Below are 49,338 nucleotides of genomic sequence, written 5' to 3'. Positions count from 1 at the left end.
GAGCCCGATCGAGGCCGCCGTTGCGCCGGCCACGCCGTTGCTGAGGGTCAGGCCGCCCGCCGCGACGCTGGTGCCGCCGTTATAGATCTGCGTCCCTGCCAGCGTCACCGCCAGCGGGGTGACCGTCACCGTGCCGCTGCCGCCGGTGAGCGTGTAGTTGCTGTTGCTCAGCGACAGACCCGCCAGCGAGGACATCGCCTCCGGCCCGGCATTGGCCGAGGCCAGCGTACCGGTCGGCGTGCCGCTGACCGTCACGACGTCGCCACCGATCTTGTTGCTCGCCGTCAGCGTCGCCGTGATCGTCGTCAGGCCGTTATAGGTCTGTGACCCTGCCAGCGTCACCGCCAGCGGGGTGACCGTCACCGTGCCGCTGCCGCCGGTCACGGTGTAGTTGCTGTCGCTGACCGACAGACCCGCCAGGTTCAGCGCCTGCGCGCCCGCGCTGACATTCGCCGAGGCGACCGAGCCCGCCCCGGCGAGCCCGATCGAGGCCGCCGTTGCGCCAGCCACGCCGTTGCTGAGGGTCAGGCCGCCCGCAGCGATACTGGTGCCGCCGTTATAGATCTGCGTCCCCGTCAGCGTCACCGCCAGCGGGTTGACCGTCAAATAAGCCGGAGTCTTGCCGTAGCTGATGATATAACCGGAGGCGGTCGCTCCGCTGGCCGAAAGCAGATAATTGCCGGCATTGGTCGCTGTCGTCGTACCCGACGTACTACCGGTGCCCGTGACCGTTATCGACAGGCCGCTCAGGGCAATGACATTCCCTCCCGTGAGTGTCGTGCCCGCGAATGTCTCGGTATATGCCGTCGATGTCTGATTGAGCGAAGAGGCCGTGCCGTAGGTCGCGGTTTGCGACGACAGGTTCACGGTGAGGACCTTCGGCCCCAGGAACGGATAGAAACCGGAAACCGCGCTCCAGATCGAACTGCTGAAACCGGTTGGGAGCGTGCCGTTCTGCAGGACCGAGGTGGTTAGACCAGTTCCGGCGCCGGCGCCCACCGAGCTGATGCCGGAGGTTGTCATGTCCCAATATCCGTTGGTGACCGTCACCTGCCCGTCCGTGGTGTCGTTCTGGCCGATCAAGCCGCCGAGATCACTGCTGGCGCCGCCGTGGACCGCCCCCGCGGCAAAGGTGTTTATGACCGTGCCCAGATTGATCCCGATAAGGCCACCGGTGGAACTTCCGCTGCCGCTTCCCGTATCAGCGCCGCCAGTACCGCCGCCACCGGTGACTGTGCCTGTGGCGTAGGCGTTGGTAATCGTACCAACGCCGTCACCGGTGCTATACCCATCATTGTAGCCCACCAGCCCGCCAACCCAGGCGCCCGTCACCGTGCCGGTGACGTTTCCACTGGCGTGGGAATTGGAGATCTTTCCCCAATTATATCCGACCAAACCGCCCACGATGGCGCCGCCGGCGGTGCCCGTGACCGACGTCGATGCAGAAACATTGAAGACCGTGCCCGTGTTCGTTCCGGCCAACGCGCCGACGCTGGTACCGGGCGAACTAGACGTCACCGAGCCACCGCTCAGAATCAAATTCTCGACGGTGCCGACCGAATTGTTGGAACCATTACCGATCTGTCCGAACAGGCCGACAACGCCCGAGCTTGGGGCATTGATCGTCAGGTTGCTGATCGTGTTGCCCAAGCCATTGAAGGTGCCGAGAAAACCGCTGGCAGCCGTCGAGGGGGCGACCACGCCATCGGTGTAGGTATGGCCGCCGAGGTCGAGCGATCCGGCCAGAGCATATCGGCCCGACAGGTTATTGTTGACGTTCACGAGGTCCGTGACCGAGTGGATCAGCGTATAGGCCGCGCCGTTGATCGTCAGCGCCGCAGAGCTGCCCAGCAGCTCGGCGTAGCCGCCACCGAGGAAATTCACGGCGCCGGCGCTGTTCGAGCCGCCAAGCTGGTTATTGGCCGTCAGAACCAGCGTGCCGTTACCTGTCGCGGAAATCGACGAAACGATGTTGATGCTGTTGTAGGCCGACAGGGTCAGGGTATTGGCGGTGCTCCAGCTGATCGCGGCGTAGATGTTGATATCGCCCAGTCCGGCGGATGTCGTGCCAGGTCCCGACGTCGTGGTCGCAGTCGTCTGCAACGTGACGTTAGCCGTTGCCAGATTGCTGTTGATCGTCGCGGCGGCGGCGGCGTCGACGGTGAGGTCGATGGGGTCAAGCAGCCATGATCCGGTCTTGCCCGCCGGCGCCGTCGCGTTGACGCTCACCCCCGTGAAATCCAGGACATGGCCGGATGTCTCGACCAATCCACCGTCGCCACCACTCTGCCCACCCCTGGCGGTGATGAGGCCGCGAACGCGCGTCGTTCCTGTGGACCAAAGCACCACCTCACCGCCGTTTCCAGCGCCGGTCGCATCGGCGTGGATCGTGGTCGCGGCATCCATCGTGAGGGATCGGGCCTGCTGCAGCGTGCCGCGGCCCTGCGCGTCGCCGCCGATCTTGACGGTGCCGCCGCCCGTCTTGCCGGAAGCGTCGACGGTGGCTCCTTTCAGCTTGATCTGTTGCCCGGTCACGGTGACCGTGCCGCCGCCGTGACGACGCGAGCTCGCATCGATGCGCCCGGAGATCTTGACGCGGCCGCCGTCGCCGCCGCCGATAACGATCGATCCGTTATGGCCACCGATCGAGCGGGCCTGCACCAGCCCGGAGATATTGACCGCGTTGCGGGCCGCCTCGCGCGCCGTCGCGGCGCTGATGATGACGCGGCCACCGTCGGCCATGATGCTGCCGGCGTTCTTGATCAGCGCGCCTTTGGTCCCCGCGTTCGTCGGCATCGCGACCTGCAGGAAGCCATCACCCGAGAAGTCGAGCGTCGCCTGCTCGCCGGAGCCGAGGCCGACCTTTCCGAGCGGCACGCTGATGCTCCCGGAATTCGAGACCGTGCCGCCGATCAGCGCCGCATAGCCGCCCTTGGCCACCGCGATGCTTCCGGCGTTGCTGACCCCCGCCGACGCGCCGTTGCCGGTGAAGCTGCGCTTGCCGTTCATGAAGTCGCTGTCGGAAATACCGAGCGTGGAGGCAACGAAGCCGGCGGCGCTGACAACGCCACTTCTGGTAATGGCGATGCCGTTAGGATTGACCAGATAGACCTGTCCGTTGGCGGTGAGTGAGCCCGCGATCGCCGAGGGCGTGTTGCCGGTGACGCGATTGAGCATCGCCGACGACGCATTCGGCTGCACGATATTGACCGTGCTGCCCTGGCCGATCGAAAAGCCCTGCCAGTTGACCACGGCGCTCTGGCTGGATTGGGTGATGCTGAGCTGTGTCGCGGAGGGCTGCGCGATCGTCGCGCTGCCGGCTGCAACGGCCCCTCCGGTCGGCAGGCTTTGCGCGAATGCGGGCGCAATCAGAGCCGGGCAGGTCAATGCGGTGGTCGCGAGCAGCAGCGCCGCCATGGCGCCATAGCGGTACCGGGGGAAGCCTGACCTGCGGGCCTGCATCGAGGGGCGTTCGTCGATACGGTTCATCGCGAATGGCCTTTGTGAAAATCGGTCCACAGACCGCTCAATGTGATCACCAAACTGGAATCGGTCTTGCGCGCGCTAGAATCGGAGCGCCGAAACGATCGTGAAGCGATTGCTCGTCGGGATATGGTCGCTGCGGTGAGTGCGGCCGTATTCCAGCGTCAGGGATCCGTTCGACAAGGCGCCCGGCACAGCGCCGCCAAGGCGCAAGCCCCCGCCGTAGGACGTGGCGCGGATCGAGCTCGCCTCCAGCGCGGTCGGCTCCTGCAGCATGACCTTGCCATGGGCGGCGAACACATAGGGCGAAGCGACCATGCCGATCGCGGATATCGGCAGCGGCACGCTCCACGGCGAGGACAGTTCGCCACGCACCACGTAACCCTGATCTCCGGCGATCGATCCCGCGTCGAGCGCGGACAGCCCCGTGGTGTTCGCGATGCCGATCTGTTCGCTGTGCGCCAGCGGCGCGCCAAACGAAGTCTGCGCCCGGGCTGAAACGCTGGCCACGAGATGCTCGGCCAGCGGCTGGATATAGCCCAGCGTGATATCGAGCTTCTGGAACGTAGCGTCGGCGCCCTGTCGCGACAGGGGCAGGATTGGCGAGGCCTCCGCCGCACGGCGCGCTCCGAACGCATCGATGCCGAACGAGGCCGTGGCGCGACCGGAAATCGTCGCGCCCCACGGGGTCAGCATGTCGCCGTCATTCACGAAGCGCAGAACCCGCAACCGGTCTTCGGATAGCGGCGCCCGAACAGCGGCGACCGACAGGCTTTGCCTCTCGTTTTGTGCGTCGAACCACAATTCGCTATTGAAATTGGCGGCCCGACCGCGCAGCCAGGCATAGCGCAGGCGCAGGGACAGTCGTTCGAACGTGTCGGTGCTCTGTATACCCGCGACCGCCCGCGGCGTGGTCCGCGCATCCGTGTATTCGGCATTGAAGCTCAGGCCGTCGAGCCAGAGCGGCAGCACGAACCCTCCCGCCAGCGCGCGATTGCGCGGGTAGCGATCGAAAAAGCCGTTGTCGCCACCGTTCGGATAACCGCCGGCGCGCAGGTAGACCAACTCCCCGAAGCCGGCGATGCTATTGAAATCGAGCCCCAAACCCGAACTCGTGCGCCCGAGCGCATGCGACAAGGTATTGTCGGCGGTGAATATTGCGCTCACAGCCTGATACTTGCCGTCGACCACCAGCACCGTGGCGCCAGTGGCCTTGCCCGGCGCCAGCGTGGATCGCAGGATGACGCCGGGAGTATCGCCCGCCAGCAGCACGCGGCGCTCGATCTCCTGCAACGTCAGTCCGCGCTGTTGCGTCAGCGGTCCAAGCAACGTCTCGATGCGCTGGCGCACGCGCTCCGGCACACCTTTGGTCTCGATCCGTTCGATGAAGCCATCGACGACAACCAGCGACAATCGCGCGCCGTCGACAAGCCGCTGCGGCGGCAGAACGATCCGCACCAGCACGTATCCAAACCTGGCATAGGCCGCCTCCAGATCGCGTGCCGCGGCGAACAGGTCGGCGCCAGAAATCCTGCGCCCGGTCAGCCTCGCCTCAAGTTCGGCAGTCGCTGCCGCAAGCTGCGGCAGACCACCCTTGACGCTGACCCCAGACAAACGGACGAACAGTTTGTCTGCTCCTCCGGGCGTCTCCAATCCCGGAGCGCCGGAGACCGCGAATCCACCCTGGTGGGCAAGAGCGGGGCGAAAACTGTTTGGCGTGATTTGGGATGCCGTCTGCGCGGAGGCCGCTGCGGGCAGCAGAGCCAGCACGACCATCCCCAGGCCTGGTCTCGCAATTCGAAGCATAGCGACTTACCCGAGATCCGCCGAAATAGACGCCGCACCGAACATTGCCATCGACCGCCCTCCGCAGAGAACAATCGTTCGACCAGAATGGGCTGGGTACCGGCCTTTGGCCTGCGCGCTTCTTCTTGCGGGAATTGTCGGAGATTCGTCGGCCAGGCTCATCAGGCAGATCCAATTCACAACGCCGTCAATGTAGAAATTCGCTAATGAGTCCAACGAACCGACGTCACTGAGAAAGAAATCGAACGTCAAACACCGTCATAAAAAGGTCCCAGCGTGTGAGCCGGTATTGCCACGGAAATCGCACGTAATCTTACGTTACGCAATCGCTCTTTTGACAGAGCCGGCTCGGCATCATCGACAGCATTTTCGGGAGGGCCCCGACCAAGGTCCGAAGCTTGAACAGAGCACGCCGAAGCGATGCATGCGAAGGCAGATAGCACTGTCGCGAGCCTGCTCGAAAACGCTGTTCGCTGGAGGCTTTCGAACGCCGGCTCTCAGCCCGGTCCCAACCCGCCCGCTCGGGCCGGCATCCGAAACCCTTCACAGAAGCAGACATCCTATGACCGTCTGGACGCGGAGATTCGGATTTTTACTGTCAGGCAGGAGCTGCGATATCAGAAGCTGTTGATCTCAGCCCACGCCAGTTGTCCCGCATCGCCTGCCTCGCCTCGCCCCCCGGGGCCGCCGTCCCGCGCCATCCGGGCTGAAGCCTGGTCGCAAGGGTCGTCGTCCTCGCCACGCGTCAACCTGACGATGCCCCCCGACAGCCTCGCCCCAAGCCAGGCTTTCGCCTTGTCGATGATCTCGTCGGCCAGCTGCAGGCGCGGCGCCTGCGGCGGGCGGATGGCGACGTAGATGATCTCGATGGCAGAGATGGCTCGGTAGCCGGCCCCTCCCCCTGGAGTCGCCGAGAGTGTGCCGCACCGCCGCAATGACCCTGCGCCCCGCGCCCTACCCGCCCATCGGCGAGCACGCGTAATGATTTGCAGCTCGCGCCAGGATTTGCCTGAAAGCCGACTTGCCCGATGCCCGCGAAGCGCCCAGACGTTCCCGACGGAGCCGCCGGCACGTCCGTTGTCGACCACCTCAGACGTTGCGGTGAACCGTCAAGGTTTGCTCGGATCAAAGTGCTTCACCATTTTATGGCCGTAGGAGCCATAGTCCTTCTGCAGTGCGTCGGTCTGAGCCGCGAACGCCGTCACGCGCTGGGGGAATCGGGTCTCGAACATGAAGGCCATCGTACCTTCGAGCTTGTGCGGCTTCAGCTCGACATTGCTGGCCCGCTCGAAGGCGTCGACATCGGGCCCGTGCGGCAGCATCGTGTTGTGCAGGGACATGCCGCCGGGCACGAAGCCGCCTCCGGTCTTGGCGTCGTACTGGCCATAGACCAGACCCATGAACTCGCTCATGACGTTCATGTGGTACCAGGGCGGACGGAATGTATTCTCCGCGACGAGCCAGCGATCCGAGAAGATGACGAAGTCGATATTGGCCGTGCCGGGCGTTTCCGACGGTGAGGTCAGCACCGTGAAGATCGACGGGTCGGCATGGTCGTACAGAACCGGGCCGACAGGCGAATAGCGGCGCAGATCATATTTGTAGGGCGCGTAGTTGCCGTGCCATGCCACGACATCCAGCGGCGAATGAGCGATGTCGGCGGCCCACAGGCTGCCGCCCCATTTCACATACATGCGGGAGGGCGCGTCCCGGTCCTCGTAGGCCGCCACGGGCGTCAGGAAGTCACGTGGATTGGCCAGGCAGTTCGCACCGATCGGCCCTCGCTCCGGCAGCGTGAAGGCGCCGCCATAGTTCTCGCAGAGATAGCCACGTGCCGGTCCGTCGCGCAGCTCGACCCGGATTTTCACGCCGCGCGGAATGACCGCGATCTCGCCAGGCTCGATGTCGATGATGCCGAACTCGGTCCACAGCCGTAAGCTCCCCTGCTGCGGCACGAACAGCATCTCGCCGTCGGCGTTGTAGAAGTATTCGTCCACCATCGAGCGGGTGATGAGGTAGACATGGGCGCCCATGCCGGCCTGAGTGCCGGCGTCGCCGGCGGTGGTGATGCTGTGGATGCCATCGACGAAGGACATCGGGCCTGACGGGATCGGGATTGGACTCCAGCGCATCGGCGCGATCGGCAAATCCACCTCGGACGCCGGTGCCGTCCGCCACAAGCCGGCATCAACCTTGGCGAACTGCCCCCAATGGCTGACGGTCGGCCGGATGCGATAGAGCCAAGACCGCTCATTCGTGGTGCGAGGCGCGGTGAAGGGGGAGCCGCTGAGCTGCTCGGCATACAGGCCATACGCGCATTTCTGGGGCGAGTTGCGACCGAGCGGCAGGGCTCCAGGCAGCGCCTCGGTCTCAAAACCGTTGCCGAAGCCGGACATGTAGCCCTGCTGGATGGCGCTTTCGATCGACCTGCCGATTTGGGGCTCCGGAAGTGGATTCTGGATGTTCACGGGCGGTTCCTCCCTTGAGGCGGCGGCAAGAAGGCGGTTCCGGCTACAGGCTCACTGGCCGTTGCGTCTCCGACAGAGACCGGAGCGAGGGTCTGGACACAGCGCCACAGCCCTGCCAAGGCCGCGTCACGACTTTTGATGGTTGCTTTCGTAACCGTCCATTTTGTAACTAACAAGGCATGAGCAAGCTCGCCCTCGAACACTTCCTGCCCTATCGGCTCAACCGCTTGAGCACGGCGGTGTCTCTGCGGTTTCGGAGGGTCTATGGCCCGCATCACAACCTCACCATCCCCGAATGGCGGGTGCTGGCGACGCTTGGCCAGTTCGAGACGATGAGTGCGAAGGCGATCGGCGCCCACTCCGCGATGCACAAGACCAAGGTGAGCCGTGCGGTCCGCGCGCTGGAAGAGCGCCGCTGGCTGAAGCGCCGCGAAAGTGTCGACGATCGACGCGAGGAATTTCTGAGCCTGACGGCCCAGGGCCTGGAAGCCTATGCCGACATCGTCCCACGCGCGCTTGCGTTCGAAGCGCAGATACTGGCCACGCTCGGGCCGCAGGCGCAGGCCCTGCTGGGCGCGCTCGACCGGCTGGAAGAAACATTCGAGCCGGGCCGATCCTGACCGCCGGCACGCCCGGCAGCCCCTGCCGCGTCCCAAGTTCGGGGGACAGCCCGTCCACAAGGCCGCAGCTATCTTGCGCAGGAATGCACGATCCATGTCGCCCTGGCGGCAGGGGATTTGGTGAACGACTGGCCGCGAGCCGTTCGCCGCTCACGGCGAGAGCGGAGCCTCGCCGTGAGCGGCGCGCAGAAAGAGCGATTGAGAAATGCCCAGCAGCATCGTCCCCGAAAAGCGCACGGCGGCAGCCTCAGACGCAAGGGCCGCGGGTCTCGACGACACGCATGCCGTCGAGCTGCAAAGCTGGGTCGCCTCGGCGCGCGACCATGCGGAATTTCCAATCCAGAACCTGCCCTTCGGTGTCTTCTCACCGGCCGACGGCAGCCCCCGTGGCGGCGTTGCCATCGGCGACGAGATCCTCGACCTGTCGGCGCTCGCGCAATCGGCCCTGGCCGGGCCAGAATTCGCTGAGGTACTAGACGCGGCGAGCAAATCCTCCCTCAACCACCTTCTCGCGCTCGGCGCCGTCCCGAGGCGGAGGTTACGGGCCCGTCTCTCGGCGCTGCTGCGGGATGGTTCACCCCACCGCGACGCCCTCGCATCGATGCTGCATCGTGCCAGCGACTGCCGCATGAGCCTGCCGGCACAGATCGGGGGCTACACGGATTTCTATGCCGGCATCCAGCATGCCATCAATATCGGTTCGCTGTTGAGACCGGACAACCCGCTGCTGCCGAACTACAAATATGTGCCGATCGGCTATCACGGGCGGGCGTCCTCGGTTCTGCCGTCAGGAGCGCCGGTGACGCGGCCCAACGGCCAGCGCAAGCGGCCGGAGGAGGAGGCGCCGAGCTTCGGCCCCTGCCGCAACCTCGACTACGAGCTGGAAATTGGCGCCTGGATCGGCCCGGGCAACGCGCTTGGCACACCGATCGCCATAGACAATGCCGAGGACCATGTCGCCGGCCTCTGCCTGCTCAACGACTGGTCGGCTCGCGATATCCAGGCCTGGGAGTACCAGCCGCTTGGCCCCTTCCTCTCCAAGGATTTCGCGACGACAATCTCCCCATGGATCGTCACTGCCGAAGCGCTGGCGCCGTTTCGGCGGACGCAGATGGCCAGGCCCGAGGGCGACCCAGCCCCACTGTCCTACCTGCAGCCGCGCACCACCGGGCGGCAGGACGCCTTCGACATCACCATCGAGGTCTCCCTGCAAAGCGAAGCGATGCGCAGGCAGGGCATCGCGCCGCACCGGGTGTCGAGCGGCTCCACGCGCGACCTTTACTGGACCGTCGCGCAGCTGGTCACCCATCACAGCTCGAACGGCTGCAATCTCCAGCCGGGCGATCTGCTCGGCTCCGGCACGATCTCGGGCCGAGATCCTGGCAGCTTCGGCAGTCTGATGGAGATATCGCGGGGTGGTCGCCAGCCATTCGACCTGCCGGGCGGCGAAACCAGGACCTATCTCGTCGATGGCGACGACATCGTCATGCGCGCGCGCGCCAGCCGGGAAGGCTATGCTACGATCGGCTTCGGCGAATGTCGCGGGCGCGTCCTGCCGGCGCGCGCGTGAGCGAGCTGGCGCAGATCGCCTTCGCCCAAAGCGGGGACGCCCCCCTGCCCGGGCGGCTCTCGGAAGCGATGTCGCCTCGACCGAAACTCCGGCCAGCGGATCCGCATGCAAAAGCGTCTTCTCACCGCGGCAGCTGAACACGCTCCTGCCCGCTTCGACAGCGAAGCGAAAGGGGTTGGTGCGCGCAGGCGCTCCGGCGATGTGTATGAGACCCTGCGCAACGCCATTCTGTCAGGCGAGATCAGGCCCAACGAGCCGCTCATCGAGGCGGACCTCGCTTCGGCGCTGAATGTCAGCAGGACTCCGATCCGCGAGGCGATACAAAGACTGGCGGTGGAACAGCTGATCGTGGCCCGCAAGCGTGGCTGGGCGGTGCGCGAGATCACGGCGGCCGAGGCCAGCGAGAATTCGGAGGTCCGTGCCGCTCTGGAGGGCTACGCCGCACGACTCGCCGTCGAGCGCGCCAGCGACGAGGAAATCGCCGCGGCGGTGGCGGTACATCGGCGCCGTCTCACGATCAACCCGACCAACGACACGGCGCGCGTCGAGACGAACCGCGAACTGCATGGGATCATCGTGGCCGCCGCCCGCAACGAAAAGCTGCGCGATGCGATCCTGCGCTCCGGTCGGTTCTACTTCAACGGCTCGGTGGCGCGGATGACCTCGGAAGAGGAGTTCCATTTGAGCAATCGCGACCACGAACAGATCGTCCAGGCACTGCAGGCGCGAGACAGCGATGCAGCTGAACTCGCCATGCGCAACCACATCATGCGCACCTTCCATATCTTCCAAAAGCTGTCCTACCCATCCCATGCAGCGGCTTCATTGGCCCCCCTGCATACGGCCCCCGTCCGCGACTGAGGGGCGCCGTGCTTGCTCGCATGCCCGGCGCGGCATGCCGGCTCGATGCCCCAGGGCACTTTGATGTCCCAAGTCACTGTGACAGGCCACCGCGATTTCGGCGCTATGATCGCATCACCGCTCGATAGCAACAGCGCCGTCCGTGCGCTCGACCGCGCGGACAAAACCAATCGGGAAAGGGAGAGAACAGATGAAAGCCAACTCATTGGGCGCCGGCCTGTCCTTGATCGCAGGCCTGCTGCTGGGCGCGGCGGCGGTGGCACAGGAGCCGGGCCTCACCGACAAGACGATCAAGGTCGGCATCTTCGGGCCGCTCTCGGGCCCTAACATGGCCTATGGCTTCGACGTCGTGAACGCCGCCAAGATGTATTACGACAAGATCAACAAGGACGGCGGCATCCATGGCCGCAAGATCGAATATGTCGTCGAAGACGACCGCTGCAACGCCAATGATCTCGTCGCTGCCGTCAAGAAGCTGGTCGAACAGGAGCAGGTCTTCCTGCTCAATGGCGGCTCGTGCTCGGCGGCCGTCGTCGCGGCCAAGGACTATGTCGTTCGCAACAAGGTGCCCTACATCATGCTGAACGCGTCGGGAGACGGCGCGCTCTATCCGCCGACCGACTATATCTTCGGCGCCTTCTCGATCTCGCAATATGCCGTCGGCGGCGCGATGGTCGATTTCGCCGCCAAGAGCCTGAACGCCAAGACGATCGGCTACATCAACCATGACGACGCCTATGGCGCCTGGAACCTGGAGGGTTCGAAGGCTGACGCGGAAGCCGACGGCGTCAAGCTTGCCGTCGAATCCGTTAGCCCGACCATCAACGATGTCACCGCGCCGTTCCTGAAGCTGCGCGCCGCGAACCCGGACGCGATCCTGTTGGTCACTTACGCACGCCCGGCTGCGCTGCTGGTGAAGAAGGCAGCCGAACTCGGGTTCAACAAGCCGATCATCCTGTCCGTGACGGGCACCGCCAGCCTCGCGCAGCTCGTCGAGAATGTCGGCAAGGACGCGCTGAAGAACTTCTACATCCAGGAGGTCATGATCGACTCGCCCGGCGGCGCCAAGCTGAAGTCGGTCTACGACATGTACAAGGCGGCCTATCCGGATCTCGCTGCCAAGCCCGACCATCCTCAGACCTACATGCCCTACGGCATTCCCTCGGCGATGTCGGTGGTGAAGGCGCTGCAGGACGCCGGCCCGAACCCGACGCGCGAGAAAGTCCTCGTTGCGCTCAAGACGCAGGATTTCGACTCCGGCGTCATGGCGGGGCGGATGAAGTTCGGCCCCCAGGAGCGCGCGGCCAACAAGTCGACGATCTTCATCAAATATGACGGCACGACGATGGCGCCCCTGCCCGGCGTCTTCACCAGCCGGTGGACCTACCAGGCCAAGTAAAGGGCCGCTCCGTTCATCGCTTTACGAACGACAGGCGGCGGCCTTGACGCCGCCGCCTTCCTCGATCTTCCGGGCCGAACATGGACCTGCAACTCGCCTTGATCTTCCTGCAGCAGGGCATCGCCTCCGGGCTTGTCTCGGGCAGCATCTACGCCCTGCTGGCGCTTGCCATCGTCATCATCTTCAAGACATCGGAAGTGCCGAACTTCGCCCAGGGCGAGGTCTTCATGGCAGCCGGCTATGTCGCGCTGTACCTTTTCGTATTCCAGAAGCTGCCGATCTGGATCGTACTGCCGGCAACACTCGTGGCAGCCTTCCTGGCGATGGCGCTGTTCCGGCGCATCGTGCTGGACCAGGTCGCGAAATCGGCCAAGGATCTGGTCTATCTCGTCATCGCGACGCTCGGCCTGTCCTATGTGCTCAAGGGACTTGTCCGACGCACGGGCTTCGGTGACACCCCACGGTCCTTCCCGGCGCTGGTTCCGACCGATTCCGTGATGATCGGCCAGGCCTCGGTCACGATCCTCGACCTGACCATCCTTGGCGCCGCGCTGGCCGTGATGGCCGCCTTCTTCTGGATGTTCAACTACACCAAGATGGGCCGCGCCATGCGCGCCGTCGGCATGAACCCGAAGGCCGCCCAACTGGTCGGCGTCGATCTCAAGCGCTGCCATATGACGATCTGGGGCATGTCTGGCGTCATCTCCGCCATCGCCGCCTTGCTGATCGCTCCCAAGATCCTGATGACGGCCGATATGGGCTCGATCGTCATGCTGGCCTTTGCGGCTGCGATCGTGGGCGGGTTCTCCAGCCTGCCGGGTGCCATCGTCGGTGGATTCATCATCGGCATCGTCGAGAACATGGTCGGCCTGTTCATCTCGTCGCGCGCCATCGTGCTCGCGCCGTTCCTCGCCATCCTGATCGTGCTGGTGATCCGGCCACAGGGTCTGTTCGGCGGCAAGCTGACGATCAAGAAGGTATGATCGTGACAACCTCCCCCGCAACAATCAGCCCGGCCCCGCGGCGCGCAGCCTCGGCGACCGCGATCGCCGGCCTCGTCATCGCCGCGCTCGTCGCCATCGCCCTGCCCGCATTCACCACCGGCTACGTAATCTATATCGCGAACCTCCTGCTCGTCTTCGTCGTGCTGTGCCTGGGCCTGCACATCGTGATCGGTGAGACAGGCCAGTTCTCCATGGCCCATGCCGCCTTCTACGGCATCGGCATCTATGCCAGCGCGCTCGCCAACCGTGCGGTCGATCTGCCCTACCCCTTCGCAATGCTGTTTGGCGCGCTCGTCGCCGGCGCCGTGGGTCTGTTCATCGGCGCGCTGGCGCTGCGGATGCGCGACATCTATCTCGCACTCGCCACCTTCGCCTTCGGCGAGGCGATGCAATGGGTCTTCGCCAACTGGGACAGCGTCACGAACGGGCCCAACGGACTGCGCATCAGTCCGGCACGCTTTGGATCGCTCGAGATCCTCAGCGACAAGCAAGCCTATCCCTTCGTGGTGCTCTTCTGCGTGCTGATGATCGGCCTGACGATCCTGATCTCACGGTCCCGGTTGGGCCGCGCCTTTCGCGCCGTCCGCGAATCCGAAGTCGCGGCCATGGCGATGGGCATCGATGTCCGGCGCACACGGGTGATCGCCTTTGGCCTGTCGGCCGCGATTGCGGGCTTCGCCGGCGGCATGTTCGGCCTGTTCCAGACCTTCATCCACCCTGACAGCCTCGGTTTCCAGACCACGATCCTCGTGCTGACCATGGTGGTCGTGGGCGGGCTCGGCTCGATCGTCGGGGCTGTCGGCGGGGCCATCGTCTTCGGCCTCATCTCGGAGGTCCTGCGCCAGGCGCCGCAATATCAGGAGATCATCTATGGCGGCATCCTGATCCTGTTCATGATGTATGCCCCGCGCGGCCTCTTCGCCTTCATCGGCGACCGGATCAAGGAGGTGCGCCGTGGCCAGTGAGCCCTTCCTGGACGTCCAGGGTCTGACAATCCGCTTCGGCGGCCTGACCGCAGTCGGCGGCTTCGACATGGCGGTCGCAAAGGGCAGCATCCATGCCCTGATCGGCCCTAACGGCGCCGGCAAGTCGACGACCTTCAACTGCATCTCGCGCTTCTATACGCCCAGCGAAGGCCGCATCCTCTTCGATGGCCAGGACATCACCCGCCTCCCCGCCCGGGCCATGGCCGGGCTCGGCGTCGCCCGCAGCTTCCAGAACCTCGAGCTCTTCTCCGAGTTGAGCGTCTTCGAGAACGTGCTGATCGGCGCCCATGTTCATGCCGGGCGTTCCTGGCGCGACGCCATCAGCGCCCGCCCAGCCGAGATCGGCGAGCATGTCGAGCATCTCCTGGAGCGCACCGGCCTGGCCGACTACGCCCAGACCAAGGCGCGCAACCTCGATTTCGGCCATCAGAAGATGGTCGAGATCGCCAGAGCCCTCGCCATGCGGCCGAAACTTCTGTTGCTGGATGAGCCTGCGGCGGGTCTGCGCAACCGCGAGATCGCCGCACTCGACCGCCTGCTCTGCGAACTGCGCGAGCGCGACGGCCTGACCATCGTTCTGGTCGAGCATGTCATGCAGCTCGTCATGTCGATCTCAGACCGGATCACCGTGCTGAGCTTCGGCACCAAGATCGCCGAAGGCACGGCGGCCGAGGTGCGCGCGCATCCCGCCGTCATCGAAGCTTATCTCGGCCGCGAGACCACTCATGCATGATCTTCTTGAAATCGAAGGGATTTCCGCCTCCTACGGCCGCATCCAGGCCCTCTCCGAGGTCTCGCTGCGCGTGCCCGAAGGCGCCATCGTCGCTCTGCTCGGAAGCAATGGCGCCGGCAAGAGCACGACGCTGAACACGGTCTCGCGCCTTGTGCCGATCACCCGGGGCTCGATCCGCTTCGCCGGTGAGCCGATCCAGGCCTGGCCATCGCACAAGGTCGTTTCGAGCGGCATCCTCCAGGTACCAGAGGGGCGCGAGGTCTTCCGCGAGATGAGCGTGCGCGAAAACCTCGACATGGGTGCCTATCGCCGCAGCGATGCGGCCGGCATCAAGCGGGACCTCGAACGCGTCTTCGACTACTTCCCCAAACTGCGCGAACGCCTGCGTCAGAAGGCGGGAACGCTTTCGGGCGGCGAACAGCAGATGCTGCTGATCGGCCGGGCCTTGATGGCGGGACCGCGGCTCCTGCTGCTGGACGAACCATCGCTCGGCCTGTCGCCTGTTCTGGTGCAGCAGATCTTCGCGATCATCCAGCGCCTCAACAAGGATGGTCTGACCATCCTGCTTGTCGAGCAGAACGCGGCCATCGCGCTCGGCTCATCGAGCTACGCCTATATCCTCGAAAACGGCGAGATGGCGCTGGAAGGCCCGTCCGAGACGCTGCGTCGCGACGACAGCGTGCGCCGCACCTATCTCGGCGGCTGACCCCGCCGCGCCCGACAATGCAGATGCAGCAAGGAACCGGCATGAGCGCGCCGCTGGAACAACCCCTCGCCCTGATCACCGGCGGCGCCCGCGGCATCGGCCGGGCCATCGTCGAGCGGCTCTGCGAGGATGGCTTCGCGACCATCATCCTCGACCGCGAGCAAGAGGCTGGCACGGCCTTGGCCGGAGAACTTTCCGACCAGGGTCACAACGCCCGTTTCGAGCCGATCGACCTTGCCGACCATGACGGTATCCGCGAACTCGTCGCGAGGCTGCCGACGCCGACCGTTCTCGTCAACAATGCCGGCGTCTTCGACAACAAGCCGTTCTTCGAGCTGGAAGGCGGCGACTTCACGCGGATGATGAACATCAATGTGACGGCGCTCTTCCTGCTGTCGCAAGCCGTCGCGCGCCGGATGAGGCCGGGTGGGCGCATCATCAACATCGCCTCGCGCGTCTTCCTGGGTGCGCGCAACCACGCGCATTACGTCGCCTCAAAGGCAGCCGTGGTTGGATTAACCCGGGCCATGGCGATGGAACTCCTGCCCAGCGGCATCATGGTCAATGCCGTCGCACCGGGCGCCGTCGCGACCGAGATGGTTGCCACGCAGTCGGATGAGGCGCGCGCCGCGCTTTTGGCGCTGCAGCCCACAGGAAAGCTCGCCGCTCCCGCCGACATCGCCAATGCGGTCGCGTTCCTGGCCTCGCCGCGGACGGACTTCATCTACGGCCAGGTGCTGATGGTCGATGGCGGCAAGTCGCTCGGCGGCGGCCTGGGACTGTGAGCGGCGGGATGGCCATGACGGAACGCTTCGATGAAATCCACGACGTGGTCGTGGTCGGCTCCGGCGCCGGCGGCATGTCGGCAGCCATCACCGCCGCCAAGGCCGGCCTCGACGTCGTCGTGATCGAGAAGACCGAGTATATCGGCGGCAGCACCGCGGTTTCCGGTGGCGCGATGTGGGTGCCGGAGAACCCGCACGCCACCAAGGCCGGACATGCCGATACGCGCGAGGCCGCGATGGCCTATGTCGAGGCCGTCCTCGGCAACCGGCTGAGGCCGGATCTGATGCGCGCCTTCCTCGATAATGGCCCCGAGATGGTGCGCTTTTTCGAGCGCGAGACAGCGCTTCGCTTCGAGGCGCGCGCCTATTCGCCGGATTATCAGCCCGAACAGCCCGGTGCTTCCAAGGGCGGACGCACGATCGACCCCGCCGCCTATGACGGCAACGATCTCGGCGCCGACTTCGCCTTGCTGCGTCCGCCGCTGAAGGAGTTCACCGTGCTGAACGGCATGATGGTGAACCGCAAGGACATCGACGCCCTCGTCGGCCGCTTCCGCAGCCTCGCCAATTTCCGTCACAGCGTCGGCCTGCTCTGGCGCTACGGCCTGGATCGCCTGCGCCATCCGCGCGGGACGCGTCTGCTCATGGGCAATGCGCTCGCAGGACGCCTGCTGAAATCAGCACGCCTTGCCGGCGTCGACTTGCGGACGAAAACAGAGGCCGGCGCCCTGATCACACATGAAGGCACCGTGCTGGGCCTCGTGACGAAGACGCAGGACGGTGAACGACGCATCGGCGCCCGGCGCGGCGTCGTGCTTGCGAGCGGCGGCTTTCCCGCCAACGAAGCGATGCGCAAGCAGCACCTTCCGCATGCCGAGGTCCACCACTCGATGGCGCCGGCGGGCGACACGGGCGACGGCATCCGCCTCGGCCTCGAGGCCGGCGGCGCGATGCGCGACGATAACATCGGTGCAGCCTTCTGGACCCCGGTCTCCGTCCTGAAGAAGCCGGATGGGAGCGAGGTCAAGTTCCCGCATCTCATCCTGGATCGCGCCAAGCCCGGCCTGATCGCCGTGAATGAAAAGGGCCGGCGTTTCGTCAATGAGGCGACGTCCTATCACGGCTTCGTCCAGGCCATGCACGCCGCCGGGGCAGTGCCTGCCTACCTCGTCTGCGACAGCGTCTTCATCGCCAGATACGGTCTGGGGCTGGTCCATCCTGGGCTACGCTCTCTGGCGGCCTTCGTGGACGCGGGCTACCTGTTCGCTGGGGACAGCATCGCCGCCCTCGCCGCGCGCATCGGCGTTTCGCCGGCGGCGCTCGCGGCCGAAGTCGAGGTGATGAATGCCGCTGCCAGATCGGGCGAGGATCCCGCCTTCGGCAAGGGCTCCAGCGAATACAACCGCTATCTCGGCGATCCCAGCCACAAGCCCAATCCCTGCCTGGGCCCGATCGCGACCGGCCCCTTCTACGCCGTGAAGGTCTGGCCGGGCGACATCGGGACGGCGACCGGCCTGAACTGCGACCCACAGGCGCGTGTCCTCGGCAGGGACGAGCAGGCAATTCCTGGCCTGTTCGCCAGTGGCAACGACATGAACTCCATCATGGCAGGCGCCTATCCCGGCGCCGGCATCACGCTCGGCCCGGCGCTCACCTTCGGCTTCATTGCCGGGCGTGCGCTCGCAGCCGAACCCGACCGTCTGCAGATATGAGAAAGGCCACCTCATGAAGCTCTATCAATCCACAACCTCTCCCTTCGTGCGCAAGGTGCGGATTGCGGCAGCCGAACTCGGCCTGATCGGCCAGATCGAGATGCTCGACGTCTCGCAGGAGTTCAAGACAGGCGGGCCGACCGCGCGCGAGGCCAACATCGTCAAGTCGAACCCGCTCGGCCAGGTGCCGACCTTGCTGACGGATGACGGCATTGCGATCGCCGACAGCCGCGTGATCTGCGAATATCTGAACCACCGCGCCGGCGGCGAGATCTTTCCGTCCGACCCAGCCAAGCGCTGGACCGCCCTAATGGATCAGACAGTCGGCGACGGCCTGCTCGATGCCGCCCTACTGGCGCGTTACGAAGGCTTCCTGCGCCCGGAGGAGAAGCGCTGGGACAAGTGGAGCGAGGGCCAGATGACCAAGGTCCGGGCCGTCCTTGCCGTGATCGAGGCCAAGGCGGCCGAATTTGGCGATAGGCTCGACATCGGCACCATCACCTTCGCCAGCGGGCTGGCTTATCTCGACCTGCGCTTCGGTGACCTCGGCTGGCGCGACGGGCACCCGGAAACGGCCGCCTGGTTCGCGCGGATCGAGCAGCGTCCCGCCTTCGCCCAGCAGAAGCTGGGCTGAGGCGGTGCGGTCTGATCGCGGCGTGGCGACGTCATGAACGTCTCCGCAACAGGAACGCTATGATGAGCATCTCTCTTGGGCTTGCCGGCCGCATCGTGATGATTACGGGCGGCGCTTCCGGAATCGGGCGTCAGTGCGCGCTTGCGCTCGCCCGCGAGGGAGCTGCCGTCGCGATTGCCGACAGCAACGCCGAGGGAGCGGCTGCCGTCGCCCGTGAGGTCGAGGCCATGGGTCAGCAAGCAGCCTCCATAGGCTTCGACGTACGCGATGCATCGGCGACCGACGTCGCCGTCGGCGAAATCGAGAAGCGGCTCGGACCTCTCGACGGGCTGATCACGGCCGCCGGAATTTCGCGCCCCTCGCCGGCCACCGAGCTCGCCTCCGAAAGCTGGGAGGCCGTGATTGGCGTCAACCTCAGCGGAACCTTCTACTCCTGCCAAGCCGTAGGACGGCGCATGGTCGCGCGTGGGCGCGGAGCGATCGTGACAATCGGCTCGATATCTTCGCTCGGCGGCCAATCCGGCCGGGCTCACTACTGTGCGTCGAAGGCGGGCGTTGTCGGCCTCACCCGGGACCTCGCCATCGAATGGGGCTCCTATGGCGTGAGGGTCAACTCCATCGGGCCGAGCGCAACCGATACGCCAATGATCCGGGCCGGCATTCCCGAGAATTTTGTTTCAGGCGTCATGGAGGATCGAACGCCGCTTGGGCGCCTCGCCCAACCCGAGGAGATCGCCAATGTCTGCCTGTTCCTGCTGTCGGACCTCTCGAGCTACGTGAACGGCTCGCTGCTCATGGCCGATGGCGGGGTGACCGCAGGCTTCCTCACCCACCGGCATGGCCGCGACCTGTCCTCAAAGACGCTGCTCGCCAGTGGCATCTACACGGAATAGGCGCGGCAATCTTTTGAACTGGGCACGAAACGCAAAAGGACGGACGATCGACATGACCAAGCTTGCCCTCGTCACAGGCGCCGGACGCGGCATCGGCGCTGCGATAGCCCGAAAGCTCGCAGCAGATGGCTGGCGCGTGGCGGTCGCCGACCTGACGCGCGAGCCCGCGGCGGAACTCGCCGGCGCCCTGCCGGGGAACGGTCACAGCAGCTGGGCGGTCGATGTCTCCAGCGAGGCATCCGTCGACGATCTGTTCAGCACAGTCGAGGCCGAACACGGGCCCGTCACCGCGCTGGTCTGCAATGCCGGCATCCTTCTGATGGCGGCCGACGGCGAACGCCCGACCATCTTCGACATGACGCTTGACGACTGGGAGCGGACGCATGCGGTCAATACGCGCGGCGTGTTTCTCTGCATCCGCGCCTATGCACGGCGGCGGCGCGAAACCCCGGTTGCGGACGGCCGCGTGACAACCACCAGCTCGGTAGCGGCGGAACTTGGCGGCTATCGCGGCTCGGCCAGCTATATCTCGTCGAAGTCCGCCATCCTCGGCTTTACCAAGGCGATGGCCCGTGAGCTCGCGCCTCTGAAGATCACGGTCAACTGCGTTGCGCCCGGGGTCATCGACGCGCCCATGCTGGCGGCGGCGACGCCGGGCTCGGCTCCGGCCGACACGCTGGACCTGCTGGCGAAGGCCGTTCCGCTCGGAAGGCTCGGCCAGCCGGACGACATCGCCGGCGCGGTGTCGTTCCTGCTCTCCGAACAGGCGTCCTACATCACAGGCGCGACGATCGACGTGAATGGCGGCTACCGCATGGCCTGAGTAACCGGCTCGCTCAAGGAATCCGCCCCGATGACCCTGCACGGCTATTTCCGCTCATCCGCCGCCTGGCGCGTTCGCATCGCGCTGGGCCTCAAGGGACTGTCGCTGAAGACGATCGCGCACAACTTGCGAACCGGCGAGCAGAACGATCCGGCCTATGCCGCAATCAATCCACAAAAGCTCGTTCCGACGCTGGAATTCGATGATGGCACGGTGCTGACGCAGTCGCTCGCCATCATCGGCTGGCTTGACCGAGAGGTGCCGAAGCCTCCGCTGCTTCCCCCGGCTTCACGGCGGCGGGCGCAGGTCGAAGCCTTTGCCCTGACGATCGCCTGCGACACCCATCCCCTGCAGAACCTGAAGGTGCTGAACCGGCTGCGTGCCGCCGGCTGGGCGGAAGACCAGGTCAAGGGCTGGATCGCCGCGGCCCTGTCGGACGGGCTCTCGGCCTGCGAGGCGCTGCTGCGGGATGAAGGCGGCCCGTTCTGTTTCGGGGAGGCTCCCGGTCTCGCCGATCTGTGCCTCGTGCCGCAGATCGGCAGCGCGCGCCGCTTCGGCGTCGACCTGTCGCCCTATCCGAAGCTCGTGGCGATCGACGCCACCTGCGCCGCACACCCTGCGTTCATCGCGGCAAGGCCGGACCAGCAACCCGACGCCGTCTGATCGCGGCTCACATCAACATGCGCATCAGCTCGTTCTGCGATGAGATGCCGAGCCTCGCATAGGCGCGCTTGCGGTAGGTCAGCACAGTGTTGATGCCCACGCCGAGCTCCAGCGCGATGCCTTCGGAGGTCACCCCGGCGGCCACCATCGAACAGACGTCGAGCTCACGGCTCGACAGGCTCGGAGCAGCCTTCTCGAGGCGCGCTCGGAAATAGGGGGCGGCGTTGCGGCTCTCGCCGGGTCCGATCGACGAGTAATGGCGCCAAAGCGCGGCCAAGAGCAGCGGCGCACAATCCGTCAGCTTCGCGACGGCAGCGTCGCTGAAGCTCTCACGGCGGCCGCGATAGACGCTGACGCGCAGGGTGCCGGCAGGCCGCTTCTGAATCAGCGAGAAACGTTCGGAGAGGCCGACCGCCACGTAGCAATCATTGCGATAGGCGGGGTTGGTGATGTCGCTGAAGCGCAGCTTCAGAGCCCAGCAACGATGGCTGTCATGCTCGTCGATCACGATCGCGTTCGCCGGGTCAGCATTCCAGTGACGCGCGACATAGCGCTTGGCGACGCATAACGCGGTCTCGCTCGGCCCTTTGTCCTCGGCCAGAAGCGTGTGGACCTGGCCGTCCGGCGTCGAGACGAACGCGGTCAGATTTTCCGTCCCGGTGAAGCGGCGGGTCAGGGCGAAAAGGCTCGGGGCGAATTCACGGCGGCCGACGCTCTCGATCACATCCGGCATCGCCGACAGCATGTCGCGCGCCGGTGCGGCCGGCCCGATCGCGGTGAGCTGCATTCCGATCTCCCGTTTGGCTCTCTTTTTTGCAGCAACCATCGTTGCTACCCGGAGCGCATCGGCACTTGGGTAACAGCATTCAGATTTGCATGCAAACTTGCGAAATGCGCTTTGCCGCTCCGTGCGATCCGGGCTCAGGGCTCATTGATCAGGTCAGCGAAGGACGCTGAGGAACTGGAGAGCCGTGCGCATCGGTCCGTCCTTCATCGAAATCGGCAAGGCCGTCCTCTATCCAGTCCGCGAGCTCGATCGTTGGGACAAGTCCAATCTCGTGATTTGCAGACCCTCCCGATCCTTGCCGTTGGTGGAATGCCCTTCGGCAGGTTGAGCTGGATCACCAGGGTTGGCCGTTCCCGCGGGCATTCCAGCTCACGCCGGATCACGCCTCGGTCCAATTTCCCTCTGAAATGAGGAATTTGCGAGTGTACTCCGAGCCGTTCGACCGCTTTCCGACAGGAGGCAAAACGCCAAATGTACCGCCTGACCTTAGCAGCCGACATTTTGCGAGTGAGGAGGTCCTTAACCCTTCCTTGAAGGCGCGACGGCCTCCTCGGCCCCTAGCTCAGCAGTGCCGCGCCGCCCGGGCTCAAGCCTGGTCGTAAGGGTCGCTGCCCCCGGCCTGCGTCAGCGTGATGATGCCCCCGGCAACCTCGCCCCAAGCCAGGCTTTCGCCTTGTCGATGATCTCGTCGGCCAAGAGGAAGCCCGGCGCCTGCGGCGGACGGATGGCGACGTAGGAAATCTCGATTTCCGGCGTGAACAGGCGGGTCACCAGCTCCCCCCGCGCGTCGACGGTCACCGGATCGGAGATCGCGACGCCGTCGCCGCGCGCGGCGAAGCTGCAGCAATTGGCCATCGAGGTCTCCATCAGGGTGGCGGGAGACAGGCCTGCCTGGGCCAGAATGGTGTCGAAGCTCTGGCGCACCGGCGTCTTGCGGCCCGGCAGCAGCAGGCGATAGGCGACGAGGTCGCGCGGCGTGATGCCGGGCAGCGCGGCCAGCGGGTGATCGCGGCGCATCGCGACGACGGCATGGGTGGTGGCGAGCGGCTGCGCCGGCAGGCCGGCATGGCGCGGGGAGCCGAAGACGAAGCCGAGATCATAATGGTGGTTGGTGATCATGTCGCAGATATGGTCGGTGCTCTCGACGTCGAAGACCACCGAGACGTCCGGCTGCGCGCCCATCAGCCCCGACAGGATCTCCGGCAGGCAGGAGGCGGCCAGCGCCGGCATCGCGGCGATGCGCAGACGCATCCCGCGGGAGCCGCGGATATCGTCGGCGATGGCGCCGATATGATCGAGACCGAGATAGAAGCGCTCGACCTCGCGATAGAGGCGGATGGCTTCGGCGCGCGCGACGAGCCGGCGGCCATCCCGGTCGAACAGCCGGAGATCGACGGCGATCTCAAAATCCCGGATCAACCGGCTGACCGCCGGCTGGGTCACATTCATCATCTGCGCCGCCAGCGTGATGCTGCCGGTCAGCATGATGCCGCGAAAGGCTTCGACCTGGCGGGGATGGAGGCGCAACTGTCGATTCATAGCGCGCCTCGGTCCATGCAACGCGTCGATCCATATAACATTAGCTTATGCTGATAGGCCGTAATGCGATTTTCAAGCAAGAGCGCGATCCTGTAGGGAGCAGGGACAACGCGGCAGCAGACGAACGACTGCCGCGAATCCACGGGAAAACGACAAGGACGCGCCCGCCATGAGGATGACTGTGCTCGCTGCCGTTCTGGCAGCCTCCGCCTTTGGCGCTCCCGCCACAGCGTGGAGCGAAAGCCTGACGATCGGCCTGGCCGCCTCGACGACCTCGATGGACCCGCAATTCTATGTCGTCGGTCCCAACAGCGCGATGGCGCGCAATATCTTCGACGGGCTGGTCAACCAGGATCAAAAGCAGCGGATCCAGCCGGCGCTGGCGGAGTCCTGGAGGGTCGTGGACGACACGACCTGGGAGTTCAGCTTACGCGCGAACGTCAAATTCCATGATGGCAGCGCCTTCAGCGCCGCCGATGTCGTCGCCAGCATCAACCGCGTGCCGCTCGCCTCGCAGAACAGCCCGAGCTCCTTTGCCGCTTATGTCCGCGACATCGCCGAGGTCACGGCGGTCGATCCGCTGACGGTCCGCATCAAGACCAGGGGGCCGACACCGCTTCTGCTCAATAATCTGAGCCGCATCGCGATCCTGCCGGCCGCGATGGAGAAGGTGCCGACGCAGGAGCTCAACACCGGCAAAGGCGTCATCGGCACCGGCCCGTTCAAATTCGCCTCCTGGACGCCCGATGACAGGGTCGTGCTGGAGCGCTGGGACAGCTATTGGGGCGAGAAACCGGCCTGGGACAAGGTCACCTTCCGCGTCTTCAAGAACAGCTCGGCCCGCGTCGCCGCCATTCTCTCCGGCGATGTCGACATGATCGAGAGCATTCCCACCGCCGATATGCGCAATATCGAGAAGGCGAATGCGCTTGGTGTCGTCAACATCGCCGGCAATCGCATCATGTATCTCCACATGGACCAGGCGCGCGATGAATCACCCTTCGCCAAGGGGCCCGATGGCAAGAACCCGTTGAAGAACCCGGATGTGCGCCGCGCCCTGTCGCTGTCGATCAACCGGCAGGCGCTGGTCGAGCGCATCATGGACGGCCAGGGCGCGCCCGCCGGCCAGCTCGTGCCGGACGGCTATTTCGGCTATGATCCGGCGATCAAGCTCGATGCCTATGACCCGGCGAAAGCCAAGGAGCTTCTCGCCAGGGCCGGCTATCCCGGCGGCTTTGCGCTGACCTTCCACGCCTCGAATGATCGCTATCCCAACGATTCCAAGATCGCGCAGGCGATCGGCCAGATGTTCAGCCGCATCGGTATCAAGACCGAGGTGACGACCATGCCGGGCAGCGTCTATTTCACGCGCGCCTCGGCCCTCGAATTCAGCTTCATCATGGGCGGCGCGGCGGTCGAGACCGGTGAGGCCTCGGGCGTGCTCGGGCCGATCCTGGAGAGCTATGGCGAGAAGGCCGGCCAGGGCAATCGCGGCCGCTACTCCAACCCGCAAGTCGACAAGGCGCTGAGCGAGGCCCGCGCGACGCTCGACGACGCCAGGCGCGAACAGCTCCTGCGCCAGGCGACTGAGACCGCGATGACGGATCTCGGCGTCATCCCGGTGTTCTTCCTCGCCAACACCTGGGCGCTGAAGAAATCCCTCAGCTATGAGGGCCGCTCGGACGGCTACACCCTCGCCTCGGACGTGAAGCCGAAATAGCCGGCCCGCATTGGCCTCGTCCCCTGCCCCCCTGCTCTCATCCGCCCCCTGCCCGCTCGCGAGACCGCGAGCGGGAGCGATCAGCCCTGATGGACCTCATGACGACGCTTCCGATCATCATCGATACGGATCCCGGGATCGACGACAGCATCGCCCTGCTGACCGCCTTCGTTTCGCCCGAGCTCGACATCCTCGGGATCACGCCGGTCTGCGGAAACCAGCCGCTGGCGAGCACGTTGCGCAATGCGCTGCAGATCTGCGAGCTCGGCGGCCGCAGCGATGTGCCGGTCCATGCCGGCTGCTTCCGGCCGCTGCTGCGCGAGCCGATCCATGGCCAGTTCCATGGCACGACCGGCCTCGGCAATACCGTCCTGCCCGATCCGGTGAAGACGGCGGAGGCGACGTCGGCGGTCGCGTTCATCATCGCAAGCTGCGAGGCGGCGGCTGCGAGCGGCCGCAAGATCACCATCTGCAGCCTGGGGCCATTGACCAATCTCGCGGTCGCGCTGCGGATGAAGCCTGCCATCACAGAGGGCATCGAGAAGCTGGTGATGATGGGCGGCGCCTATCGCGAAGCCGGCAACCGCAGCATGACCTCCGAATTCAACGTGCTGGCCGATCCGCATGCCGCCCATATCGTGTTTTCCAGCGGCATTCCGATCGTCGCTCTGGCGCTCGACGCCACGCATCAGGTCATCCTGACGCCTGACCATGTCAGCCAGTTCGCCGCCGTCAGCGGCCGCATCTCGGAGCCGCTCTCGCAATTGATGGCGTTCTGGGACCGCAATGACGTCAAGCGCTACGGCTCGCGCGGCGGCCCGCTGCATGACCCGCTGGTGATCGCCTATCTCTTGGCGCCCGAGCTCTTCCAGACGCAGCCGGCGCGGGTCTTCGTCGAGCATGAGAGCGAGCTCTGCATGGGCCAGACGATCGCCGACTGGCATGGCAAATCCGGCCTCGCGCCCAATGCCGAGATCGTCGTGAAGGTCGATGCGCCAGCCGTGATCGCGCTCTTCCTGGAACGGCTGTCGCGCTACGATGCGAAGGTCACGGCGTGAATCGCCAGCGCATCATCGTCGACACCGATCCCGGCGTCGACGACGCGGCCGCGATCCTGATGGCGCTGGCCTCGCCCGAGCTCGAGGTGCTCGGCATCTCGGTGGTCGGCGGCAACGTGCCGCTGCAGGCGACGCTCGCCAATGCCTGCAAGATCCTGGCCCTGGCGGGGCGCCCCGAGGTGCCGGTTTTTGCGGGCGCGCCGGGGCCGCTGGTGCGCCAGCAGGTCTTTGGCAAATACGCCGCGATCGGCGCCTTCAGCGACACGCTCCTGCCTCCGACCGATCTGCGCCCGGCTGATGAGCATGCGGTCGATTTCATCATCCGCAGCGCGCGCGCCGCGATCGCCGAGCCCATCACCATCTGCGCGATCGGCCCCTTGACCAATATCGCGCTCGCTCTGGTGCAGCACCCCGATGTGGCGAAGGGCATCGCGCGGATCGTCGCCATGGGCGGCGCCTTCACCGCGCTCGGCCATCGCACGCCCTGGGCGGAGTTCAACGTCTATGCCGATCCGCATGCGGCCGAGATCGTCCATGGCTCGGGTATCGAGGTCGTGGCGATGCCGCTCGACGTGACCTTCCAGGCGCTGTTCACGGCCGAGCACATTGCGGGCTTCCGCAACACCGGCGGCGCGGTCGGGCGGGCATTGGCCGATCTGCTCACCACCTATGACCGCAGCGACATCGCGCGCTTTGGCCGCCCCGGCGGCCCGATCCATGACGCCATGACCATCGCCTGGCTGCTGCAGCCGGAGCTGTTCAAGGGCCGCCCGGCCGCCATCGGCGTCCAGGTCACGGGTAAGACCGCCGGCTACAGCTATGCCGATTATCACGGCAAGACGGAGCGCGCCGCGCGGGCGACGATCATCGAGAGCGTCGATGAGGCGGGCTTCATCGCGCTGCTGTCGCAGCGCCTGAGCCGCTACGGGCAGGCCGCGCCCCGGGCAGGAGGCTGAGATGGCGCGATATCTCATGAGCCGGTCGCTCCAGACCGTGCTGACGCTGTTCGTGATGTCGGTCCTGGTCTTCGTCGGCCTCTACATGGTCGGCAATCCCGTCGACGTGCTGCTCAGCGCCACCGCGACGCCGGCCGAGCGGCTCGAGGTCATCCGCGCCTTCGGCTTGGACCGGCCGGTCTGGGAGCAATATGGGCTGTTCCTGCTGCGGGCGCTCTCGGGCGACCTCGGCAACTCCTTCGTCTTCAACCAGCCGGCCCTGACGCTGATCCTGAAGCGCATGCCGGCGACGCTGGAGCTCGCCTTCGTCGCGCTCGTCATGGCGCTGGTGATCGGCCTGCCGCTCGGGATCTATGCCGGCCTCAAGCCGAAGGGGTGGATCGCGAAATCGGTGATGACCTTCTCGATCCTCGGCTTCAGCCTGCCGACCTTCTGGATCGGCCTGGTCATGATCCTGCTGTTCAGCGTCAAGCTCGGCTGGCTGCCGGCGTCCGGGCGCGGCGAGACCACCTCGCTGCTCGGCATGCCGGTGAGCTTCCTGAACTGGGACGGGCTGTCGCATCTGCTGCTGCCAGCCTTCAACCTGGCGCTGTTCAAGATCTCGCTGGTCATCCGCCTGACCCGCGCCGGCGTGATGGAATGCATGCAGCTCGATTTCGTGCGCTTCGCCCGCGCCAAGGGGCTGTCGGAATCGCGCATCGTCTTCGGCCATGTGCTGAAGAACACGCTGATCCCGCTGATCACCGTCATCGGCCTCGAACTCGGCTCGCTGATCGCCTTTGCCGTCGTCACCGAGACGATCTTCGCCTGGCCCGGCATGGGCAAGCTGATCATCGACGCCATCGGCGTGCTCGATCGCCCGGTGATCCTGGCCTATCTGATGATCACCGTCGTGATGTTCAGCCTGATCAATCTCCTGGTCGATATCCTCTATTCCGTCGTCGATCCGCGCGTGCGCCTCGGGGGAAACTCGCAATGAGCCTCGATCCCCAGGTACGGACCTCGGTTCACGGGCCGGCTGCGGGCGGCACCCATGCCGGCCGCTCGCCCCTTCGCGAGATGCTCGGCGCCCTGCTGCGCGACAGGCTCGCGCTCACCGGCGTCATCCTCGTGGCGCTCCTGGTGCTTGCCGCGATCCTGGCGCCATTGATCGCGCCGCAGAACCCTTATGACCTGTCCCAGCTCGACATCATGGACAACCGCCTGCGGCCGGGCTCGCGCAGCATGAGCGGCATGCTCTACCTCATCGGCACGGATGATCAGGGCCGCGACCTGTTCAGCGCGATCCTCTTCGGGCTGCGCACCAGTATCCTGGTCGGCCTGTCCAGCGCGGCGATCGCGCTCGTCATCGGCGCCGCGATCGGCCTGATCAGCGCCTATCTCGGCGGGCGGACCGACGCCGTGCTGATGCGCATCGTCGACATCCAGCTGAGCTTCCCCGCGATCCTGATCGCCCTGATCTTCCTCGCCATCCTCGGCCAGGGCATCGACAAGATCATCCTCGCTCTGGTCGTGACGCAATGGGCCTATTATGCGCGCACCGTGCGCGGCTCGGCCCTGGTCGAGCGCCGGCGCGCCTATGTCGACGCCGCGCGCGCCATGGCGCTGCCCGACCGCAGCATCCTGTTCCGCCATATCCTGCCCAACTGCCTGCCGCCGCTCATCGTCGTCGCGACCATGCGCATCGCCTATGCGATCATGCTGGAGGCGACGCTCTCCTTCCTCGGCATCGGCCTGCCCGTGACGGAGCCCTCGCTTGGCCTGCTGATCGCCAACGGCTTCGAATATCTCCTCTCCGGCGATTACTGGATCAGCGTCTTCCCCGGGCTTGCCCTGCTGCTGCTCATCGTCGGCGTCAACCTGATCGGCGACGGCTTGCGCGACATCCTCAATCCGCGCAGGGAGGGCTGAGGCATGACGGACCCCGTGCTTCGCGTCGACAATCTCACCACCTCCTTCCGCGTCGGCCAGGACTGGCTGAACGTCGTCAACAAGGTCAGCTTCGATATCGGTCCGCGCGAAACCGTGGCCGTCGTCGGCGAATCCGGTTCCGGCAAGAGCGTGACGGCGCTTTCGATCATGCGCCTGCTCTCCCCGGCCAATTCCCGCACCTCCGGCAAGATCCTGTTCGAGGGCCAAAACCTGCTCGCGCTGCCGGCCAAGGCGATGCAAGCCGTGCGCGGCAACCGCATCGGCATGATCTTCCAGGAGCCGATGACCTCGCTCAACCCGGTCCTCAGGATCGGCCGCCAGATCACCGAGGTGCTGAAGCAGCATCGCGGCCTCTCGCAGGGCGCGGCCGAAGCCGAGGCCGTGCGCTTGCTCGACAAGGTGCGCATCCCCTCGGCGAAGTCGCGCTTGTCGGAATATCCGCTGAGCTTCTCCGGCGGCATGCGCCAGCGCGTCGTCATCGCCATCGCGCTTGCCTGCGAGCCGAAGCTGCTGATCGCCGACGAGCCGACGACGGCGCTCGACGTGACGATCCAGGCGCAGATCCTGGAGCTGATCAAGGCGCTGCAGGAGGAAGAGGGCATGTCGGTCCTCTTCATCACCCACGACATGGGCGTGGTCGCCGAAATCTCCGACCGGACGGTGGTGATGTATCGCGGCGAGGCGGTCGAGACCGGCACGACGCAGGCCATCTTCGCGGGCGCCAGCCATCCCTATACGCGCGCCCTGCTCTCGGCGGTGCCGCAGCTCGGCTCGATGACCGGCAAGCAACGGCCGCTGCGCTTTCCCGTGGTCGACCTGCAGACGGGCGCGATCGTGCCTGCCCCGGCGACAGCCGATACGGTGAAATCCGAAGCCCGGCCGGTACTGGAGGTCGGCAACCTAGTCACGCGCTTTGACCTGAAGGCGGGTTTCTTCGGGCGCGTCAGCGGCCGGGTCCATGCGGTCGAGAACGTCTCCTTCGATCTGCGCCAGGGCGAGACCTTGTCGCTGGTCGGTGAATCCGGCTGCGGCAAGTCGACCACGGGTCGCTCGATCATCAGGCTGGCGCAGGCGACAGGCGGCGCAATCCGGATCGACGGCCGCGACGTGCGCGGCGCCGGCCGGACGGAGCTCGCCGAAATCCGCCGCCATGCGCAGATGATCTTCCAGGATCCGTTCGAGAGCCTCAATCCGCGCATCCGCATCGGCTCGGCCATCGCCGAGCCTATCATCGCGCATGGGCTCGGCACCGCCCGGGATGTCGACGCCCGCGTCGCCGCTCTGCTCGAGCGCGTCGGGCTTTCCGCCGGGATGGCCGATCGCTTCCCGCATGAATTCTCCGGCGGCCAGCGCCAGCGCGTCTGCATTGCGCGTGCGCTTGCGCTCGAGCCGAAGCTGATCGTCGCGGATGAAGCCGTGTCGGCGCTCGACGTCTCCGTCAAAGCGCAGGTGATCAACCTGATGCTGGATCTGCAGGAGCGCTATGGGCTGGCCTATCTCTTCATCTCGCACGACATGGCGGTGGTCGAGCGCGTCAGCCATCGCGTCGCGGTGATGTATCTCGGCGAGATCGTCGAGATCGGCCCGCGCGCCTGCGTGTTCGAGAACCCGCAGCACGCCTATACCAAACGGCTGATCGCGGCGGTTCCGATCGCCGACCCGACCCGGCGCCAGCTGCGCCGCATCTCCAACGACGAGATCAGAAGCCCGGTCCGCCCCGCCGACTATGTGCCGCCCCAGCGCAGCTATCGCGAGGTCGCGCCCGGGCATTTCTACCAGCTGCCGCAGTGAAGGCGACTGGCGTTTCCAGACGGGCTCTTGGCCAGGGATAAAGCCAAGGGGGTCCGCGCCGGGCCAGCGTCATGCCGTCTCCGGGCTGCTCCGGAATCCCGCGCACAGGCCATCCCGAGCGATCATCCCGGTCACAGATCACGCTGCGGCGTCAGTCGAAGGTGTTCGCCAGCGTGTCGAGGTCGATGCCTTCCTTGGCCGCGCGCAGGTCATGATAGATCACCGCGGCGAGAACCGCGCCGAAGGCGGTGGTGACGACCTGCCAGGCGAAACTCAGACACTCGCCCACAAAGCCGTAGCCAGCCATCCGCGAGAGCACGGAACTTCCGATCAAGGCGACCGCGAAGATGAGCATCAGCAGCCCGAAAACCTGCCAGCGATAGCCCTTGGTCAGAGCGACGCTGCGGTACAGGCTTGCCATGACGTCTGTTTTCTCGATCACGCAAGCCGGAATGGCGACGGCGAGCATGCACATGACGATGAGGCCCGGTATGACGAAAAGCATCGCGCCAAGACCGGCCGCGAGGCCGCTCAGCAGCGCCACACCGATCACGGGAAGGACCTGCGCCAGCCCGATCTGGAGGGACTGGCCGATCGTGAAGGGTTGACCGCGCATCTCCTGAAAGGCGCCGTAGAGGCTCGTCGCCTGCGCCATGACCTGCAGCACGAAGGTCGCGATCCCGATGACGGCAGCGGCAACCGCAAAGCCTGCTCCCGCGCCGCCGCCGGCCCCCATGATCAAGACCAGCAGCAGCAAGGGCGCCATCGGAATCAGCGCCAGCAGAATGAACTTGCCGAGCTGGCGACTGAAAACCGCGAAAGTCTTGTCGAGGACGGCGCCGACACGAAACGGCCCGCCACTCGCCGGCTGTTCGCTGACGAAAACGTTGCTCATCCACTCCCCCCTTCGATGAACGTAAAGACTGGCATGACGTATCGGGACGCGCAATTGACGCTGGGGCACAATTTTCCCGCGGCGAGCCGAGCCCTGGCGGCGGAAGCATACCCTGCCTTGATCACCCACGCGCCGCCATCCCGGGCGAAGCCCTCGGGTCCGATCTTCGATCGGCCCAAGGACAGCCGCCGCGCAGCTCCGGGATCCGAAGCGCGTCATGGTCGGGCTTGACCCGGCCATCTCTGATTTCAGCCAGCTGGTCATGAGATTCTCGGGGCGCAAGCCCGAGAATGACGCTCTACGATAGGTCCTGGGTCTCCGCTTCGCTACGCCCGGAATGACGGCGTGTTTCCCAGCAGAGACAGCCAGCTCCTGGAGCACTGCCTTAACGCGTTGTCCTCACGCGAACCGGTCTCCACTGCGCCCGAAAACGCTCCAGACTGATAGGATCGATCACAAGCCATCCTGTGGCCGGTGCCGCCCTCGCCCCCGGCAAGCGAGGCCCGATGCGTCAGCGCTCGACCGATAGGGCATCGGCCCGCAGAAGCGGTACCATCCAATCGCGGAAGGCATCGATCGCAGGGTCGAGCCTGCTCGTTCCGAGCGGACGAACCAGATGATAGGCATGCTCATCCCGGATCCTGACATCCCCCAAGGCGACAAGCCTGCCAGCCGCGATCTCCGGCTTCACCAGAATCCCGCGCGCCAGGGCCACGCCTTCGCCTGCGATCGCCGCGTCGATCAGCAAGCCGGCATCGGCATAGCCGGGTCCATCGTCGTGCTGTTTCAGCGGCAGCCCGGCGGCGCGCAGCCAGGGCGCCCATGGCTGCCAGCTGTGGCGCAACAGCACGCAGCGGAGGATGTCCGGCGTGCTCGCAAGGTGCAGCCGCTCCCGGTAACGCGGCGCGCAAACCGCCAGCAGCGTCTCGCGCGCCAGCGGCTCGGCCCGCAGCCCCGGCCAGCCCCCGGGTCCGTAGCGGATCGCCGCATCGACCCCGGATGGGCCGAGTTCGGCATGATCGAGCCTGGAATCGAGTTCGATGGCGATCTCGGGATGCGCATCGCGAAACAGGTTGAGGCGCGGCACGAGCCAGCGCGAGGCAAAGGAGGGCAGCACGCTCAATTTGATCGTCCGGCGGGCGCGGTCACGGAGGGGCGAGGCGAAGGCCTCGTTCAAGATCGCCAGCGCCTCCCGCACGCGCAGCATGAGGCGGCGGGCCTCATCGGTCGGCAGCATCTCATTGCCGACGCGCCGGAACAGGACATGTCCGGTGCGGGCTTCGAGGTCGCGGATGCGGTGGCTGACAGCCCCATGCGTCAGGCCGAGCTCGTCGCCGGCGCGCGAATAGCTTTGCCACCGGAAGGCGGCCTCAAACGCGCGCAATGACTGGATCGAGGGCAGCTGGACCATGAGGGTTGTTAATTTTGATCACAACCGCGGTCAAATCTTGTCGTTGGGCTCAGCCCGGCGGGCGAGCTAGCGTGCCCGCGACAATGCAGCCGGCTGATCGATCAGCCAGTCGAGCGGGAACAGGCCAATGCGCAACTACAAGGTCGTCGACGCTTTCACCACGCGGCCCTTGCTGGGAAATCCCGTCGCCGTCGTTCTCGACAGCGACGGATTGAACTCCGAGGCGATGCAGGCGATTGCGCGTTGGACCAATCTGTCCGAGACGACCTTCGTGCTGCCGCCGACGACGCCTGATGCGGATTATCGGCTGCGCATCTTCACGCCGGGGTCCGAGCTGCCCTTCGCCGGGCATCCGACACTGGGCAGCGCGCATGCGATCCTCGAGGCTGGATTGGCCAGCCCGAGAAACGGCAAGCTCATGAACGGCAAGCTCGTGCAGGAGTGCGGCGTCGGCCTGGTGGAGATTGCCGTCGCCGGCCAGGGCGTCGACCAGGTCCTGACGCTGTCGCTCCCGCCCGCGACGATCACGCCCCTCTCGCGCGAGGATGTCGACGAGATCGAGGCCATCATCGGCGCGGCCGTCAAGCGCGAGGCGCCTCCGGCGATCGTCAATGTCGGCCCCGTCTGGGTTATCGCAGAGCTTTCGAGCGTCGAGGCCTTGTTGGCGCTGAAGCCTGATTTCGCCCGATCGGCGGCTTTCGAGCGCCGCATCGGCGTCACCGGCATTACCCTCTTCGCGCAACGCGGCGCGGGCGGGCCGGAGATCGAAGTGCGGACATTCGCCCCCTCCTGCGGCGTCTACGAGGACCCGGTGTGCGGCAGCGGCAATGGCAGCATCGCGGTGTTCCGCCATGCTCGCGGATTGCTGCCCGCCGCTGGCGCGCGCTATGAGGCCGCACAGGGTCGCTGCGTCGGACGTGACGGCAAGATTTTCCTGTCTGTGGACGCGGACGGCAAGGTCCAGGTCGGCGGGTCCTGCATCACCACGGTGAATGGCACCCTGGCCGCCTGAAAGCGGTAGCCGCGAAGCAAGCTGTTGCAAGAGTTGCAAGACAAGGAGGCGGAGTTCCCGCCCGCGGCATGTCGGGCGCCGACGCGCACAATTACGGCGACAGTTTACTTAATTTTGGCTTGGGCCCGCGCTTTTGCGGCGCAAGCGCGCGGCCGGCTGCCGTTTCAAGCGTAGCGATCCACGACGGCGCGCCCAGTGGACGGCCGGTCGTCTCCGCCAGGCGAAGGGCATTGGCCGCAGCCGCGTCCTCTTCTGTCTCCAGCAGGCTGGCGAAATCGGGAAAGCGCTCCAGGACCGGCCCGAGATCGGTCAGGCCATCGGCATCCCCGCTCAGATGGGCGCGGACGCTCGACCACGGCCATTCTTCAGCCCGGGCGACGAGGCGGGCCCGTACCGGATTGAGGCTGACATAGCGCACAGCATGGGCAAGGTGGCCCTCATCCATGACGACCGAACCGAAGCGCCCCTGCCAGAGGTGCCCGGTCCAGCGGTTGCGGGCATTGATCCGCGCCGTGTAGCGGCGATGCGTCTCGCCGAGCAGAGCGCGCAGGCCATCGGGCGTCTCGGGAACAGCCAGGAGATGGACGTGGTTCGGCATCAGGCACCACGCGATCAGCCGCGTACCGGATTTGGGCGCATAGGCCTTCAGGAGCCCGATATAGGCCTCGTAGTCGTCGTCCCCGAAGAACACGCGCTCGCGCCGGTTCCCGCGCTGCGTGACATGATGGGCAAGGCTGGGAACCACGAGGCGGGCGAGACGGGTCATGCGCGCACGGTAGCAGTGCGGGGCAATTAGTAAACTGTCACCGTAATGGCCGGTGCGCGCCGGCGGTGCGCGCCGGGCTGGTTGCGCACGCGCAAGACTGGCGCTGGTCCAGCGCACGGGCGCATATGACCGGCGAACCGGACGGGGTCACCGATCTTACGCCAATCCGCGACAGGCTGCCATCGCAGGAAGGCTTGTTCGATTTGGCTGATGAGGACGCGGCAGCGTTTGAACGACTGCGCAGGGCTGAAAGCATCGGACGGCCCATCGGCAGCGAGGCGTTTCTGGAGCACATAGCGACGTTGACCGGAAGGGACCTTAAAGCTACGAAAAGAGGGCCGAAAAGCAAAGCCGAATAAAGTGCACTGTCACCGTAACTCGTGCACTGTCACCGTAACTCGCCGAGACCGAGCGCGTCAAAAACACTATTGGCCATGTTCCGCCTCCGCATCGAGAGAATCGTCGAATATTGACAGCCGCAGTGAGATTTTAATATATATTAATAATATTATTTACTTAAAAGAGACCTCTTCAGTATTTTTATAAAGAACCCATAGGATATGAATAGTAAAAGAGACATATAAAATATCGACCTATTGGAATATATACTATAAATATTATCATCCAATAAATTAGTAATGTACAAAAATTTGCAATAAATCGACAATGTTAAAACAATAAAATTCATTATGTAAACATAAAATGGAAACGATTCGTATTCATAATCTGAAAATCCCTTTAGTATTAACATTAACGCAGTCATTACTATCACGAAAGCTGCATAAAACGTGATAGAATTGATTTTGGATAATATCAATAACTTAAGCACAAACGAAAAGATAAAATCGAATACAACTAGATAAAATATATCCTTGTCGAAAAACTGGCGCCACGGCGTTAAATTATCTCGCATGACATACCTAATCCAAAGCCAAACCGCGATCTATCCGGAAATTCGTGCATAGAAAACTGTCACTAATCCATCTTAGTGCTGTAAGAAAACTGCCGCAGCAAGATCAGCGACATCACCAACCATTCCAGATCGCTGATCGAATATTGCTTGAATTCGGGGCTCTGGCTCATCACCAGAAGACCTCGCCGAGCATGGCGGCGATCGTTTTGTCGGCGTTGGCGGGATCACCCGGCTTGCCCTGCCCCGTCGAGTCCGGAATCTCGGTTTTCGGTTCCATGCGTCGCACCCGCCCAAGCCTCGTTTCAAGACCCGGACCGGCAGTTCTTGCCGAAGACTCAAGCCACAATTCAGATGTGCCGCGCCCCACCTGAGGTTGCAATATGTTGCCAGGTGGTATCCCAGCATTTCCACATGACGTTGCGCAACCGCAACAGGTGACCGCCCGAGCGCATCTGCGGCAACCGCCCGACCGGCCCTTTGAGACGCGCCTGTGGCGCTTCTGAGGATGCGGGCTCACAGGTCCAAACTGGCGCCGATGATTCCAATGGCTCCGTCTTCGCTAACGACGCGCCGTCATTCCGGGCGTAGCGAAGCGGAGGCCCGGAATCCATCGTAGAGCTCCGGAGCCCTCCGATGGATTCCGGATCTGCGCCGCTAACGCGGCTTGTCCGGAATGACGGTGCGGGTGATGGCGAGCGATCAGAGGCCTTTGATATCCTCGATTCATTGCAGGTCAGCCTCTGAGGCGCCACGCAGCGGCTCCTCGGGATGAGGGCTCACAGGCCCAAACCGGCGCCGGCATCACCCCCCAGCACCTGGCTCGCAAGCCCCACGCAAACGAGCTCGACCAGCCGCTCGACCTGCCGGTCGAGCTCGCGCTGCGGCACTGCCACGAGCTTCTCCTCGAGCCCGAGCATGACGACGCCGTGGACGGCCGAGAACAGGGTTCGGCTCAGCAGGACGAGATCGGCCTCACCCGCCTGGGGCTGGAGCCGCTGCAGCGGCGCCAGGATGTAGCGGAACATCGTCATCTGCTCGCTGATCGCCCATTCCGGCACGATGGCGCCTTCCGCCATGCGATGCTCGAACAGCGTGCGCCAGAGCTGCAGGTTTCCGCGCGCGAAAGCGCAATAAGCCTGCGCGACCGCGACCAGCTGGGCGCTCGCCTCGTCCGTGGAATCCAGGCGGCGCCCTTGCGTCGCCTGCGCCAAAGCAGCGTCGAGCCGTGCCAGCGTTCGGGAGCCGACGCGCAGCACGAGCTCGTCCATATCCTGGACGAGATTGTAGATCGCCCCCAGCGCGCAGCCGACTTCGCTCGCCAGTTCGCGCGCCTTGAGGCCTGACAGCCCCCTCTCGGCAATGGCGCGCTCTGCCGCCAGCACCAGGGCCTCGCGCTGCCGCTCGCGGCGTTCCGTCGTCTTCACCATGCTTCATCCTAGTTTTGAACAACGTTCAAAATATGTCTTGAACGGCGTTCAAGTTCGTGTCATGCCTATCTTCATGAACAACGTTCATAACGGAGTGCCAGCCATGTTCAAGATGTTTGTGACCCTCTTCCGCGGCAGCGTCACTGAAGCGGGCGAAGCCATCGCCGACCGCAACGCGCTATTGATCCTCGACCAGCAATTGCGCGATGCAACCGCCGCCTTCGACCGGGCCAAGAAGGCGCTCGCCGTGGCGATCGCCCAGGACCAGCAGGAGAGCGCCCGCTTTGCTGCGACCAAGGGCCGGGTCGTCGATCTGGAGAGCCGGGTCGGCGCGGCGCTTGCCGCCGGCGACGAGATCCTGGCCCGAGAGGGCGCCGAGGCGATCGCGGCTCTGGAGGCCGACCGCGATGCCGCCGCTGCCGCGCAGGCCCTCTTCGCCACGGAGATCCTGCGGCTGCGCCGCCATGTCGCCCAGGCCCAGACGCGCATCGCCGAGCTCGACCGCGGCCGGCGCCTGGCGCGCGCTTCGGAAGCCGTGCGCGAGATCAGGCACGGCCGGACGGAAGCAGCCCGGCCCCATGAGGCGACGCTTGGCGAGGCCGAGCAGACGCTGAAGCGGCTGCGCGAGCGCCAGATTCAAGCCGAGGCGGCCGATCTCGCGCTCGAGGAGCTCGACGGCGCGGCCACGGTCTCGGTCACCGAGAAGCTCGCGGCGCGCGGCTATGGCCCGCGCCTGAAGCCGACCGCCGACGACGTGCTGGCCCGCCTGCGCGGCCAGGCCGCCGCGACCGCCTGAGCATCACCCAAACCCCGCCAATTCCCTCTCACGCACGGAGATCTACGATGAACCAGAATTCCCAACCCCATAGCGGCGCCTGGGTCAGCTTCACCTATGCCTCGTTCCTCGCCGCTGCTGTCATGGTCGGCGCCGGCATCCTGTTCCTGCCGCTCGACTGGTGGGCCAAGGGCTATCTCGGCATGGGCGTGGTCATGCTCGTCCAGTCCTGCGTGACCATGACCAAGACGGTGCGCGACATGCACGAGGCCTCGCGCCTGGTGAACCGCATCGAGGATGCGCGCACCGAGCGCCTGCTGATGGATGTCGGCAAGCCCGCGCTCTGAGGGACTGTCTGGCCCTCATCCTTCGAGGCGCCACTCACACGGCGCCTCGGAGGCTGGCCGATCACGATGCCGCTGTTTTCAAAAGCTTGAACATCGCGGAAAAACGCGCCGTCATCCCGGACAAGCCGCGTCAGCGGCGCCGATCCGGGATCCATGCCGGAGCGCTTGCAGGCGAGGTTCCGGCATGGATCCCGGGTCTCCTTGCAGTCGCCCGGGATGACGGCGCGGTTCCCGAAATTCCAGCCGACCGAAATCCTTGCCGACGTTGTCGGCCAGGATTTCAGGATGAGGGCTCGAATGTCCAAACGGGCTCCGAGCCGCCCGATCGCGCAAAACGCCGGCGTGTCGGTAAGCGCGACTTAACCGAGAAACCGCATCGCCACTCGCGTGAAACGATTGTTTTCCTATGGCGATGCAACCCTCCCTCGAACGTAACAAGGGCCAGCCATGACCGATAACCTGATGCTGAAGCGGCGCTTTGCGCCGTTGTTCTGGGCGCAGTTCTTCTCCGCCTTCAACGACAACTTCCTCAAGAACGCGCTGGTCTTCATCATCCTTTACAAGCTCGCCGGCTCGCATGGCGAGGCGCTGGTAACCTTGGCCGGCGGCATCTTCATCGCGCCCTTCTTCCTGCTCTCGGGCCTGGGCGGCCAGATGGCCGACCGCTTCGACAAGGCGCTGATCGCGCGCCGGCTGAAGCTCGCCGAGATCGGCGCCTCCGGGATCGCGGTCGCAGGCTTTGCGCTGCAATCGGTCCCGGTCCTGTTCGTGGCGCTGGCGGCCTTCGGCACCATCGCGGCGCTGTTTGGCCCGATCAAATACGGCATCCTGCCCGATCATCTCAGGCGTGAGGAATTGCCGGCGGCCAATGCGCTGATCGAGGGCGCGACCTTCATCGCGATCCTGCTCGGCACCGTCGCGGGCGGCCTCACCGCGCGGGAGGGCGGCAATGTCGCCTCGCTCAGCGGCCTGATCATGGTCTTTGCGCTCGCGTGCTGGGTTGCGACCCTGTTCATCCCCAAGACCGAGGCCGCCGCTCCCGACCTCAAGATCGATGCCAATATCTTCCGCTCGACCGGCGGCCTGCTCAGGGATCTCTGGGCCGATGCCCGGCTCTGGCGCACCGGCGTCATGGTCAGCCTGTTCTGGCTGATCGGCGCGGTGGTGATGTCGCTCCTGCCCTCGCTGGTGAAGAACGGCATGGGCGGCACCGAACTCGTGGTCAGCGTCTATCTCGGCCTCTTCGCCATCGCGATCGCGGTCGGCTCGGGCATCGGCTCCTTCCTGTCGAGCGGGCGGATCGTGCTCCTGCCGGTGCCGGTCGCCTGCTTCGTCATGGGCCTGTTCGCGCTCGATCTCGGCTGGGCGATCTCGGGCGTCGTGGCGCATCAGCCGGCGCGCGATGTCGCCGCCTTCTTCCAGGACGGCCTGGCCTGGCGCGTCGGCATCGACCTTACCGGCCTCGCCATCGCCGGCGGCGTCTTCATCGTGCCCTCATTTGCGGCGATGCAGGTCTGGGCCCCGGCCGAGAAGCGCGCGCGCATCATCGCCGCCGCCAATGTGCTTTCGGCTGCCTTCATGGTCGCGGGCGCCGTCGTCGTCGCGCTGCTGCAGGCCGCGGGCTTGAGCCTGTCGCAGCTCTTCCTGATCATCGGCGCGGGCACGCTCGGGGCTGCCGTCTGGATCTTCAAGGCGCTGCCGACCAATCCGCTGCGCGATTTCCTCTCGATCCTGCTGCGCGCCTTCTACCGGCTCGAGATCACCGGCCAGGAGAACATCGCCAAGGCCGGCCCCAATGCGATCATCGCGCTGAACCATGTCAGCTTCCTCGATGCGGCGCTGGCGCTCTCGATCCTCGACAAGGACCCGGTCTTCGCCATCGACCACGGCATCGCCCAGCGCTGGTGGGTCAAGCCCTTCCTGAAGCTGACGCGCGCCATGCCGCTCGACCCGACACGCCCGCTGGCGACGCGCTCGCTGATCAATGCGGTCAAGGGCGGCGAGAGCCTGATCATCTTCCCGGAAGGACGCCTCACCGTCACCGGCAGCCTGATGAAGGTCTATGACGGCGCTGCCATGATCGCCGAGAAATCCGGCGCCATGGTCGTGCCTGTCCGCATCGACGGGCTGGAGGCGACCATATTCTCGCGATTGACCCGCGAGCAGGTCCGCCGTCGCTGGTTCCCGAAGGTGCGCGTCACCATCCTGGAGCCGGTCGCGCTCACCGTCGAGCCGGAGCTCAAGGGCAAGGCGCGCCGCCAGGCGGCGGGCGCCGCGCTCTACCAGATCATGTCGGATCTGATCTTCAAGACCACGGATATCGACCGCAGCGTCTTCGAGGCCGTCGTCGAGGCCGCGAAGGTCCATGGCATGGGCCGCGTCGCGGTCGAGGATCCGATCACCGGCTCACTGACCTATAAGCGCCTGCTGATCGGCGCCGAGGTGCTCGGCCGCAAGCTCGCCCCGCTGGCCAAGCCCGGCGAAGCGCTCGGCGTGATGCTGCCCAACGCCAATGGCGCGGCGGTGACGCTGCTCGGCCTGCTCTCGACGGCCCGCGTGCCGGCGATGATCAACTTCACCGCCGGCGCCACCAACATAGCCGCGGCCTGCAAGGCGGCCGAGATTCGCACGATCGTGACCTCGCGCGCCTTCGTCGAGAAGGGCCGGATGGGGCCATTGGTCGAGGCGCTCAGGGACACCGTCGCGATCGTCTATCTGGAGGATGTTCGCGCCACCATCTCGACCGGCGACAAGCTCAAGGCGCTGTGGCGCCATGGCCGGCCGATCCTTGCTTCCAAGGGCCAGGACCGGGCCGCGATCCTGTTCACCTCGGGCTCGGAAGGCACGCCCAAGGGCGTCGTCCTTTCCCATGCCAATATGCTCGCCAACACGGCCCAGGCCGCGGCGCGGATCGATTTCGGCCGGCGCGACAAGGTCTTCAACGTGCTGCCGGTGTTCCACTCCTTCGGCCTGACGGTCGGCCTCGTGCTGCCGCTGGTCTCGGGCGTGCCGGTTTATCTCTATCCCTCGCCGCTGCATTACCGGCTGGTGCCGGAGCTGGTCTACGGCTCCAACGCCACCATCCTGTTCGGCACCGACACCTTCCTCGCCGGCTATGCAAGGGCTGCCCACCCCTATGATCTGCGCTCGCTGCGCTACATCCTGGCCGGCGCCGAGCCGGTCAAGGAGGCGACGCGCCGGATCTATATGGAGAAGTTCGGCGTTCGCATCCTGGAAGGCTACGGCGTCACCGAGACCGCGCCGGTTCTGGCGATCAACACGCCGATGTTCAACCGCTTCGGCAGCGTCGGGCGGATCATGCCGGGCATGGAAGCCAGGCTCGAACAGGTTCCCGGCGTCGATGAGGGCGGGCGCCTGCATGTGCGCGGCCCCAACATCATGCTGGGCTATCTGCGCGCCGAGAATCCAGGCGTGCTGGAGCCCCCGGTCGAGGGCTGGCACGACACCGGCGACATCGTCACCATCGACAAGGACGGCTTCGTCGTGATCAAGGGCCGCGCCAAGCGCTTCGCCAAGATCGCCGGCGAGATGGTCTCGCTCGCCGCGATCGAGGCCATGGCGGCCGAACTCTGGCCCGATGCGCTCTCGGCGGTGGCGAGCCTGCCCGATGCGCGCAAGGGCGAGCGCCTGGTGCTGGTCACCGCCCAGCGCGACGCGACCAAGGCGGCGTTCCAGGCCCATGCCAAGAGCAAGGGCGCCTCCGAATTGATGGTCCCCGCCGAGGTCCTGGTCGTGCCGGCCGTGCCGGTGCTCGGCTCCGGCAAGCTCGACTTCGCCGGCGTCACGCGCCTGGTGCGCGAACGCTCCGCCGCGCTGGCCGCCTGAGGCGATGCTGCGCTTCTGGTTGAAGGCGCTGACGAAGCCGGCGCTCGATCTGACCCTGACCACCCATCCCGGGCTGGTGACGCGGATCATCGAGCGCCCCGGCGCGGTGCTCGACGACGCAGCTCTGGCTGCGCTGGTCGCGCAATTGCGCATCGTCGCGGGCGCGACGCTCGCCCAGGGCGCCCTGAGCTATGGCGTGTTCTCCGGCGAGCGCGAGCGGCTCTCGCAGACGATCATCACGCTGATCACCGAGAAGGAGAGCGGCAAGCCGATCGCCTTCAACGCATTGGCGCAGATGCGCGTCACCCTGAACGGAGACCAGCAGGAGGTCACGCATCTGGGCCTCGTCATGGTCGATCCCGACCTGCGCGGGCGGGGCCTCTCGGGCGTGCTCTACGGGCTGACCGTGCTCGTGCTCTTCATCCGGGGTGGCCTGCGGCCGCGCTGGATCTCCAACGTCACGCAGGTGCCCGGCGTCGTCGGCATGGTCTGCCAGACCTTTTCCGAGATCTACCCCTCGCCCGATCCGGGCGCGCGCCAGAGCTTCGCGCATCTCACCCTCGCCCGGCAGATCATGCGCGACCACCGCCATGTCTTCGGTGTCGGCCCCGAGGCCGGCTTCGACGAGGCCCGCTCGGTCATCACCAACGCCTATACCGGCGGTTCCGACGATCTGAAGAAGAGCTTCGCGGCCGCGGCCCAGCACCGCGAGCCGCGCTACAACGCTTTCTGCGAGAGCGAGCTCGACTATGAGCGCGGCGACGACCTGCTGCAGCTCGGCCGGATCGATCTGCCCGCCGCGCGCCGCTACCTCCTGGGCCAGTTGCCGCGTGCCTCGCTGCCGGGTCTGCTGGGGGCCGGGGCCTTCCTGCTGCTGCAGCGGCTCGTGCTGCCCATCCTCTATTGGCTCGATGACGGCCGCCGCTTCGGCCTGCTGCGTCCACGCCCGTCCCGGCAGAAACCATGACCGAGCCTTTCGCCTACGAGACCTTCACCACCCGCAATCTCGGCTTCGTCTCGCATGAGGAGCAGGCGCGCCTGCGCGAGGCCTGCATCTTCATCTGCGGTGTCGGCGGCATGGGCGGGGCGGCCTTCATGGCGCTGGTGCGGGCCGGCATCGGCCATTTCATCATCGCCGATATCGACCGCTTCGAGACCTCCAACCTGAACCGCCAAGTCTTCGCCCATGCGGGCACGCTGGGCCAGGGCAAGGCCGAAGCCGCGGCCGAAGCCGCGCGCCAGATCAACCCCGAGATCGCAGTCGAGGTCCTGGGCGCGGAATGGATCGAGCAACTGCCCGCTATCGCCGCGCGCTGCGCCGTGCTGGTCAACGGCATGGACGACATCGCCGCGGGCGTTCAGCTCTATCGCGAGGCGAAGCGCGCCGGTGCGACGGTGATCGACGCCTATATGTCGCCCCTGCCCTCGGTCACCGTGGTGCGCCCCGGCGATCCGCGGCCGGAGGAGCGCCTGCGCTTCCCCACGCTCGGCAAGGACTGGCGGGCCATCGACGAGGCCGACCGGCGCGCCGCCATGCTGCGCGAGGTCGAGCATGTCATGCTGCATTCGAGCTCGCGCCACCATGTCGATCTCACCGTTGCCGCCGAGGTCGCCGCCGGGCGGCGCAGCCGCATGTCCTTCGCGCCGATGGTCATCACCACCGGCATGATGATGGCCTATGAGGCGATCGCGCTGGTGCTCGGCAAGCGCAGCGGAACCGATTGCCGCGGCTGGTTCTTCAACCCGCACAAGCCCGCCGTCGAGCGGCCCTGGCCGGCGCCGGTCGCCGCTCTGCTGCGCCCCTTCGTGGCGCGTGCGCTTGCACGCATGATGGGCTCGCCATGACCTCGGTCCTGGTCGCCGATTCCGTCGTCAATCTCTGCGGAGCGCTCGGCCTTGGCGTCGCGATGCTCAGCCTGCGCCGGCGCGACCCGCGCGGCGCGCTGACGCAACGCTTCCAATGGGCGCTCGGGCTGGTCATGGCGCTGTTCGTGCTGCGCGGCCTCGCCTGGTGGTCGGGCAGCTTCGGGCTGGAGCGTCTCGCGCTGGCCTGCGCCGCCACGGTGCCGCTCGGCGTGCTCGCCGTCACCGAAGGGGCGCTGCGCCGCCATGCGCCGCGCTTCGTCAAGCTTGTGGTTTTGATCGGCTCCGCCGTGCTGGCGCTTGCAAGCCTGCTCGGCCTCTCCGAACTGACGCGGCTCTACGATATCGGCCTCGCTGCCCTGCAGATCGCGACCCTGATCACCTGTGGCCTGCTGCTGGCGCGCCGCGACAAGACCTCGCTGACGCAGGCGGAGAACGCCGGGGTCGACCGCCTCTGGCTCTGCATCCTGCTGGTGCTGCCCTTCCTGTTGACGGATTTCCGCAACCTGATCCCCAGCATGCCGGTCCGGCTCGGCGGGCTTGGCGTGCTCGTCATGGTCGGCGTGGTGCTGATCCAGAGCGGCGGCGAACATACGCGACGCCAGGGCTTTGCCCTCTTGGCCTTGCGCTGCGCGACGGCCCTGCTGCTCGCGGCGGTCCTCGCGGCATCCAACGGGGCGGATGCGCCGGAGACGGTCCGGCTCGGCGCGATCCTGCTCTCCGGCTTTCTCGCGGCCGGCCTGATGGTCGATGCGCTGCGCGGGCTGTTCGAGGCGAATTCGCCGGGCGTGCTGGCTTCCATCGCCCAGTCGCGCGGGCGAAATCGCGCTGACTTGATCGCCGATCTTGCCGCCCACCCCGTCTTCGAAAGTGCCAGGCATCTGCGCGAAGCCGATCTCGCCGCATTCGATCCCGCGATCCTGCGACCGGCCTTGCAGGGGGAGCAGGTGCTGCGCGCCGCCCAGCAACCCTGGGGCCGAAACCAGGCCGATCCGGCGACGGAACGGCTCACCGCGCTGATGGCGACCTATTCGGCCAGCCATATGCTGGTCATCGCGACCGAGCCGCTCGATCTCCTGCTGCTGACGATCCCGGCCGTCTCGGCCGATCCCGCGACAGAGACCGCGCTTGTCCTGGTTCGCCGCATGCTGGCGACCTCTCCGCAGAGTGCGACCGCATGATCGAGATCATCAGCAATGACCGCCGCAAGGCCTTCGCGGTCACCGGCCATGTCTACGGCCCCAGCAGCCCCTATGTGCCGCCGATGTGGTCGGATTTCGACCGCATGCTCGACCCCGCCCGCAACCCTTTGACCAGGGACGGCCATGGCCGTTTCGAGCTGTTCGTGGCGCTGCGCGACGGCGTGCCGGCCGGACGCATCGTCGCTGCGATCCACGACGCCTCCAATGCGCGCCACGGCACGAACCGCGCCCAGTTCGGCTATTTCGATTGCGGCGACGATCCCGAAATCGCAGGCGCGCTGCTGGGCGCAGCCGAAGCCTGGGCACGGCAGCGCGGCATGGCGGAGATCGCCGGCAACTTCAACCTCACAGCCATGCAGCAGATCGGCGTGGTCACGGAAGGGTTCGAGCGCGCACCCTATACCGACATGGTCTGGACGCCACCGCATCTCGTCACGCTGCTGGAGGCCAATGGCTATGGCCGCACCTTCCCGATGACGACCTTCGAGATCGCGCTTGCCGAGATCGATCCGGCGCTGCTGCTCGGCCCCAGGCAGCGCGAGATCCTGGCCGACCCCGATTATCGCTGGATGCCGATCGACCGGCGCCATTTCGAGGCGCGGCTCGAGGACTCGCGCTTGATCCTGAATGACGGCTTCGACGGCAACCCGATGTTCGTGCCGCCGACGCAGGCCGAATACCGCTTCCAGGCCGGCGACATGATGTGGGTCATCGACAAGCGCATCTCGACCGTCGTTCACCACAAGGGCGAGCCGATCGGCGCGATCATCGCCATCCCCGATCTCAACCCGCTGGTGAAGGCGGTCGGCGGGCGGCTCGGGCCGAGCTTCCCGTTCCGCTTCCTCCGCCATCGCTGGAGCAACCGGCGCGCCGTGATCGTCTATCAGTCGGTTAGCCGCGCCGCCCATAACCGCGGCATCAACGGGGCGATGCTGTACAAGGTCGCGAGCGCGCTGAAGGCTGCCGGCTACACCAGCCTGGGCGGCACCTGGATCGCCGACAGCAACGGGCCGAGCCTGCGCCAGGCCGAGAAGGCCGGCGCGAGGCCGCTGCACCGCCTGCATTTGTTCTCGAAATCGCTGGCGGGCTGAGGGTGGCCTGAAATGAAGCCAATGATTTCAATGGCTCTGTGTTGACCATCTACGCGCCGTCATTCCGGGCGCAGCGAAGCGGAGACCCGGAATCCATCGTAGAGTTCAGAGCCCTCCGATGGATTCCGGATCGGCGCCGCTTGCGCGGCTTGTCCGGAATGACGGCGCGGGGGATGCCAGGGGATCGGAGGCCCTTGATATCGCTCGGTTCATTTCAGGCCAGGCTCTGAGGGGTGGCAATGCTCGATCGTGAAATGCTGGAAGAGCTGGTGGCTGAGGCCAGGCTCGCGCCGAGCGTCCACAACATCCAGCCGACGCGCTGGCAGCGCGACGCAGACACCTTGCTCGTCCTCGCCGACGAGACGCGGCGGCTGCCTGCGGCCGATCCCAGCGGCCATGATGTGCGGCTGTCGCATGGCGCTGCGATCGAAGGCATGAGCATCGCGCTCAGCCGCCGCGGCCTGCGGATCCCGCGGATCGAGATCGCAGCCGGGCCAGGCGTCGTCGCCCGCCTCAGTGTCGAGACTGGGGGCACGCCGGACCCGCTCGCGGCAGCCGTCGCCACCCGGATGAGCTGGCGCGGCGCCTTCCAGCCGCCCGATCACGCGACGCAAGGACGCCTCGAAAGCCTGGACAGCGAGAGGGACGATCTCATCGTCATCTCCCAGCGCGATGCTGTGACGGCGATCGCCGATCTCGGCGATCGCGCGGCCTATCATGCCCTGTGCGACGGTGCGCAGCGCGAGGAATTGCTGCACTGGATGCGGTTGCGGCCGGGCGATGCCGGCCATGGTCGCGACGGGCTCGACGCCGAGGCGCTGGCGCTGGGGCGCATCGAGGCGCTCGGGGCCGCCTGGGTTCTGGGGCCATTATTCCCGCTGCTGCGCCGCATCGGCCTGGCTGCCCCGCTGACGAGCGATCGCGCCAAGACCGCATCGGGCGCCATCGCGCTGTTTCACCGCCCCGCCCGGGAGGATCCGCTCGAGACGGGCCAGGCCTTCTACCGCGCCTGGCTGACGATGGAGAAGCTTCGCCTCGCCGCCTGCCCGGTCTCGGTCCTGGCCGACTGGCCCGAGGCGAACCGGATGCTGGTCGCGCAACACGCCGTCCCCGCGGGCCGCCGGCTCGTCAACGTCTTCAGGTTGGGCGTTGCGGTGGGGGCGCCTTCGATGCGGCATGTCCGCTTGCCGGTTCACGAGCTCATCATTGAGGCGGGAAGCATGGGCTAAGTGGCTGCGCGTTGAGGGGCTTCAGCGCATAGAGGCTTCTGTCCTGACCACCTGCGCTCCGTCATCCCGGGCGCAGCCCTCGGGTCCGATCTTCGATGGGCCCAGGGATAAACTCCGCGGAGAGCCGGGATCCATGCCGGAGCATCTACAGGCCGCGCGCGGGGAACCCCTCTCCTGCATCGAAGTCGGGTCTACCCGACTTCGACACTCCAAGTGCTGAACCCGGGTATACCCGGGTTCAGTGAGAGGGGCAGGGGTGAGGTGTAGGCCCCTTGCCCAGTTGCGTAAAAACCTTGCCGTCATTGCGAGCGCAGCGAAGCAATCCAGAGGACGTAGAGCGAGCCCTCCTGGATTGCTTCGCTGCGCTCGCAATGACGATGGAGCAGCGGTGAGGTCACGGCCAAAGCGTCAAACGGCCGACACCTCACCCTGCCCTCTCCTTACAGGAGAGGGTTCCCCGCGCTTGTCTGTGGAAGAATGGCGGATGAACGGCCTGCGGTCACACGCCCGCTGTCGCAGCGCTCTCCTGGCCTTTTGCGGCCGCAACGCTCACGTTCAATCCTCGTCTTCTCTAGCCCTCCCGGTTTCGACCAGGATCTCGCGTTTGCCGGCGTGGTTGGCGGGGCCGACGATGCCTTCGTTCTCCATCCGCTCCATGATCGAGGCGGCGCGGTTGTAGCCGATCTGGAGGCGGCGCTGGATATAGGAGGTCGAGGCCTTCTTGTCGCGCAGCACCACCGCCACCGCCTGGTCGTAAGGGTCGTCGCTCTCGGCCTGGCCCATCGCGCTCTTGTCGAAGACGGCGCCATCCTCGCCCTCAGCTGCGCCCTCCTCCTCCTCGGAGGTGACGGCTTCGAGATATTGCGGCCGGCCTTGCGTCTTCAGGTGGGCGACGACCTTCTCGACCTCGGCATCGCTGACGAAGGGCCCGTGGACGCGGGTGATGCGCCCGCCGCCGGCCATGTAGAGCATGTCGCCCTGGCCGAGCAGCTGCTCGGCGCCCTGCTCGCCCAGAATCGTGCGCGAGTCGATCTTGGAGGTGACCTGGAAGGAGATCCGGGTCGGGAAGTTCGCCTTGATCGTGCCGGTGATGACGTCGACCGAGGGGCGCTGCGTCGCCAGTACGACATGGATGCCCGCCGCACGCGCCATCTGGGCCAGACGCTGGATCGTGCCCTCGATCTCCTTGCCGGCGACCATCATCAGATCGGCCATCTCGTCGACGATGACGACGATATAGGGCAGAGGCTCGAGGTCCATGACCTCCTCCTCATAGATCGCCTCGCCGGAATGCTTGTCGAAGCCGGTCTGCACGGTGCGGGTGATGACCTCGCCGGCCGCCTTCGCCTCACCGACGCGGGCGTTGAAGCCGTCGATGTTGCGCACCGAGACCTTCGACATCTTCTTGTAGCGCTCCTCCATCTCGCGCACCGCCCATTTCAGGGCCACGACCGCCTTCTTCGGGTCGGTGACGACCGGCGTGAGCAGATGGGGAATGCCGTCATAGACGGAGAGTTCGAGCATTTTTGGATCGACCATGATCAGGCGGCACTCCTCCGGCTTCAGCCGGTAGAGCAGCGACAGGATCATGGTGTTGATCGCCACCGACTTGCCCGAGCCGGTGGTGCCGGC

General features: G+C 65.8%; 40 protein-coding genes and 1 pseudogene. 31 read left to right on the top strand and 10 right to left on the bottom strand.

Annotated features, from left to right (window positions below; all coding sequences use genetic code 11):
- The 3 genes from BMZ97_RS30125 to hmgA form a co-directional block, all read right to left on the bottom strand.
- Positions 1-3,489 (bottom strand): beta strand repeat-containing protein (locus BMZ97_RS30125; protein WP_092178458.1); only part of this gene is annotated, 3,489 nt, incomplete at its 3' end.
- A 75-nt stretch (positions 3,490-3,564) separates the two neighbouring features.
- Complete coding sequence (locus BMZ97_RS30120; RefSeq protein ID WP_092178456.1) at positions 3,565-5,259, bottom strand: ShlB/FhaC/HecB family hemolysin secretion/activation protein; 1,695 nt, start codon at positions 5,257-5,259, stop codon at positions 3,565-3,567.
- Positions 5,260-6,398: 1,139 nt separating this feature from the next.
- Entirely contained in the window at positions 6,399-7,751 is a 1,353-nt protein-coding gene (gene hmgA / locus BMZ97_RS30110) for a homogentisate 1,2-dioxygenase (protein ID WP_244546679.1), read from the bottom strand.
- A 185-nt stretch (positions 7,752-7,936) separates the two neighbouring features.
- Between hmgA and BMZ97_RS30105 the strand changes: the two genes are divergently transcribed.
- From BMZ97_RS30105 to maiA, 14 genes are all read left to right on the top strand, one after another.
- Positions 7,937-8,377, top strand: a complete 441-nt coding sequence (locus BMZ97_RS30105; protein WP_092178450.1) for a MarR family winged helix-turn-helix transcriptional regulator — start codon at positions 7,937-7,939, stop codon at positions 8,375-8,377.
- A 205-nt stretch (positions 8,378-8,582) separates the two neighbouring features.
- Positions 8,583-9,947: a fumarylacetoacetase gene (gene fahA / locus BMZ97_RS30100; protein WP_092178449.1), complete on the top strand. Its 1,365-nt coding sequence runs from the start codon at positions 8,583-8,585 to the stop codon at positions 9,945-9,947.
- A gap of 105 nt (positions 9,948-10,052) precedes the next feature.
- Positions 10,053-10,808 (top strand): GntR family transcriptional regulator, encoded by a 756-nt coding sequence (locus tag BMZ97_RS30095; protein WP_092178447.1) that lies wholly within the window; start codon positions 10,053-10,055, stop codon positions 10,806-10,808.
- Positions 10,809-10,998: 190 nt separating this feature from the next.
- The gene (locus BMZ97_RS30090; protein WP_092178445.1) at positions 10,999-12,207 is read left to right on the top strand and encodes an ABC transporter substrate-binding protein; all 1,209 of its coding nucleotides are present in this window, start codon (positions 10,999-11,001) and stop codon (positions 12,205-12,207) included.
- Positions 12,208-12,287: 80 nt separating this feature from the next.
- Positions 12,288-13,190, top strand: a complete 903-nt coding sequence (locus BMZ97_RS30085; protein WP_092178443.1) for a branched-chain amino acid ABC transporter permease — start codon at positions 12,288-12,290, stop codon at positions 13,188-13,190.
- Positions 13,191-13,192: 2 nt separating this feature from the next.
- The gene (locus tag BMZ97_RS30080; protein ID WP_210188366.1) at positions 13,193-14,176 is read left to right on the top strand and encodes a branched-chain amino acid ABC transporter permease; all 984 of its coding nucleotides are present in this window, start codon (positions 13,193-13,195) and stop codon (positions 14,174-14,176) included.
- Positions 14,166-14,930, top strand: coding sequence for an ABC transporter ATP-binding protein (locus tag BMZ97_RS30075; protein WP_092178440.1), 765 nt, complete (start codon positions 14,166-14,168; stop codon positions 14,928-14,930). Before BMZ97_RS30080 ends, BMZ97_RS30075 begins: the two co-directional genes overlap by 11 nt.
- The gene (locus tag BMZ97_RS30070) at positions 14,923-15,636 is read left to right on the top strand and encodes an ABC transporter ATP-binding protein (RefSeq protein WP_092178438.1); all 714 of its coding nucleotides are present in this window, start codon (positions 14,923-14,925) and stop codon (positions 15,634-15,636) included. The genes BMZ97_RS30075 and BMZ97_RS30070 overlap by 8 nt, the downstream gene beginning before the upstream one ends.
- A gap of 41 nt (positions 15,637-15,677) precedes the next feature.
- Positions 15,678-16,421, top strand: coding sequence for an SDR family NAD(P)-dependent oxidoreductase (locus tag BMZ97_RS30065; protein WP_092178436.1), 744 nt, complete (start codon positions 15,678-15,680; stop codon positions 16,419-16,421).
- A 14-nt stretch (positions 16,422-16,435) separates the two neighbouring features.
- Positions 16,436-18,133 carry an FAD-dependent oxidoreductase gene (locus tag BMZ97_RS30060; protein ID WP_175525801.1) on the top strand — a complete coding sequence of 566 codons (1,698 nt, stop codon included), beginning with the start codon at positions 16,436-16,438 and terminating at the stop codon, positions 18,131-18,133.
- 13 nt (positions 18,134-18,146) lie between these two features.
- Positions 18,147-18,767, top strand: coding sequence for a glutathione S-transferase family protein (locus BMZ97_RS30055; RefSeq protein ID WP_092178432.1), 621 nt, complete (start codon positions 18,147-18,149; stop codon positions 18,765-18,767).
- Positions 18,768-18,829: 62 nt separating this feature from the next.
- On the top strand, positions 18,830-19,660 hold the full coding sequence (locus BMZ97_RS30050) for an SDR family NAD(P)-dependent oxidoreductase (RefSeq protein WP_175525800.1): 831 nt from the start codon (positions 18,830-18,832) through the stop codon (positions 19,658-19,660).
- 52 nt (positions 19,661-19,712) lie between these two features.
- Entirely contained in the window at positions 19,713-20,483 is a 771-nt protein-coding gene (locus BMZ97_RS30045) for an SDR family NAD(P)-dependent oxidoreductase (RefSeq protein WP_092178428.1), read from the top strand.
- 30 nt (positions 20,484-20,513) lie between these two features.
- Entirely contained in the window at positions 20,514-21,146 is a 633-nt protein-coding gene (gene maiA / locus BMZ97_RS30040; protein ID WP_092178426.1) for a maleylacetoacetate isomerase, read from the top strand.
- 7 nt (positions 21,147-21,153) lie between these two features.
- Here the strand turns inward: maiA and BMZ97_RS30035 are convergent, their stop codons facing one another.
- Positions 21,154-21,933, bottom strand: coding sequence for a helix-turn-helix transcriptional regulator (locus tag BMZ97_RS30035; RefSeq protein ID WP_175525799.1), 780 nt, complete (start codon positions 21,931-21,933; stop codon positions 21,154-21,156).
- A 163-nt stretch (positions 21,934-22,096) separates the two neighbouring features.
- Here BMZ97_RS30035 and BMZ97_RS31680 point away from each other — a divergent pair.
- A pseudogene (locus BMZ97_RS31680) lies at positions 22,097-22,261 on the top strand (DNA-binding protein); the annotation flags it as partial.
- A gap of 296 nt (positions 22,262-22,557) precedes the next feature.
- Here the strand turns inward: BMZ97_RS31680 and BMZ97_RS30025 are convergent.
- On the bottom strand, positions 22,558-23,460 hold the full coding sequence (locus BMZ97_RS30025) for a LysR substrate-binding domain-containing protein (protein ID WP_175525798.1): 903 nt from the start codon (positions 23,458-23,460) through the stop codon (positions 22,558-22,560).
- A gap of 181 nt (positions 23,461-23,641) precedes the next feature.
- On the opposite strand from BMZ97_RS30025, the gene BMZ97_RS30020 reads away from it, so the two are divergent.
- The 6 genes from BMZ97_RS30020 (at position 23,642) to BMZ97_RS29995 (ending at position 30,929) form a co-directional block, all read left to right on the top strand.
- Positions 23,642-25,192: an ABC transporter substrate-binding protein gene (locus BMZ97_RS30020; protein WP_092178420.1), complete on the top strand. Its 1,551-nt coding sequence runs from the start codon at positions 23,642-23,644 to the stop codon at positions 25,190-25,192.
- A gap of 98 nt (positions 25,193-25,290) precedes the next feature.
- A complete protein-coding gene (locus tag BMZ97_RS30015) occupies positions 25,291-26,250 on the top strand; it encodes a nucleoside hydrolase (protein WP_092178463.1) in 960 nt (319 codons plus the stop codon).
- Positions 26,247-27,206 carry a nucleoside hydrolase gene (locus BMZ97_RS30010; protein ID WP_092178418.1) on the top strand — a complete coding sequence of 320 codons (960 nt, stop codon included), beginning with the start codon at positions 26,247-26,249 and terminating at the stop codon, positions 27,204-27,206. Before BMZ97_RS30015 ends, BMZ97_RS30010 begins: the two co-directional genes overlap by 4 nt.
- Before the next feature lies 1 nt (position 27,207).
- On the top strand, positions 27,208-28,185 hold the full coding sequence (locus BMZ97_RS30005) for an ABC transporter permease (RefSeq protein WP_092178416.1): 978 nt from the start codon (positions 27,208-27,210) through the stop codon (positions 28,183-28,185).
- A complete protein-coding gene (locus BMZ97_RS30000; RefSeq protein WP_092178414.1) occupies positions 28,182-29,117 on the top strand; it encodes an ABC transporter permease in 936 nt (311 codons plus the stop codon). Before BMZ97_RS30005 ends, BMZ97_RS30000 begins: the two co-directional genes overlap by 4 nt.
- Before the next feature lie 3 nt (positions 29,118-29,120).
- A complete protein-coding gene (locus BMZ97_RS29995; protein WP_092178412.1) occupies positions 29,121-30,929 on the top strand; it encodes an ABC transporter ATP-binding protein in 1,809 nt (602 codons plus the stop codon).
- A gap of 151 nt (positions 30,930-31,080) precedes the next feature.
- Here the strand turns inward: BMZ97_RS29995 and BMZ97_RS29990 are convergent, their stop codons facing one another.
- Positions 31,081-32,088 carry a DUF7847 domain-containing protein gene (locus BMZ97_RS29990; RefSeq protein ID WP_244546675.1) on the bottom strand — a complete coding sequence of 336 codons (1,008 nt, stop codon included), beginning with the start codon at positions 32,086-32,088 and terminating at the stop codon, positions 31,081-31,083.
- A gap of 247 nt (positions 32,089-32,335) precedes the next feature.
- Positions 32,336-33,235: a LysR substrate-binding domain-containing protein gene (locus BMZ97_RS29985; protein ID WP_092178408.1), complete on the bottom strand. Its 900-nt coding sequence runs from the start codon at positions 33,233-33,235 to the stop codon at positions 32,336-32,338.
- A 127-nt stretch (positions 33,236-33,362) separates the two neighbouring features.
- On the opposite strand from BMZ97_RS29985, the gene BMZ97_RS29980 reads away from it, so the two are divergent.
- Positions 33,363-34,247: a PhzF family phenazine biosynthesis protein gene (locus BMZ97_RS29980; RefSeq protein WP_092178406.1), complete on the top strand. Its 885-nt coding sequence runs from the start codon at positions 33,363-33,365 to the stop codon at positions 34,245-34,247.
- 91 nt (positions 34,248-34,338) lie between these two features.
- Here the strand turns inward: BMZ97_RS29980 and BMZ97_RS29975 are convergent, their stop codons facing one another.
- On the bottom strand, positions 34,339-35,013 hold the full coding sequence (locus tag BMZ97_RS29975) for a transposase (protein ID WP_092178404.1): 675 nt from the start codon (positions 35,011-35,013) through the stop codon (positions 34,339-34,341).
- 125 nt (positions 35,014-35,138) lie between these two features.
- On the opposite strand from BMZ97_RS29975, the gene BMZ97_RS29970 reads away from it, so the two are divergent.
- On the top strand, positions 35,139-35,372 hold the full coding sequence (locus tag BMZ97_RS29970; protein WP_092178402.1) for a hypothetical protein: 234 nt from the start codon (positions 35,139-35,141) through the stop codon (positions 35,370-35,372).
- A 1,330-nt stretch (positions 35,373-36,702) separates the two neighbouring features.
- On the opposite strand, the gene BMZ97_RS29965 is transcribed toward BMZ97_RS29970, so the two are convergent.
- A complete protein-coding gene (locus BMZ97_RS29965; protein ID WP_092178400.1) occupies positions 36,703-37,353 on the bottom strand; it encodes a TetR/AcrR family transcriptional regulator in 651 nt (216 codons plus the stop codon).
- A gap of 103 nt (positions 37,354-37,456) precedes the next feature.
- Here BMZ97_RS29965 and BMZ97_RS29960 point away from each other — a divergent pair, with 103 nt between their 5' ends.
- The 8 genes from BMZ97_RS29960 (at position 37,457) to BMZ97_RS29920 (ending at position 47,706) form a co-directional block, all read left to right on the top strand.
- On the top strand, positions 37,457-38,149 hold the full coding sequence (locus BMZ97_RS29960; protein WP_092178398.1) for a PspA/IM30 family protein: 693 nt from the start codon (positions 37,457-37,459) through the stop codon (positions 38,147-38,149).
- 47 nt (positions 38,150-38,196) lie between these two features.
- Positions 38,197-38,475, top strand: coding sequence for a YiaA/YiaB family inner membrane protein (locus BMZ97_RS29955; RefSeq protein ID WP_092178396.1), 279 nt, complete (start codon positions 38,197-38,199; stop codon positions 38,473-38,475).
- Between the two features lie 447 nt (positions 38,476-38,922).
- On the top strand, positions 38,923-42,321 hold the full coding sequence (locus BMZ97_RS29945; protein WP_092178392.1) for an acyl-[ACP]--phospholipid O-acyltransferase: 3,399 nt from the start codon (positions 38,923-38,925) through the stop codon (positions 42,319-42,321).
- A 4-nt stretch (positions 42,322-42,325) separates the two neighbouring features.
- Positions 42,326-43,288, top strand: a complete 963-nt coding sequence (locus tag BMZ97_RS29940; RefSeq protein WP_092178390.1) for a hypothetical protein — start codon at positions 42,326-42,328, stop codon at positions 43,286-43,288.
- Positions 43,285-44,166 (top strand): ThiF family adenylyltransferase, encoded by an 882-nt coding sequence (locus BMZ97_RS29935; protein ID WP_092178388.1) that lies wholly within the window; start codon positions 43,285-43,287, stop codon positions 44,164-44,166. Before BMZ97_RS29940 ends, BMZ97_RS29935 begins: the two co-directional genes overlap by 4 nt.
- A complete protein-coding gene (locus BMZ97_RS29930) occupies positions 44,163-45,365 on the top strand; it encodes a hypothetical protein (protein ID WP_092178386.1) in 1,203 nt (400 codons plus the stop codon). Before BMZ97_RS29935 ends, BMZ97_RS29930 begins: the two co-directional genes overlap by 4 nt.
- Positions 45,362-46,477, top strand: coding sequence for a GNAT family N-acetyltransferase (locus BMZ97_RS29925; protein WP_092178384.1), 1,116 nt, complete (start codon positions 45,362-45,364; stop codon positions 46,475-46,477). Before BMZ97_RS29930 ends, BMZ97_RS29925 begins: the two co-directional genes overlap by 4 nt.
- Positions 46,478-46,716: 239 nt before the next feature.
- Positions 46,717-47,706, top strand: coding sequence for a nitroreductase family protein (locus tag BMZ97_RS29920; protein ID WP_244546674.1), 990 nt, complete (start codon positions 46,717-46,719; stop codon positions 47,704-47,706).
- 555 nt (positions 47,707-48,261) lie between these two features.
- Here BMZ97_RS29920 and BMZ97_RS29915 read toward each other — a convergent pair.
- Positions 48,262-49,338: DNA translocase FtsK (locus BMZ97_RS29915; protein ID WP_139221391.1), on the bottom strand; the 1,077-nt coding region annotated here is incomplete at its 5' end.

It is taken from the genome of Allobosea sp. OK403 (assembly GCF_900113835.1).
Lineage (GTDB): Bacteria > Pseudomonadota > Alphaproteobacteria > Rhizobiales > Beijerinckiaceae > Allobosea.
This window is presented reverse-complemented; position numbering and strand designations above follow the sequence as displayed.

Bases quoted from the DNA above. Each gene is read 5' to 3' on its own strand.
- BMZ97_RS29990 (WP_244546675.1), bottom strand. From the start codon at position 32,088: ATGACCAGCTGGCTGAAATCAGAGATGGCCGGGTCAAGCCCGACCATG.
- BMZ97_RS30105 (WP_092178450.1), top strand. From the start codon at position 7,937: ATGAGCAAGCTCGCCCTCGAACACTTCCTGCCCTATCGGCTCAACCGC.
- BMZ97_RS29970 (WP_092178402.1), top strand. From the start codon at position 35,139: ATGACCGGCGAACCGGACGGGGTCACCGATCTTACGCCAATCCGCGAC.
- BMZ97_RS30070 (WP_092178438.1), top strand. From the start codon at position 14,923: ATGCATGATCTTCTTGAAATCGAAGGGATTTCCGCCTCCTACGGCCGC.
- fahA (WP_092178449.1), top strand. From the start codon at position 8,583: ATGCCCAGCAGCATCGTCCCCGAAAAGCGCACGGCGGCAGCCTCAGAC.
- BMZ97_RS30120 (WP_092178456.1), bottom strand. From the start codon at position 5,259: ATGGTCGTGCTGGCTCTGCTGCCCGCAGCGGCCTCCGCGCAGACGGCA.
- BMZ97_RS30095 (WP_092178447.1), top strand. From the start codon at position 10,053: ATGCAAAAGCGTCTTCTCACCGCGGCAGCTGAACACGCTCCTGCCCGC.
- BMZ97_RS30085 (WP_092178443.1), top strand. From the start codon at position 12,288: ATGGACCTGCAACTCGCCTTGATCTTCCTGCAGCAGGGCATCGCCTCC.
- BMZ97_RS29920 (WP_244546674.1), top strand. From the start codon at position 46,717: ATGCTCGATCGTGAAATGCTGGAAGAGCTGGTGGCTGAGGCCAGGCTC.
- BMZ97_RS29965 (WP_092178400.1), bottom strand. From the start codon at position 37,353: ATGGTGAAGACGACGGAACGCCGCGAGCGGCAGCGCGAGGCCCTGGTG.
- BMZ97_RS30055 (WP_092178432.1), top strand. From the start codon at position 18,147: ATGAAGCTCTATCAATCCACAACCTCTCCCTTCGTGCGCAAGGTGCGG.
- BMZ97_RS29945 (WP_092178392.1), top strand. From the start codon at position 38,923: ATGACCGATAACCTGATGCTGAAGCGGCGCTTTGCGCCGTTGTTCTGG.
- BMZ97_RS30045 (WP_092178428.1), top strand. From the start codon at position 19,713: ATGACCAAGCTTGCCCTCGTCACAGGCGCCGGACGCGGCATCGGCGCT.
- BMZ97_RS29985 (WP_092178408.1), bottom strand. From the start codon at position 33,235: ATGGTCCAGCTGCCCTCGATCCAGTCATTGCGCGCGTTTGAGGCCGCC.
- maiA (WP_092178426.1), top strand. From the start codon at position 20,514: ATGACCCTGCACGGCTATTTCCGCTCATCCGCCGCCTGGCGCGTTCGC.
- BMZ97_RS29980 (WP_092178406.1), top strand. From the start codon at position 33,363: ATGCGCAACTACAAGGTCGTCGACGCTTTCACCACGCGGCCCTTGCTG.
- BMZ97_RS29960 (WP_092178398.1), top strand. From the start codon at position 37,457: ATGTTCAAGATGTTTGTGACCCTCTTCCGCGGCAGCGTCACTGAAGCG.
- BMZ97_RS30050 (WP_175525800.1), top strand. From the start codon at position 18,830: ATGAGCATCTCTCTTGGGCTTGCCGGCCGCATCGTGATGATTACGGGC.
- BMZ97_RS30020 (WP_092178420.1), top strand. From the start codon at position 23,642: ATGAGGATGACTGTGCTCGCTGCCGTTCTGGCAGCCTCCGCCTTTGGC.
- BMZ97_RS30060 (WP_175525801.1), top strand. From the start codon at position 16,436: ATGACGGAACGCTTCGATGAAATCCACGACGTGGTCGTGGTCGGCTCC.
- BMZ97_RS29940 (WP_092178390.1), top strand. From the start codon at position 42,326: ATGCTGCGCTTCTGGTTGAAGGCGCTGACGAAGCCGGCGCTCGATCTG.
- BMZ97_RS29925 (WP_092178384.1), top strand. From the start codon at position 45,362: ATGATCGAGATCATCAGCAATGACCGCCGCAAGGCCTTCGCGGTCACC.
- BMZ97_RS30065 (WP_092178436.1), top strand. From the start codon at position 15,678: ATGAGCGCGCCGCTGGAACAACCCCTCGCCCTGATCACCGGCGGCGCC.
- BMZ97_RS30015 (WP_092178463.1), top strand. From the start codon at position 25,291: ATGACGACGCTTCCGATCATCATCGATACGGATCCCGGGATCGACGAC.
- BMZ97_RS30090 (WP_092178445.1), top strand. From the start codon at position 10,999: ATGAAAGCCAACTCATTGGGCGCCGGCCTGTCCTTGATCGCAGGCCTG.
- BMZ97_RS29930 (WP_092178386.1), top strand. From the start codon at position 44,163: ATGACCTCGGTCCTGGTCGCCGATTCCGTCGTCAATCTCTGCGGAGCG.
- BMZ97_RS29935 (WP_092178388.1), top strand. From the start codon at position 43,285: ATGACCGAGCCTTTCGCCTACGAGACCTTCACCACCCGCAATCTCGGC.
- BMZ97_RS30000 (WP_092178414.1), top strand. From the start codon at position 28,182: ATGAGCCTCGATCCCCAGGTACGGACCTCGGTTCACGGGCCGGCTGCG.
- BMZ97_RS30035 (WP_175525799.1), bottom strand. From the start codon at position 21,933: ATGCAGCTCACCGCGATCGGGCCGGCCGCACCGGCGCGCGACATGCTG.
- BMZ97_RS30005 (WP_092178416.1), top strand. From the start codon at position 27,208: ATGGCGCGATATCTCATGAGCCGGTCGCTCCAGACCGTGCTGACGCTG.
- BMZ97_RS29995 (WP_092178412.1), top strand. From the start codon at position 29,121: ATGACGGACCCCGTGCTTCGCGTCGACAATCTCACCACCTCCTTCCGC.
- BMZ97_RS29955 (WP_092178396.1), top strand. From the start codon at position 38,197: ATGAACCAGAATTCCCAACCCCATAGCGGCGCCTGGGTCAGCTTCACC.
- BMZ97_RS29975 (WP_092178404.1), bottom strand. From the start codon at position 35,013: ATGACCCGTCTCGCCCGCCTCGTGGTTCCCAGCCTTGCCCATCATGTC.